57 protein-coding genes and 1 riboswitch (1 of these 58 cut by a window edge) are annotated in these 56,116 nt (G+C 68.2%); of the genes, 26 read left to right on the forward strand and 31 right to left on the reverse strand.

Going from position 1 to position 56,116, the window contains the following annotated elements:
• On the forward strand, positions 1-427 hold a 427-nt coding region (locus BLR21_RS30865; protein WP_176929873.1), incomplete at its 5' end, for a transposase.
• 3 nt (positions 428-430) lie between these two features.
• Here the strand turns inward: BLR21_RS30865 and BLR21_RS30870 are convergent.
• Entirely contained in the window at positions 431-1,288 is an 858-nt protein-coding gene (locus BLR21_RS30870) for a LysR family transcriptional regulator ArgP (protein ID WP_090011751.1), read from the reverse strand.
• Between the two features lie 99 nt (positions 1,289-1,387).
• Between BLR21_RS30870 and BLR21_RS30875 the strand changes: the two genes are divergently transcribed.
• From BLR21_RS30875 to BLR21_RS30885, 3 genes are all read left to right on the forward strand, one after another.
• Positions 1,388-1,936: a LysE/ArgO family amino acid transporter gene (locus BLR21_RS30875; RefSeq protein WP_090011753.1), complete on the forward strand. Its 549-nt coding sequence runs from the start codon at positions 1,388-1,390 to the stop codon at positions 1,934-1,936.
• Between the two features lie 197 nt (positions 1,937-2,133).
• Positions 2,134-2,345, forward strand: a riboswitch (cobalamin riboswitch).
• A 106-nt stretch (positions 2,346-2,451) separates the two neighbouring features.
• Positions 2,452-4,824 (forward strand): ribonucleoside-diphosphate reductase subunit alpha, encoded by a 2,373-nt coding sequence (locus tag BLR21_RS30880; protein WP_256335043.1) that lies wholly within the window; start codon positions 2,452-2,454, stop codon positions 4,822-4,824.
• Positions 4,824-5,861, forward strand: coding sequence for a ribonucleotide-diphosphate reductase subunit beta (locus BLR21_RS30885; protein ID WP_090011528.1), 1,038 nt, complete (start codon positions 4,824-4,826; stop codon positions 5,859-5,861). The genes BLR21_RS30880 and BLR21_RS30885 overlap by 1 nt, the downstream gene beginning before the upstream one ends.
• Here the strand turns inward: BLR21_RS30885 and idi are convergent.
• Positions 5,847-6,434, reverse strand: coding sequence for an isopentenyl-diphosphate Delta-isomerase (gene idi, locus BLR21_RS30890; RefSeq protein ID WP_030475475.1), 588 nt, complete (start codon positions 6,432-6,434; stop codon positions 5,847-5,849). The genes BLR21_RS30885 and idi overlap by 15 nt on opposite strands.
• A 111-nt stretch (positions 6,435-6,545) precedes the next feature.
• Here idi and BLR21_RS30895 point away from each other — a divergent pair, with 111 nt between their 5' ends.
• The gene (locus BLR21_RS30895; RefSeq protein WP_030475476.1) at positions 6,546-6,734 is read left to right on the forward strand and encodes an MbtH family protein; all 189 of its coding nucleotides are present in this window, start codon (positions 6,546-6,548) and stop codon (positions 6,732-6,734) included.
• 13 nt (positions 6,735-6,747) lie between these two features.
• Here the strand turns inward: BLR21_RS30895 and BLR21_RS30900 are convergent, their stop codons facing one another.
• Both BLR21_RS30900 and BLR21_RS30905 read right to left on the reverse strand, forming a co-directional pair.
• Complete coding sequence (locus tag BLR21_RS30900; RefSeq protein WP_090011530.1) at positions 6,748-8,040, reverse strand: YVTN family beta-propeller repeat protein; 1,293 nt, start codon at positions 8,038-8,040, stop codon at positions 6,748-6,750.
• 35 nt (positions 8,041-8,075) lie between these two features.
• Positions 8,076-8,561: a GNAT family N-acetyltransferase gene (locus tag BLR21_RS30905; RefSeq protein ID WP_090011533.1), complete on the reverse strand. Its 486-nt coding sequence runs from the start codon at positions 8,559-8,561 to the stop codon at positions 8,076-8,078.
• Between the two features lie 79 nt (positions 8,562-8,640).
• On the opposite strand from BLR21_RS30905, the gene BLR21_RS30910 reads away from it, so the two are divergent.
• A complete protein-coding gene (locus BLR21_RS30910) occupies positions 8,641-9,132 on the forward strand; it encodes an RNA polymerase sigma factor (protein ID WP_090011535.1) in 492 nt (163 codons plus the stop codon).
• Positions 9,125-9,982 (forward strand): hypothetical protein, encoded by an 858-nt coding sequence (locus tag BLR21_RS30915; protein WP_090011537.1) that lies wholly within the window; start codon positions 9,125-9,127, stop codon positions 9,980-9,982. The genes BLR21_RS30910 and BLR21_RS30915 overlap by 8 nt, the downstream gene beginning before the upstream one ends.
• Here the strand turns inward: BLR21_RS30915 and BLR21_RS30920 are convergent.
• Entirely contained in the window at positions 9,967-11,292 is a 1,326-nt protein-coding gene (locus BLR21_RS30920; protein ID WP_256335044.1) for a serine/threonine-protein kinase, read from the reverse strand. The genes BLR21_RS30915 and BLR21_RS30920 overlap by 16 nt on opposite strands.
• Positions 11,293-11,361: 69 nt before the next feature.
• Between BLR21_RS30920 and BLR21_RS30925 the strand changes: the two genes are divergently transcribed.
• The 3 genes from BLR21_RS30925 (at position 11,362) to BLR21_RS30940 (ending at position 14,461) form a co-directional block, all read left to right on the forward strand.
• Complete coding sequence (locus BLR21_RS30925; RefSeq protein WP_090011541.1) at positions 11,362-12,318, forward strand: magnesium transporter CorA family protein; 957 nt, start codon at positions 11,362-11,364, stop codon at positions 12,316-12,318.
• Between the two features lie 7 nt (positions 12,319-12,325).
• Positions 12,326-13,093, forward strand: a complete 768-nt coding sequence (locus tag BLR21_RS30930; RefSeq protein ID WP_256335045.1) for an enoyl-CoA hydratase/isomerase family protein — start codon at positions 12,326-12,328, stop codon at positions 13,091-13,093.
• A gap of 270 nt (positions 13,094-13,363) precedes the next feature.
• Positions 13,364-14,461, forward strand: coding sequence for a right-handed parallel beta-helix repeat-containing protein (locus BLR21_RS30940; RefSeq protein ID WP_143027936.1), 1,098 nt, complete (start codon positions 13,364-13,366; stop codon positions 14,459-14,461).
• Between the two features lie 51 nt (positions 14,462-14,512).
• On the opposite strand, the gene BLR21_RS30945 is transcribed toward BLR21_RS30940, so the two are convergent.
• Positions 14,513-14,788 carry a hypothetical protein gene (locus BLR21_RS30945; RefSeq protein ID WP_143027937.1) on the reverse strand — a complete coding sequence of 92 codons (276 nt, stop codon included), beginning with the start codon at positions 14,786-14,788 and terminating at the stop codon, positions 14,513-14,515.
• A 101-nt stretch (positions 14,789-14,889) separates the two neighbouring features.
• On the reverse strand, positions 14,890-15,345 hold the full coding sequence (locus BLR21_RS30950) for an SLATT domain-containing protein (RefSeq protein ID WP_256335046.1): 456 nt from the start codon (positions 15,343-15,345) through the stop codon (positions 14,890-14,892).
• Positions 15,346-15,379: 34 nt separating this feature from the next.
• On the opposite strand from BLR21_RS30950, the gene BLR21_RS30955 reads away from it, so the two are divergent.
• A complete protein-coding gene (locus BLR21_RS30955) occupies positions 15,380-16,108 on the forward strand; it encodes a PIG-L deacetylase family protein (protein WP_090011551.1) in 729 nt (242 codons plus the stop codon).
• 54 nt (positions 16,109-16,162) lie between these two features.
• Here BLR21_RS30955 and BLR21_RS30960 read toward each other — a convergent pair whose 3' ends face one another.
• On the reverse strand, positions 16,163-17,458 hold the full coding sequence (locus tag BLR21_RS30960) for a UDP-glucose dehydrogenase family protein (RefSeq protein WP_090011553.1): 1,296 nt from the start codon (positions 17,456-17,458) through the stop codon (positions 16,163-16,165).
• Complete coding sequence (locus BLR21_RS30965; RefSeq protein WP_256335047.1) at positions 17,458-18,771, reverse strand: glycosyltransferase family 4 protein; 1,314 nt, start codon at positions 18,769-18,771, stop codon at positions 17,458-17,460. Before BLR21_RS30965 ends, BLR21_RS30960 begins: the two co-directional genes overlap by 1 nt.
• A 129-nt stretch (positions 18,772-18,900) precedes the next feature.
• On the opposite strand from BLR21_RS30965, the gene BLR21_RS30970 reads away from it, so the two are divergent.
• Genes BLR21_RS30970 through BLR21_RS30980 form a run of 3 tightly spaced genes read left to right on the forward strand, consistent with a single transcriptional unit; the run spans position 18,901 to position 24,017 of the window.
• A complete protein-coding gene (locus BLR21_RS30970; RefSeq protein WP_256335048.1) occupies positions 18,901-20,916 on the forward strand; it encodes a glycosyltransferase in 2,016 nt (671 codons plus the stop codon).
• Between the two features lie 3 nt (positions 20,917-20,919).
• Positions 20,920-22,743, forward strand: a complete 1,824-nt coding sequence (gene asnB, locus BLR21_RS30975; RefSeq protein WP_090011559.1) for an asparagine synthase (glutamine-hydrolyzing) — start codon at positions 20,920-20,922, stop codon at positions 22,741-22,743.
• Between the two features lie 47 nt (positions 22,744-22,790).
• Positions 22,791-24,017: an MFS transporter gene (locus BLR21_RS30980; protein ID WP_090011561.1), complete on the forward strand. Its 1,227-nt coding sequence runs from the start codon at positions 22,791-22,793 to the stop codon at positions 24,015-24,017.
• Here BLR21_RS30980 and BLR21_RS30985 read toward each other — a convergent pair.
• Positions 23,989-24,834 (reverse strand): glycosyltransferase, encoded by an 846-nt coding sequence (locus BLR21_RS30985; RefSeq protein WP_090011563.1) that lies wholly within the window; start codon positions 24,832-24,834, stop codon positions 23,989-23,991. The two genes, BLR21_RS30980 and BLR21_RS30985, sit on opposite strands and share 29 nt — an antisense overlap.
• A 65-nt stretch (positions 24,835-24,899) precedes the next feature.
• On the opposite strand from BLR21_RS30985, the gene BLR21_RS30990 reads away from it, so the two are divergent.
• The 3 genes from BLR21_RS30990 to BLR21_RS31000 are packed head-to-tail and all read left to right on the forward strand — an operon-like array spanning position 24,900 to position 28,605.
• Positions 24,900-25,970: a glycosyltransferase gene (locus BLR21_RS30990; RefSeq protein ID WP_090011565.1), complete on the forward strand. Its 1,071-nt coding sequence runs from the start codon at positions 24,900-24,902 to the stop codon at positions 25,968-25,970.
• A complete protein-coding gene (locus BLR21_RS30995; protein ID WP_090011757.1) occupies positions 25,967-27,415 on the forward strand; it encodes a lipopolysaccharide biosynthesis protein in 1,449 nt (482 codons plus the stop codon). Before BLR21_RS30990 ends, BLR21_RS30995 begins: the two co-directional genes overlap by 4 nt.
• The gene (locus BLR21_RS31000; RefSeq protein WP_090011567.1) at positions 27,412-28,605 is read left to right on the forward strand and encodes a rhamnosyltransferase WsaF family glycosyltransferase; all 1,194 of its coding nucleotides are present in this window, start codon (positions 27,412-27,414) and stop codon (positions 28,603-28,605) included. The genes BLR21_RS30995 and BLR21_RS31000 overlap by 4 nt, the downstream gene beginning before the upstream one ends.
• On the opposite strand, the gene BLR21_RS31005 is transcribed toward BLR21_RS31000, so the two are convergent.
• On the reverse strand, positions 28,598-29,563 hold the full coding sequence (locus BLR21_RS31005) for a TolB-like translocation protein (RefSeq protein ID WP_090011569.1): 966 nt from the start codon (positions 29,561-29,563) through the stop codon (positions 28,598-28,600). The genes BLR21_RS31000 and BLR21_RS31005 overlap by 8 nt on opposite strands.
• Before the next feature lie 137 nt (positions 29,564-29,700).
• Here BLR21_RS31005 and BLR21_RS31010 point away from each other — a divergent pair, with 137 nt between their 5' ends.
• Positions 29,701-30,531 carry a YveK family protein gene (locus BLR21_RS31010; protein WP_143027938.1) on the forward strand — a complete coding sequence of 277 codons (831 nt, stop codon included), beginning with the start codon at positions 29,701-29,703 and terminating at the stop codon, positions 30,529-30,531.
• Positions 30,510-31,838 carry an O-antigen ligase family protein gene (locus BLR21_RS31015; protein WP_090011573.1) on the forward strand — a complete coding sequence of 443 codons (1,329 nt, stop codon included), beginning with the start codon at positions 30,510-30,512 and terminating at the stop codon, positions 31,836-31,838. Before BLR21_RS31010 ends, BLR21_RS31015 begins: the two co-directional genes overlap by 22 nt.
• Here BLR21_RS31015 and BLR21_RS31020 read toward each other — a convergent pair.
• Together BLR21_RS31020 and BLR21_RS31025 are read right to left on the reverse strand one after the other, a co-directional pair.
• On the reverse strand, positions 31,822-31,998 hold the full coding sequence (locus tag BLR21_RS31020; RefSeq protein ID WP_090011575.1) for a DUF397 domain-containing protein: 177 nt from the start codon (positions 31,996-31,998) through the stop codon (positions 31,822-31,824). The genes BLR21_RS31015 and BLR21_RS31020 overlap by 17 nt on opposite strands.
• Positions 31,973-32,824 (reverse strand): helix-turn-helix domain-containing protein, encoded by an 852-nt coding sequence (locus BLR21_RS31025; protein WP_176929874.1) that lies wholly within the window; start codon positions 32,822-32,824, stop codon positions 31,973-31,975. The genes BLR21_RS31020 and BLR21_RS31025 overlap by 26 nt, the downstream gene beginning before the upstream one ends.
• Positions 32,825-32,933: 109 nt before the next feature.
• Between BLR21_RS31025 and BLR21_RS31030 the strand changes: the two genes are divergently transcribed.
• The 3 genes from BLR21_RS31030 to BLR21_RS31040 are packed head-to-tail and all read left to right on the forward strand — an operon-like array spanning position 32,934 to position 34,862.
• Positions 32,934-33,677 (forward strand): maleylpyruvate isomerase family mycothiol-dependent enzyme, encoded by a 744-nt coding sequence (locus tag BLR21_RS31030; protein WP_090011579.1) that lies wholly within the window; start codon positions 32,934-32,936, stop codon positions 33,675-33,677.
• Positions 33,678-33,693: 16 nt separating this feature from the next.
• Entirely contained in the window at positions 33,694-34,410 is a 717-nt protein-coding gene (locus BLR21_RS31035; RefSeq protein ID WP_090011581.1) for a DddA-like double-stranded DNA deaminase toxin, read from the forward strand.
• Positions 34,407-34,862, forward strand: a complete 456-nt coding sequence (locus BLR21_RS31040; RefSeq protein WP_176929875.1) for an Imm1 family immunity protein — start codon at positions 34,407-34,409, stop codon at positions 34,860-34,862. Before BLR21_RS31035 ends, BLR21_RS31040 begins: the two co-directional genes overlap by 4 nt.
• A 14-nt stretch (positions 34,863-34,876) precedes the next feature.
• Here the strand turns inward: BLR21_RS31040 and BLR21_RS31045 are convergent, their stop codons facing one another.
• The 13 genes from BLR21_RS31045 to BLR21_RS31100 all read right to left on the reverse strand — a co-directional run bounded on the left by BLR21_RS31045 (position 34,877) and on the right by BLR21_RS31100 (position 49,835).
• Positions 34,877-35,287 carry an Imm1 family immunity protein gene (locus tag BLR21_RS31045; protein WP_176929876.1) on the reverse strand — a complete coding sequence of 137 codons (411 nt, stop codon included), beginning with the start codon at positions 35,285-35,287 and terminating at the stop codon, positions 34,877-34,879.
• The gene (locus BLR21_RS44740; RefSeq protein ID WP_420843924.1) at positions 35,275-35,376 is read right to left on the reverse strand and encodes a hypothetical protein; all 102 of its coding nucleotides are present in this window, start codon (positions 35,374-35,376) and stop codon (positions 35,275-35,277) included. The genes BLR21_RS31045 and BLR21_RS44740 overlap by 13 nt, the downstream gene beginning before the upstream one ends.
• Positions 35,377-35,399: 23 nt before the next feature.
• On the reverse strand, positions 35,400-35,606 hold the full coding sequence (locus BLR21_RS42840; protein ID WP_090011587.1) for a DddA-like double-stranded DNA deaminase toxin: 207 nt from the start codon (positions 35,604-35,606) through the stop codon (positions 35,400-35,402).
• Between the two features lie 496 nt (positions 35,607-36,102).
• Positions 36,103-36,990, reverse strand: coding sequence for a DUF1444 domain-containing protein (locus BLR21_RS31055; protein WP_090011589.1), 888 nt, complete (start codon positions 36,988-36,990; stop codon positions 36,103-36,105).
• Positions 36,991-37,043: 53 nt separating this feature from the next.
• Complete coding sequence (locus BLR21_RS31060; protein WP_090011591.1) at positions 37,044-37,604, reverse strand: acyltransferase; 561 nt, start codon at positions 37,602-37,604, stop codon at positions 37,044-37,046.
• Positions 37,604-38,683 carry a DegT/DnrJ/EryC1/StrS family aminotransferase gene (locus BLR21_RS31065; RefSeq protein WP_090011759.1) on the reverse strand — a complete coding sequence of 360 codons (1,080 nt, stop codon included), beginning with the start codon at positions 38,681-38,683 and terminating at the stop codon, positions 37,604-37,606. Before BLR21_RS31065 ends, BLR21_RS31060 begins: the two co-directional genes overlap by 1 nt.
• Positions 38,680-39,327, reverse strand: a complete 648-nt coding sequence (locus BLR21_RS31070; protein ID WP_090011593.1) for an acetyltransferase — start codon at positions 39,325-39,327, stop codon at positions 38,680-38,682. The genes BLR21_RS31065 and BLR21_RS31070 overlap by 4 nt, the downstream gene beginning before the upstream one ends.
• Complete coding sequence (locus BLR21_RS31075) at positions 39,324-44,105, reverse strand: DUF4082 domain-containing protein (RefSeq protein WP_090011595.1); 4,782 nt, start codon at positions 44,103-44,105, stop codon at positions 39,324-39,326. Before BLR21_RS31075 ends, BLR21_RS31070 begins: the two co-directional genes overlap by 4 nt.
• A gap of 148 nt (positions 44,106-44,253) precedes the next feature.
• On the reverse strand, positions 44,254-45,393 hold the full coding sequence (locus tag BLR21_RS31080; protein WP_256335049.1) for a DegT/DnrJ/EryC1/StrS family aminotransferase: 1,140 nt from the start codon (positions 45,391-45,393) through the stop codon (positions 44,254-44,256).
• A gap of 330 nt (positions 45,394-45,723) precedes the next feature.
• A complete protein-coding gene (locus BLR21_RS31085) occupies positions 45,724-46,713 on the reverse strand; it encodes an NAD-dependent epimerase/dehydratase family protein (protein WP_090011598.1) in 990 nt (329 codons plus the stop codon).
• Positions 46,710-47,735: a Gfo/Idh/MocA family protein gene (locus BLR21_RS31090; protein WP_256335050.1), complete on the reverse strand. Its 1,026-nt coding sequence runs from the start codon at positions 47,733-47,735 to the stop codon at positions 46,710-46,712. The genes BLR21_RS31085 and BLR21_RS31090 overlap by 4 nt, the downstream gene beginning before the upstream one ends.
• 14 nt (positions 47,736-47,749) lie before the next feature.
• Positions 47,750-49,243, reverse strand: a complete 1,494-nt coding sequence (locus BLR21_RS31095) for a sugar transferase (RefSeq protein ID WP_090011602.1) — start codon at positions 49,241-49,243, stop codon at positions 47,750-47,752.
• Between the two features lie 376 nt (positions 49,244-49,619).
• On the reverse strand, positions 49,620-49,835 hold the full coding sequence (locus BLR21_RS31100; RefSeq protein ID WP_090011761.1) for an RNA-binding S4 domain-containing protein: 216 nt from the start codon (positions 49,833-49,835) through the stop codon (positions 49,620-49,622).
• Positions 49,836-49,926: 91 nt separating this feature from the next.
• Here BLR21_RS31100 and BLR21_RS31105 point away from each other — a divergent pair, with 91 nt between their 5' ends.
• Complete coding sequence (locus tag BLR21_RS31105; protein ID WP_176929877.1) at positions 49,927-50,610, forward strand: DUF2306 domain-containing protein; 684 nt, start codon at positions 49,927-49,929, stop codon at positions 50,608-50,610.
• Here BLR21_RS31105 and BLR21_RS31110 read toward each other — a convergent pair.
• The 5 genes from BLR21_RS31110 to BLR21_RS31130 all read right to left on the reverse strand — a co-directional run bounded on the left by BLR21_RS31110 (position 50,529) and on the right by BLR21_RS31130 (position 53,434).
• Positions 50,529-50,729 (reverse strand): hypothetical protein, encoded by a 201-nt coding sequence (locus BLR21_RS31110; protein ID WP_084401971.1) that lies wholly within the window; start codon positions 50,727-50,729, stop codon positions 50,529-50,531. The genes BLR21_RS31105 and BLR21_RS31110 overlap by 82 nt on opposite strands.
• 159 nt (positions 50,730-50,888) lie before the next feature.
• Positions 50,889-51,305, reverse strand: a complete 417-nt coding sequence (locus BLR21_RS31115; protein ID WP_030475518.1) for an SLATT domain-containing protein — start codon at positions 51,303-51,305, stop codon at positions 50,889-50,891.
• On the reverse strand, positions 51,302-52,504 hold the full coding sequence (locus tag BLR21_RS31120) for a DUF4231 domain-containing protein (protein WP_090011762.1): 1,203 nt from the start codon (positions 52,502-52,504) through the stop codon (positions 51,302-51,304). Before BLR21_RS31120 ends, BLR21_RS31115 begins: the two co-directional genes overlap by 4 nt.
• A gap of 43 nt (positions 52,505-52,547) precedes the next feature.
• Positions 52,548-52,718 (reverse strand): hypothetical protein, encoded by a 171-nt coding sequence (locus BLR21_RS42845; protein WP_176929878.1) that lies wholly within the window; start codon positions 52,716-52,718, stop codon positions 52,548-52,550.
• The gene (locus tag BLR21_RS31130) at positions 52,715-53,434 is read right to left on the reverse strand and encodes an HAD family hydrolase (RefSeq protein ID WP_090011607.1); all 720 of its coding nucleotides are present in this window, start codon (positions 53,432-53,434) and stop codon (positions 52,715-52,717) included. Before BLR21_RS31130 ends, BLR21_RS42845 begins: the two co-directional genes overlap by 4 nt.
• Positions 53,435-53,470: 36 nt before the next feature.
• Between BLR21_RS31130 and BLR21_RS31135 the strand changes: the two genes are divergently transcribed.
• The 3 genes from BLR21_RS31135 to BLR21_RS31145 all read left to right on the forward strand — a co-directional run.
• A complete protein-coding gene (locus BLR21_RS31135) occupies positions 53,471-54,856 on the forward strand; it encodes an SDR family oxidoreductase (protein ID WP_090011609.1) in 1,386 nt (461 codons plus the stop codon).
• A 94-nt stretch (positions 54,857-54,950) separates the two neighbouring features.
• Positions 54,951-55,613, forward strand: coding sequence for a non-homologous end joining protein Ku (ku, locus tag BLR21_RS31140; RefSeq protein ID WP_090011611.1), 663 nt, complete (start codon positions 54,951-54,953; stop codon positions 55,611-55,613).
• 101 nt (positions 55,614-55,714) lie between these two features.
• Positions 55,715-56,116, forward strand: the start of a protein-coding gene (locus tag BLR21_RS31145; protein WP_090011613.1) for a bifunctional RecB family nuclease/DEAD/DEAH box helicase. It continues 2,469 nt past the right edge of the window; only the first 402 of its 2,871 coding nucleotides appear in the window; it begins with the start codon at positions 55,715-55,717; its stop codon lies off the right edge, out of view.

Consider the following 56,116-nt stretch of genomic DNA (forward strand, 5'->3'; position numbering starts at 1 on the left):
CGCTGACGGCACGGTGATCGGCGAGTTGCATCGCCAGCACCGTGCCGCCGAGTTCAAGAAGTTCCTGATCACGATCGACAAGACCGTGCCCGCCGAGTTGGACGTGCATCTGGTCTGTGACAACTACGGCACGCACAAGACCCCGGCGATCAAAGCCTGGCTGGCCAAACATTCCCGGTTCCACATGCACTTCACCCCGACCGGATCATCGTGGATCAACCAGGTCGAACGCTGGTTCGGATTCCTCACCGACCAGATGATCACCCGCGGCACCCACCGCAGCGTCCAGGCGCTGGAAAAGGACATCCGCGCCTGGATCGCCGACTGGAACACCCACCCACGGCCCTTCATCTGGACCAAGACCGCCGAAGAGATCCTCGAGTCACTCGCCCGCTTTTGCAGGCGGATTTCCGGCGCAGGACACTAGCTCCTAGCGCAGCGCGACGCCTGCCTCGGCCGCGACCGCCTCGGCCACCGCGGTCAGCGCCGGCGAGTCGAGCTTCCACTGCTGCCAGTACAGCGGCACCGAGATCGTGCGGCCCGGCGCGAGGTCGACGAGGCCGTCCTGGAGTTGTTGCGGCGGCACCATTCCCCAGCCGAGGCCGGCCACGATCGCCCGCACGTACACCTCGGACGACGGCACGTAGTGGCGGTGTTCCGAGGCGCCGCGGCCACGGGTCAGCGTGCGCACGAAGCGGTCCTGCAGGTCGTCGTTGCGATCGAACACGACGACCGGCGCGTCCGGCAGCCACGACTTCGGCAGGCCGTTCCGGTATCGCTCCACAAAGGACTCCGAAGCCATTGCCGCATAACGGATCTCGCCCAGCTTGGTCACCGAGCAGCCCGCCACCGGCTCACGCGAGGACGTCACCGCCGCCATCACCAGACCCTGCCGCAGCAACGCCGTCGTGTGGTCCTGGTCCTCGCGGTGCAGGTCGAACGAGATCCTGAGCGACGACGGAACCCGTTGCAGGGCGGGCAGGAACCACGTGGCGAGCGAGTCGGCGTTCACCGCGATCGGCACCCGCACGACCGCGTCCTCGCCGAGCGCCGCGTCGAGGTCCTGGTCCAGGGCGAGCAGTTGCCGACCGTAGCGGACGATCACCTCACCCGACGGCGTCAGCCGGACCGGGCGCGCCCGCACCAGCAGCACGCGGCCCGTTCGTTGTTCCAGCGCTTTGACGCGTTGCGAGACAGCGGAAGGCGTGACGTGCAGCGCGGCGGCGGCCGCGTCGAACGTGCCCGCGTCGACGACCGCGAGCAGCGTCCGCACCAGGTCCAGATCCATCACAGCCGCTAATGGTACGTAAGAATCTTTAGCTGGTCTCATCAAGACCGCGTAAATACCGTGGAACGCGTGACAGACCTGCTGCTCGGCTTCGGCACCATGATGACCCTGATCGTCGCGATCGGCGCGCAGAACGCTTTCGTGCTCCGCCAAGGACTTCGCCGGCACGCGGTCGCGAAGGTCGTCGCCGTGTGCGCACTATCGGACGCGATCCTGGTCGCGGTGGGCGTCGCCGGGTTCGGCGTGATCGTGAAGAAGTTTCCGCAGGCGATCACGGTCGCGGCAGTTGTGGGCGGCATTTTCCTGCTGGGATATGGGTTTCTGGCGGCGCGCAGGGCGTTCAGGCCGTCGGCGCTGAACGCCGGAACGGAGACGAACAGCCGGCCCGTGCTGACGGCGCTCGCGCTGACGTGGCTCAACCCGCACGTCTACCTCGACACGCTGCTGCTGCTCGGCTCGATCGCGGCCGGCCGGTGGCTGTTCGGGATCGGCGCGGTGACGGCGAGCATCACCTGGTTCGTCGCGCTCGGGTTCGGCGCGCGGCTGCTCAGCCCACTGTTCGCGAAGCCCCGCGCGTGGCGGGTGCTGGACGGCCTGATCGCCGCCGTGATGATCACTCTCGGGGCGACCCTGATCGCCGGGTCATGATCATCACCAGCACCGCCGCGACCGCCAGGACACCGCTCGTCACGGGCGCCGCCGTCCCGGCGAAAAGGGACGCCGAAGCGAGGCCCGCACTGACCAGAGCACCGATGACGACCCGAGGCCGAAGATCACCCACGTTCTCGACCCTAACCCACGACACGCGCATGTTGGGTGGTGATCCAGGCCCCACCACCACATGTAGTATCTGCCGCGCTAGTGGTTCACCGGCTCGGCTCAACCGGGCCGGTGAGGCAAGAGGGAACCCGGTGGGAATCCGGGACTGCCCCGCAGCGGTGAGTGGGAACGAAAGCCGTCAACGAAGCACTGGGTCGCGAGACCTGGGAAGCGACGGCCGGTAGGCGCGAGAGGGACGCCCACGAGTCCGAAAACCTGCCATTGGTGTGCGCGCAAGCCTGCGCGCACGACACGGTGCCCCGAGGGAGGGCGGCTGTGTGCACCAGTGGTGTGTCTGCTGGCGCGCGCACGCATTTCCTCGGGCAGATCTCGGAGGAGAGAGCGTGCCCGACCGCCCAACCCCATTGGATCGCCTGTCCGGGGTCGTCAACGAAGCCTGCGCCGACCTGCCCAACGCGTCGGCCGAGGCGGTTCTGGCCGAGACCAAACGCAACCTCTACGACGGCATCACCGACGCGGAACTCGCGCTAGCGCCGATCATGGCCGCCCGCACGATGGTCGAGCACGACCCGGACTACTCCTACGTCAGCGCCCGGCTGCTGCTGGACAAGCTCCGCACCGAGGCCTGCGGAGTCCCCCTGTCACACGCCGAGATGACCGAGCGCTACCCGGAGTACTTCGCTCAGTTCGTCCGTTCCGGCATCGAGTTCGGCCAGCTCGACCCGCGCCTCGCCGACTTCGACCTGGCCCGCCTCGGCGCCGCGCTCGACGCCTCCCGCGACCTGAACTTCCAGTTCCTGGGCATGCAGACGCTCTACGACCGCTACTTCCTGCACCACGACGACCGCCGCTACGAGCTGCCGCAGGCGTTCTTCATGCGCGTCTCGATGGGCCTCGCCCTCGAAGAGGACGACAGGAACGCCCGCGCGATCGAGTTCTACGAGCTCCTGTCGAGCTTCGACTTCCTGTGCTCGACGCCGACCCTGTTCAACTCGGGCACCACGCGCCCGCAGCTCTCGTCGTGCTTCCTCACCACCGTGGACGACGACCTCGCCGCCATCTTCCACGGCATCAGCAACAACGCGCTGCTCTCCAAGTTCGCCGGCGGTCTGGGCAACGACTGGACCCCGGTGCGTGGCATCGGGGCGCACATCAAGGGGACCAACGGCAAGTCTCAGGGTGTTGTGCCGTTCCTCAAGATCGCGAACGACACCGCGGTAGCCGTGAATCAGGGAGGAAAGCGGAAGGGCGCTGTCTGCGCCTACCTGGAGACCTGGCACATCGACGTCGAGGAGTTCCTCGACCTGCGCAAGAACACCGGCGACGAACGCCGCCGCACGCACGACATGAACACCGCGAACTGGGTGCCGGACGAGTTCCTCCGCCGTGTGCGCGCGAACGGCCAGTGGACGCTGTTCTCCCCCGACGAGGTGCCGGACCTGCACGACGCGTTCGGCAGCGAGTTCGCGGAGAAGTACCGCACGTACGAGGAGATGGCCGACAGCGGCGAGATCAAGGTCTTCCGCCGCGTGCAGGCCGTCGACCTGTGGCGGCGCATGCTGACCATGCTGTTCGAGACCGGTCACCCGTGGGTCACGTTCAAGGACCCGTGCAACCTGCGTTCGCCGCAGCAGCACAGCGGTGTCGTGCACTCGTCCAACCTGTGCACCGAGATCACCCTGAACACCACGATCGACGAGGTCGCGGTCTGCAACCTGGGGTCGGTCAACCTCGCGCGGCACGTCACGGCCGCGGGCATCGACCACGCGCGGCTCGAGAAGACCGTGCGTACCGCGGTGCGCATGCTCGACAACGTGATCGACGTGAACTACTACACGATCCCGGAAGCCAGGAACTCCAACCTGAGGCACCGGCCGGTCGGCCTGGGCCTGATGGGTTTCCAGGACGCGCTGTTCACGCTCGGCACGCCGATGGCGTCGAAGGAGGCCGTCGAGTTCGCCGACCGTTCCATGGAGGAGATCAGCTACTACGCGATCTCCGCGAGTGCTGAGCTGGCACGGGAACGCGGCGCCTACGGGTCGTTCGAGGGGTCGCTGTGGTCGCAGGGCGTCCTGCCGGTCGACTCGCTGGAGATCCTGGCCGCGACCCGCGCCGAGGGTGAGCTGGAGGTCGACCGCTCGTCCACATTGGACTGGGAGCCGGTCAGGGAGATGGCCCGCAAGGGCATGCGCAACTCGAACGTCATGGCGATCGCGCCGACCGCGACCATCGCGAACATCGCCGGTGTGAACCAGTCGATCGAACCGTTGTACCGCAACCTGTACGTGAAGTCGAACATGTCCGGCGACTTCACCGTGATCAACCCCGACCTGGTGCGGGCGCTCAAGCAGCGCAGGCTGTGGGACGAGCGGATGGTCTCGGACCTCAAGCTGCACGACGGCAGCCTCGGCGCGATCGACCGGGTGCCGCCGTACCTGAAGGCCCTGTACGCCACGGCGTTCGAGGTCGGCAGCTCGTGGCTGATCGAGGCCGGTGCACGCAGGCAGAAGTGGATCGACCAGGCGCAGTCGCTGAACCTGTACCTCTCCCAGCCGAGCGGCCGCAAGCTCGACGAGCTCTACCAGCTGGCGTGGCTGCGCGGCCTCAAGACGACGTACTACCTGCGCACCCAGAGCGCGACGCACGTGGAGAAGTCCACGTTGCAGGGCACCGACGGCAAGCTCAACGCCGTCTCCCCCGTCGCCGTGGACCCGAACTGCTCCATCACCGACCCCGACTGCGAGGCCTGCCAGTAATGAGCGACATCGAAGCCGGTGCGGCACGCGTGAGCGTCGACGACAAGGCGATGATCAACTGCCGCGCCGACGTCAACCAGCTGCTGCCGCTGAAGTACCACTGGGCGTGGGAGAAGTACCTGGCCGGCTGCAACAACGCGTGGATGCCGACCGAGGTCTCCATGCAGGCCGACATCGGCCTGTGGAAGTCTAAAAACGGCCTGACCGACGACGAACGCCTGATGATCAAGCGCAACCTGGGCTTCTTCGCGACCAGCGAGTCGTTGGTGGCCAACAACATCGTGCTCGCGGTGTACCGCCACCTCACGAACCCGGAGTGCCGCCAGTACCTGCTGCGCCAGGCTTTCGAGGAGGCCGTGCACACCCACACGTTCCAGTACATCTGCGAGTCGCTCGGCCTCGACGACGGCGAGCTGTTCAACATGTACCGCGAGATCCCGTCCATCACGGACAAGGCCGCGTGGGCACTGCAGTTCACGCAGCACCTGGAGGACCCGGAGTTCAGGACCGGCACACCCGAGACGGACCAGGCGTTCCTCAAGGACCTCGTGGCGTTCTACGTGGTCTTCGAGGGCATGTGGTTCTACACCGGCTTCGCGCAGATCCTGTCGCTCGGCCGCCGCAACAAGATGGTCGGCATCGCCGAGCAGTACCAGTACATCCTGCGCGACGAGTCGATCCACCTGAACTTCGGCATCGACGCGATCAACCAGATCAAGATCGAGAACCCGCACCTGTGGAACGACGTGTTCCAGAAGGAGGTGCGGACCATGCTCGCGGAGGGCTGCGAGCTGGAGATCGCCTACGGCCGCGACACCATGCCGAACGGCATCCTCGGCCTCAACGCCGAGCTGTGCGAGCAGTACATGCAGTTCATCACGAACCGCCGGTGCGCACAGCTCGGCCTGGAGCCGGTGTGGGAGCCGGCCGAGAACCCGTTCCCGTGGATGTCGGAGATGATGGATCTGAAGAAGGAGAAGAACTTCTTCGAGACCCGGGTCATCGAGTACCAGAACGGTGGATCACTGGAGTGGTGAGCCGAGCCGCACCGCTTTAGGAAGCCCGGCCCGGTCCGCGACCGGCCACGCCAGCGGATCGGGCCCCAGCTCCACCAGCGCGGCGACCTGCAGCCGCGACCACGGCGAGATCGCGCGCGTGCCGTCGAGCACGCTCGAAGCGAACTCGCTCCACGGAACCCGCTCGGTCGAGTCGACCTCGTCCGGGTTGGGGACCGGCTCGTCGTCGGAGAGCACGCGGAACACCGGGCACATCTCGTTCTCGACGACGCCGTCCATCTCGGCGCGGTAGCGGAAGGCCGGCAGCAGCAGTTCGGGTTCGGAGACCTTCATGCCGAGCTCGTCGCGCAGGCGCCGGAGGACGGCCTGGGCCATGTCCTCCTCCGGGAGGGGGTGGCCGCAGCAGGTGTTCGTCCACAGGCCGGGGAACGTCTTCTTGTGCAGTGCCCGGCGGGTGAGCACGGTGTTGCCCGCCGAGTCGAAGACGTAGCTGGAGAACGCGAGGTGCAGCGGGGTATCCGCGTGGTGCACCACTGCCTTGTCCTCGACGCCGATGGCCGAACCGTCCTCGGCCAGGAGGACCACCTGTTCCACAGTCACGGGCACCACGTAATCACACGCGGGCCAAGATCGGGAACCGCGCGGTCGGGTGAGCTTGAGCGGGGAGATAGCCGGACCATAGGTGTCGCAGGTCACTCTGGGGGCATGACTTCCCCGTTCGCACAGGCTCACACCATGTTCCTGGTGCTGGTCAGCCCGACGGGCCAGTACTCGATCTGGCCCGCGGTGCTGCAGGTGCCCGCCGGCTGGCAGGTCGTCCACGGAGTCGCGTCCAGGCAGTCCTGTGCGGACTACGTGGACGCGCTCCGGTTCGACGTGCCGATGGCGGCCTAACGAAGTTCCACCACTAGAGCAATGCGATGTGCCCGTGCGAAGAGGCACCGCCGTGCTCGTTGTTCCCCGCGTACGAGGCCGTGAAGCCTTGCAGCAGCGTGGAGAGACCGACCAGCAGTGACACGTGCGCGTCACAGGTGGCCTTGCCGGACGAGTTGGTCGTCGCGGTGCAGAGCGGGTTGCCCTTCACCGTGCGGAAGACGACCTGCTGGCCGGCGATCGGCACCCCGGTGTGCTTGTCGGTCAGCGTCGCGTCGAGCGAGCGGACCGTGAAACCGAGGAGCCGCAACTGCAGCTGGGCGGACCCTGCTACGAGCTTCGACGTGGCGGGCGGCACGAAGCTGATCGCGATGCCCACCGGGCGCTGGCCCACGGCGATGGTGCCGGTGACCGTGTTCGACGCCGTGTCGATGATCGACACCGTGTTGCTGTTGAAGTTCGTGACGTAGGCGCTGGCGCCGTCCGGCGTGAGAGCCACGCTGATCGGGCGGTCGCCGACGAAGATCTTCTGCAGTTCGGTCATCGTCGTGAGGTCCACGACGGACACCGAGTCGAACTCGCTGTTCGTCACGTACGCGCGGGTTCCGTTGGGCGTCAACGCGATGCCGTGCGGCGTGAAGCCGACGGAGGCGGTGCCGACGACGGTGCGCGAGGCGACGTCGATGGCGGAGACGCTGTCCGAACCCTTGTTGACCACGTACATCCGCTTGCCGTCCGCGGAGGCCGCGATGGCGGTCGCCGCGTTGCCGACGCCGATCGTGGCGACGACGGTGTTGGACGTCGTGTCGATGACCGAGACCTTGCCCGGCCCTGGGACGTCGTGCGTGACGTAGACGGCCGAACCGTCCTTGGTGACGACGACGCCGTCGGCGTTCGAGCCGACCGTGACGGTCGCGGTGACCGTCAGCGTGGCCGTGTCGACCACGGACACCGTGCCGTCCAGATAGTTGGTGACGTAGACGAAGCCGCCGCCGGGGGCGACCGCGACGCCCGCCGGGTGGGTCCCGACGGGAACGGACCTGTCGACCGTGTTGGTCGGCGTGTCGATGACGGTCAGTGTGTTCTGCACGGAGTTCGTCACGTAGCCACGGGTCCCGTCGAACGCGACCGCCGCCATGTACGGCGAACTGCCACCGCCGTCGGTGATCGTCGTGGACACCGCGTTCGTGGCCGTGTCGATCACCGACACCCCGCCGCCGTTGTTGGCGACGTAACCCAGAACCCGGCCGGCGGGTGCCGCGTGGGCCGGGGTCACCACCAGTGCCGAGGTGACGGCGACAGCCATCACCAGTGGACGCAACCGCATGTTCAATGCCTCCTGGCGCGAGTCATCCCGACCCTTTAGGACATCGCGACCGGATGAGCGGACGTTAGCCGTTTCTCGAACCAGTGATCGGCGTACTCGGCGTCGTTGTAACGGCCGATCTCCACGAACCCGTGCTTGGCGTACAGACTCCTCGCCTCCACGAGGTCTCCGCGCGTGTCGAGCCGCAACGTCGTGATGCCGCGCTCCGCTGCCTCGGTCTCCATCGCGGTGAGCAACGCCGACGCGGCACCCTGTCCCCGGAACGCCGAGCGCACGAACATCCGCGTCAGCTCGCCGGCACCGTCGCCGAGGAAGCGCATGCCCAGGCAGCCGGCCTCCTCGCCATCGCGCGACACGACGAGGAACACCGGCACGTCGTGGTCCTGCTCGTCACGTTCGTAGGCGTCGATCTCGGCGTCGTGCGTCGGCCGGCCCCAGTAGCGGCTGATCATCTCCGCGTTGTACTCGCGGTTGAGCGGCGAACGCGCGGCATCGGTGGCCGTCACGGTCCAGTTGGTCATGGGACCATCATCGGAAGGCCGTCCACTGTGATTCAGGTCACTGCAACACCGGCGCCGCGAGAAGCCAACTGGGGGCGTGATGTTCGCGGAGCTGTTCGACGAGCACGCCCATCCGTTGCACCGATATCTGGCGCGGCGGGTGGGCGCCGACGTGGCCGACGACCTCGTCAGCGAGACCTTCCTGGCCGCCATGCGCGGCGAGGACGGCTACGACCCCGAGAAGGGCAGTGTGGTCGGCTGGCTCTACGGCATCGCCACGAACCTGTTGCGCGGGCACGCCAAGCGCGAGACCCGCCTGTTGCGCACCGCCGAACGGTACGGCGTCGACCTCGGTGTCGCCGAGTCGCTGGAGCACACGGTGGTCACCCGCGTCGACTCGCGGGCGCACCTGCGCCGGATCGCCCGCGAGCTGGCCCGGATGTCCGAGACCGACCGTGACCTGGTGCTGCTGGTGTCGCTGGCCGGGCTGTCCGTGCAGGAGAGCGCGGAAGCCCTCGGCCTCAACCCCGGCACCGCCCGGTCCCGTCTGCACCGCCTGCGCGCGAAGCTGAAGGAAGTGGAACATGCGTGACGTGCTGGACGACGACCTCGCCGAGCTGTACCCGGTCCGGGCGAGCGACGACGTGCGGCTGGCCCGGTTGCGCGAGCAGTTGTTCGCCGAGAAGCCGCGGTCCCGCTCACGCCGCTGGGCCGGCATCGCCGCGGCGGCCGTCGCGGTGGTGATGATCACCGGACTCGTGGTGACACTGCGGCCTGCCTCGCGGGACGCGCCCGCGACGCTGCCGGTGAAGCCTGCGGCCTCGTTGCCGGAGGCCGCCACGCTGCTGGAGGTGGCGGAGCAGCCGACGGCGAAGTACCGCCGCATCACCTACCGCATCTGGCAGGTGATGGGAGTGGGAGAGCCGTACGCGTCGTCGGCGATCGAGTTCGAGTTCGACGTGTGGCTGCCCACCGCCGCTGACGAGATGGTCGTGATCTACCGCAGGCCGACCGGCGCCCAGCGGCCGGTCGCGGGTGCACAGCGCCCCACCTCGGACTTCCTCATGGACTCCTCCCGCAACCCCGTGCTGTGGAAGTCGTTCTGCGCGAGCACCCCGTGCAAGGAGGAGACCGTCGGACAGCCGCTGAGCGCCGAACCCGGGCGAAGGCTGGACGACGCCGCGGCCGCGATGCTCTCGCCGTTCACCACGAACGAGGAGAAAGCCGCGCTGTACCGCAGGATCGCCGAGTCCCCCCAGGTCCGCTGGGACAACGGGAAGGTGTCGGCCGACGGCGGCGCGAGGCTGTTCCTCGTCGACCCGGCGACCGGCCAGGTCACCGGCATGGAGGAGCGTAGGTCGAACGACCCGCGGATCCCGGCGCACACGGTGACGACCTCGGTCGCCATCACCTACGAGTGGACCGATCAGCGGCCGTCGTAGGACCGCGGCAGGTACCAGGCCAGGGCGGCGCGCAGTTCGGCGACTTCGCGCTCGCGCCGCCTCCTGGTGCGCTCGTGGGCGATCGGGAACACCCGCACACCGCCGTGGTGCGCGCCGAAGAAGCGGCGCGGCGCCGGGTCCTTGAGCCAGACGACGACCCACGGCCGTTTCTTGTGCGGCACGACGCGCACCCGTGCGAGCTCGTACCACCAGTACTGGTGGAACTTGCCGTTACGCGTCGTGGCGATGCCTTCGCGACTGATCTCGATCACGACCTTGCGGCGTGCGGCGGCGCTGAAGTACCGCACCGCGCGCACGACGAGTACGCAGAACGCGGCCAGTGCCAGCAGTTGCGTGGCGCCGTTCGCCTGCGCGGCCGGGTCGGCGATCGCGGCGGCGAGCAGGGCCACGGCGAGGTTCAGGCCGCCCCACGCCATCGGCACGAACCGTGACGTCGAGAACGTCGCGGCGGCCGGCGTCATCGGGGCGGGCATCTTGCTGGTGGGCGGCTTCGGCGTGACGACCTGGGACAGCAGGCGTGTCACCTCGGCTGGTTCGGGACGCTTGGCCGGGTCGCGGTGCATGCACTTCTGCACCAGCGGCCGCAGCGGTTTGGGCACGCCGTCGATGTCCGGTTCGCCGTGGGCGGCCTTGTAGAGCAACGTCGCCGTCGGGCCCTCGCCGAACGGGCCCTTGCCCGTCGCCGCGTAGACCAGCACGGCGCCGAGGGCGAAGACGTCGCTCGGGGACGCGACCTCCTGGCCGGTGATCTGCTCGGGCGAGAGGAAACCGGGCGTGCCGAAGACCATGCCGGTCTCCGTCAGCGCGGTGTGCTCCATCGCGCGGGAGATGCCGAAGTCGATGACGCGGGGTCCGTCGGCCCCGAGGAGCACGTTGGACGGCTTGAGGTCACGGTGGACCAGACCAGCCCGGTGAATGGCGGTGAGCGCCTCGGCCAGACCTTCGGCGAGGCGTCTCAAATGGTGCTCCGGCAAGGGACCGTGCCGTTCGATGGCCTCCTGGAGCGTCGGCCCTGGCACGTACTCCGTGGCCATCCACGGGCGGGGCGCGCGCGTGTCGGCGTCCACGACCGCCGCCGTGCCGGCGCTGCCGACCGCACGGGCCATCTGCACCTCGCGGCGGAACCGCTCGCGGAAACGCGGGTCGTCGGCGAGCTCGGCCCGCGCGACCTTGACCGCCACCTGGCGTCCGTCGCTGCCTTGCCCCAGGTAGACCGTTCCCATGGCACCACGGCCAAGCCTGCCCAAGAGCAGGTAGTCCCCAATGCGCTGTGGTTGGTCCACCTTCACCGGATCGAGGGTAGCGGGAACTCGGGCCGAAACCTCACATCTGAGTAGATCTACGTATCGTTGTCGCCCATGGGCCGGACCCGCTTGTACCGCAACGGCGAACTCGTGGACAGGGACTTCCCGGTCGCGGAGGTGGCCGGGCGTCTCGAAGATCACTCCGCCGTCGTGTGGTTCGACCTCTGCGCGCCGTCCGAAGACGAGATAGGTCTGCTGCGCGACGAACTGGGGTTGCACGCGCTCGCCATCGAGGACGCGTTCTCCGAGCGGCAACGCCCGAAGGTCGACCGCTATCCCACTCATCTGTTCCTTTCCGTGTACGCGGTCCGGTACGACAAGCACGAGATCAAGACGTGCGAGGTCGACGTGTTCGTGACGCGGAATGCGCTCGTGACGGTGCGCGAGAGTGAGGATTACGACCTGGGCGGCGTTGAGCGGCGGTGGGACAGCGCGCCCCAGCTGGCCTCGTCGGGCATCGGGTTCCTGCTGCACGGGCTGCTCGACGACATCGTGGACGGTCACTATGCCGCCGCGCAGGCCCTCGACGACGACATCGAGGCCCTGGAAGACCGCATCTACGAGGAGAAGCCGCACGTCGGCCGCAGGGCGTTGCAGCTCAGGCGCGCCCTGGTGCAGCTCAGGCGTGTCGCGCTGCCGATGCGTGAGGTGCTGGGGTCGCTGTTGCACCGTGAGCACGACCTCGTGGACGACGTGATGATGCCGTACTACCTGGACGTGAAGGACCACACGCTGTTCACGGTCGAACTGACCGAGTCGATGCGGGAGCTGATCACGAACCTGCGCGAGGCCGAGGTCGCCGTGCAGGGCAACCGGCTGAACTCGATCATGAAGAAGGTCACCGGCTGGGCCGCGATCATCGCGGTGCCGACGGCGATCTCGGGCTACTACGGCATGAACGTCCCGTACCCCGGCTTCGAGCAGAGATGGGGCTTCTGGACCGCCACGCTGGGTATCTTCGGCCTCTCCTACATCCTGTACCTGATGTTCAAGCGCCGCGATTGGTTGTGAGCCAGCTGTGAAGATCCACCTGACCCGCCGCGACGAGCTCGCGATCATCACGATCGACGCGCCACCGCTCAACCTGTACTCCCTCGACCTCGACGCCGAGTTCCACGAGGCCCTGGACGAACTGGGGGACGCGCGCGCGTTGCTGGTCAACGCCTCTGGCCGGGTCGTGTCGGGCGGCGTGGACGTGTCGCTGTTCGCCGCGCAGGAGTACCGCGAGGAGGCGCAGCAGCTGTTCGACCGCATGCTCGTGCTGCCGCAACGCCTCGCCGCGCTGCCGATCCCGACCGTCTTCGCCGCGCACGCACTGTGCCTGACCTGGGCTTTCGAGCTGGCGGTGGCGTGCGACCTGATCCTGGCCTCGTCGTCGGCGCGCTTCGGGCTGGTCGAGAAGGTGGTGGGCCTGACGCCGACGATGGGCGGCACGCAGCGGCTGGCGGCACGGGCGGGCGTGGGTCGCGCGAAGGAGTTCGTGATGACCGGCGATCTTTACGACGCGGCGACGCTCGAACGGTGGAATGTCGTCAACCGGGTGTTTCCGGACGAGGGTTTCGCGCTCGCGGCCGAACAGTTCGCTTTGTCGCTCGCGGCCGGTCCGACGCAGGCACACTTCGCGACCAAACAGGTGCTCGCGCATTTCGAGAACGGTGGCGTCCCGGAGGCCGACGCTCACGTCACGACGATCGCGTCGGCGTTGTTCGAGACCGAGGACCTGCCACGCGCTGTGCACAGCTTCCTCACGGACGGTCCCGGCCGCGCGTCTTTCATCGGTCGCTGATCTCACACATCAAAAATTCAGATGGCTCGGTGATAAAACCGTGATCTACCTGCTCACGCGGACGGAACATTCCCTTCCGGGCGGAAGATGATGTTGCGGCACAAGGAGATCCGCTTGACTCCACCCGTCGTGCCGGGCAGTGTGCTGACCGTTCAACGGCCCCGTACGAACTCCGACGCACGAGTTCTGTACACATTCCGCAACGGCCGACGACACAATTAGCGAGTTCACGGTCCCCCGTCGTGAACGCGCGTGGAGGTAGAACCAGCCGTGAGACTGAGATTGGCCGTACTGCTGACCGGTGGTGTCATCGTGCTGGCCGCCTGCTCCCCGACCGAGGCGGCCCAACCGACACCGGTGGCGGACAGCAGCAGCGCCACCTCGACCAGCACCCCCAGCAGTTCCTCCGCCGCCCCGAGCAGCTCGGCGGCACCCAGCTCGGCCACGAAGCCCGCCACCAACGGCCCCGTGAAGCCCCCGGCGAACAGCCCCGCCCCGTCCGGCTCCCCCGGCTGGAAGCTCACCCAGGGCAACACCGGCCTCGCCGCGCACGGCCTGAACTGCGACTCCCTGCCGCTCTACACCGGCCCCGGCGCCCCCGCCGCCGGCACCGTGATCTCCGGCAAGCGCGTCGAGCAGGCCTTGACGCTGTTCGCCGGCAACATCACCATCGAGAAGTCCTGCGTCCGCCCCACCAGGCTCGGTGAGACCGCCCCGCTGATCACGACGAACGGCCCGTGCGGCAGCAACTCCTGCCAGGTCACCGGCGCCCCCGTCACCATCCGCGACTCGAACATCGACGGCTCGGCCCTCCCGGCCAAGACCATCGCGGGCTCCTGCGCGTTCCTCGGCGTCGGCACCCTGCAGCGCAACTACATCAGCGGCATGGGCTCCGGCATCTGCTTCTACAACACCGGCAGCAGCCTGAGCGGCCTGGCCGAGGGCAACTACGTCCGCGGCCTGCGCTCGGACGGCGAGTCGCACAACGACGGCGCCACCGTCCGCGACTTCCCGCTCGACAAGAACGCGGGCCGCACCCTGACGTTCCGCAACAACCGCATCGACTGCTCCACCGGCAACGACACCGGCGCCCTGTTCATCCAGACCTACGGCGGCGACATCGACAACGTCACCGTCGAGGGCAACCTCCTGGAGGGCGGCGGCTACCAGCTCGGCCTGGAGTCGGGCTTCGACAACGTCTACGGCCGCAACATGAAGTCCATCAACAACCGCTTCAGCGGCACCGGGTGGGGCGCGGCCTACGTGAGCCAGAAGGGCGCCTCCTACAAGTGGGCGGTGTGGCAGGACAACTTCCTGCACGACGCCGGCGCGCCGGACGCCAAGGGCAAGCCCGCGGGCACTCCGTAGTCACCGTCTTCGCCGCCGAGCCCTCGCCGGCGGCGCAGGCGGTGCGTGGGCTCAGTCAGGCGGTGCGGTGGAACGGCGCTCGGCCTCGGCGAGGCGCTCCTCGAGGGCCCGGATGCGGTCGTAGAGATCGACCAGGGTCACGCCGTCGGCCACCACGCCGGGGCGCTGCCAGTGCCTTCGCACGAAATCCTCCCGGCTCTCCTGCGGCGACTGCTGGAACCCGGAAAAAGGCGCGGCACCGGGTGCCGTCTCCGGCATGGAAGCGCCCAGCGCGCTGAACAAGGACTTCTGCAGCTTCTTCATGACGATCCCAACGAGCACGATCACCACGATGACGGTGACCGGTATCACCAAAGCCCAAGCGTCCGACATGAAAACCCCCTGATCCTTGGACAGCGGAGATCGACCCTACCGGCCGCGGCACCCGCTCAGCCGTTGTCGCGGAACTTCAGCCAGCGGCCGCTGAGCGAGTCCCAGATCTCCTGGTACCGCTCGAACATCTCCCGCACCCGCTCCGGATCCACCTCGTCGGCCGGAGTGGACGCGACGTAGTACGAGAGATCGTCCTCCAGCCGGTGGAACCTGTAGCTGGCCTCCTCCATCAGCACCCACAGCGACCGCCAAGCGAAGAACGGCTCCAAAGCGGACACCACGGTCACCACCGCCACCAGCGAGAACGCCGTCCCCGTCCAGGGGTCGAGGTTCTGCAGGCCGAGGATGATCGTCGACACCGCCGAAAGCACCAAAGTGGTCAGTCGGACAGTTACGGACTTCCACCTGAACCGGTGCTTGCGCGCACGGGCATAGGCGTGCCCGCGTTCGATCTGTCCGCGCAGGTGTTGTGCGAGTTCGTGCGGCTTCAGGCCAGACGGCAAGTCGGTCACCGGCAAGACAATAGTTTCGAGGTAACTTCCCCGCGTGCAGTTCGATGGACCGAGAACCTTGCTGGCCGTTCACGCTCACCCCGACGACGAGTCGCGGTCGACCGGAGGAATCCTGGCCCACTACGCCCGCCAGGGCGTGCGGATCGTCCTCGTCACGTGTACGAGCGGCGAGTTGGGCGACATGCCCGGTGGCATCAAGCCCGGTGAGCTGAACCACCACCCGCAGGCGGTGGCGGCGCGGCGGAGGGCACAGCTCAACGCGGCGTGCGATGTGCTCGGCGTCACCGACCTGGAACTGTTGGGATATCACGACTCCGGCGAGACGGGCGAGGTGCCGCCCGGTGCGTTCTGCTCCATCCCGGTCGAGACGGCGGCGGGGCGGGTGGCCGCGCTGATCGAGCACTTCCGCCCGCAGGTCGTCGTCACGCACGACCACCACAACCCGCACCAGCACCGCGATCACGTGCACGCGGCACGGGTCGCACAGCACGCGGTCAAGGAGACCGGCATTCCGGCGAAGCTGTACCTGGAAGCGCACGACAGCCTTGCCACGACGACGATCGACACCTCAGGCGTGGCGGACGTGAAGCGCAAAGCGTTGCACTGCTACGAAAGCCAGTCGCTCATCGGGAAGCTGACGGCGCAGCAGCGGTTCGCGGCGGAGTCCTACATCCGCGCGATCGACACGACGAACGCGCCGTTGCCGGAGACCGACCTCTTCGCCGGCATCACGCACCACGGGCCGGATCTGCCGCGCTGGTGAGCAAAGGGGCGTTCGCCATGAACGGCGAACGCCCCGAAGACAGTCTCAAAAGGACTAACGGCGGCCCAGCGACGTGCAGGTCAGGCCAGCGCGGCGAATGACGTCCGGGTCCAGGATGTTCCGGGTGTCGACGACCACGGTCTGCCGCACGGTCTCGGCCAGCCGCGCCCAGTCGAGCGAGCGGAACTCCGGCCACTCGGTCAGCACGACGAGGGCGTCGACGTCCTTGGCCGCCAGGTACGGATCGTCCACAACGGACACCGGGCCGAGGTCCGTGCCACCGGCGAGTGCCGGGTCGTAGCCGACGAGCTCCGCGCCCGCCTGCTTCAGCAACGCCGCCACGGCCAACGCGGGCGAGTCGCGCAGGTCGTCCGTGCCGGCCTTGAACGTCAGGCCCAGCAGTCCCAGGCGCACGTGGGACAGCGAGCCGCCACGCTTGCCGGTGACGGCCAGGCGGACCTTCTCGACCATCCGCTGGCGCTGGCGCTCGTTGGTGTCGATCGTGGCGCGCAGCAGGCGGAACTCGAAATCGGCGGCGTCCGCGACCTGGAGCATCGCGTGCGTGTCCTTGGGCAGGCACGAGCCGCCCCAGCCGGGGCCGGGGTTCAGGAACGCCTGGCCGATGCGCTTGTCGTAGCCCATGCCCTCGGTGACGTCGGTGATGTTCGCACCGAGGCGCTCGCACAGTTCCGCGACCGCGTTGACGTACGAGAGCTTCATCGCGAGGAAGCAGTTCGCCGCGTACTTGACCATCTCGGCGGAGGCCGCGTCCGTCAGAACCGTAGGCGCGCCAAGGCGTGCGTACAGGGCGGCCACGCGCTCGGCCGCGTCCTGCTGGTCGCAGCCGACGACGATGCGATCCGGGTTCAGGAAGTCGTGCACGGCCGAGCCCTCGCGCAGGAACTCGGGGTTCGAGACGACGGCGACGTCGTCCCGGCGCAGCAGTTCGGCGGTGCGGATCGACGTGCCGACCGGCACGGTGGACTTGTTGACGATCACGGTGCCGGACGGCAGCAGGTCCCGCGTCTCGTCCACAACGGACTCGACAGCCGCCAGGTCCGCGATGCCGCCGACCCCCATGGGCGTGGGCACGCACAGGAACACGACCTCGGCGTCGGCCACCGCGGCCGACGCGCCGAGAACGAACGACAGACGACCGGAGGCCAAACCCTCGGCGACCAGTTCGGCAAGACGCGGTTCGAGGATGTCGACCTCACCGCGCGAGAGGCGCTCGACCTTGCCGGCGTCGACGTCCGCGCACACCACGCGGTGACCCAGCGAGGCGAGACAGGCACCGGTGGTCAGACCGACGTAGCCGGTGCCGACGACAGCGATCCTTCTGACGAACATCATTCTCCCGTTCGGGTCACGGCGAACGCGCGGAGCACGGCGTCGTCGCTCACGTCGATCAACTTGTTGCCCCACTGGTCGGTGCCCGCGCCGAGCTCGGGCCTGCCGTCGGGGAACGGGCCGCGCGAGGCGAAGCCGGTGAGCCCGTCGAACACCGCCACGTAGTTCTCGGCCTGCGGGCGCCAGTCCAGCTCCGCCTCGCAGCGCCGCCGGCCCTCGAAGCCGAGGCGCGCACGGCGTTCGGCGTCGTCGAGCAGGTCGAGCAGCGACGTGGTGAACGCCTCGACGTCACCCGGCTCGACGAACACGGCGCACTCGCCCGCGGACACCACGGTCTCCTGCAACCGGTACGTGACGACCGGCAGGGCGTAGGCCATGTACTCCATGGTCTTGTTCATAGTGGACACGTCGTTCAAAGGCGACAACGGATCCGGACCGAGACCGGCCGACGAGGTCGACAGGTAGCGGCTGATCTGTTCGGGCCCAACCCGTCCCGTGAACTCGACGTACGGATCGAGCTTCCAGGCCGTGGCCTGCTTCTTCAGGTCTTCGAGGCAGTCGCCGAAGCCCAGCAGCGCGAACCTGACATCGGTGCGGCCGTGGTCGAAAACAACTCTCCGTGCGACTTCCAGGACCCCGTCGACGCCGTCCTGCGGTCCCATGATTCCGAGATACGCCACCAGATGTTTGCCGCCGCGTCGAAGCTCGTCCACGCCCTCGACAGGCCGCATCACGGTGGTGTCCGGGCCGGAGCGCACGACGGTGGTGTGCTCGGGCGGCACGCCGCCGCGCGTCCAGGCGATCTTCTGGTACGAGGTGTTGGTCGACGTCACCCGGTTGGCCGTGCGGAACGTGCGGCGCTCCAGCCACTTCAGGATCCGGTACTGCACCTTGCCCGCGACGCCCTTGGGCTCGCCGAAGCGCGACAGGAACACCTCGGGGTTCAGGTCGTGGTGGTCGAAGACGAACTTCACGCCACCGAGCCGCCACAGCAGAGCCAGGGCCCAGTACGTGTCCGGCGGGTTGCACGCCTGCATGACGTCGAACCGCCTGCGGGCACGTACCTTCACGCTCAGCAACGCCGTGCGCACCCAGCAGTACAGGAACTCCCACGCATAGCCCAGCGCGCCTTCGGCCTGGGGCGGCGGAGCGTACTTGTAGATGTGCACTCCGTCGAGAAGTTGGTAAGCGGGATCACCCGGACCCTTGGGGCAGATCACCGAAACCTCGTACCCGGCGTTGGTCAGGGCACGGCATTCCAGCCACACCCGGCGGTCCAGCGGTACGGGGAGGTTCTGCACAATGATCAACACGTGAGGCGAAGACGTCACGCTCTGGTTCTCGTTTCGGAGGGCAAAACGGTTACACATGCAGCGAATCTCGTAACGGAGGTTGCGAGGCACTCGATGTAGCGCGCAGAGACTCAAATGCGAGGAGCGGTTGTGGAGCGGTCACCTGTCGCGGTGGTCATCGTCACTTACCAGAGCGAACAGGTCATCGCGGGATGCCTGGACTCGTTGCCGGACGACGTGAGGGTGATCGTCGTCGACAACGCCTCGACCGATGGCACTGTGGCGGCCGCCACTCGACCCGGCGTGGAAATTCTGCGCAGCCCGGTCAACGCCGGATACGCCGCCGGTGTGAATTTGGGCATCAAAGCCGCCGAGGGCCACGACGTTCTCATCCTGAACGCCGACATCCGGTTGCACCCCGGAGCCGTGGAATCACTCCACGCGGCCGGAAAGCCGATCGTCGCGCCCCGCCTGGTCGACGAAAGTGGCGCGCTCTCCTACTCGCTGCGCCGCAGGCCCAGCTCCGCCGGCGCCCTCGCGGAAGCCCTCATCGGGGGCACCAGGGCCGGGCGGATCGGCCTGGGCGAGACCGTGACCGACGCGAAGGCCTACCAGGGCGCGCACGCCGCCCATTGGGCCACGGGTTGCGCGTGGCTGGTCAGGCGCGAGGTCATCGAGAAGCACGGCCTTTTGGACGAACGCTACTTCCTCTATTCGGAGGAAACCGAGTACATGTTGCGCGCCGGCGGTGTCTGGTTCGAGCCGCGCGCGGTGGTCACGCACATCGGCGGCGAGGTCTCCACGAACGCGCGGCTGTGGTCGATGCTCACCGCGAACAAGGTCCGCCTGCACCGCGAACTGCACGGGCGTTTCGCCGCCTTCTTCATGTGGCTCGCCGTGGTCGTGAACGAAGGGCTTCGCGCGCGTTCGCCGAAGCACCGCACCGCGTTGAAGGGGCTTTTCCGCATGCGCCGCTGGCCGGAGGAAGTGGCCTCCGAGGGCCCGAGCTACCTGTGCTTCTCCGCGCAGGACTGGTGGTACCACAACCGCGCCCACTCGGACTTCCAGCTGCTGCGCCGCGTCGCCAAGCACCGCAAGGTGTTGCTGGTCAACAGCATCGGCCTGCGGATGCCCTCGCCCGGCAAGAGCACGCAGTTCCTGCGCCGGATCTTCCGCAAGGCCATGAGCGTCGCGAAGCTCGTGCGGCAACCCATCGAGGACACGCCGAACTTCTACGTGATGACGCCCGCTCCCCTGCCGTTCTACGGCAAGCCGTGGCTGCGCAAGCTCAACTCGGTCCTGGTCCGCACCCAGGTGAAAGCGGTCTGCTTCTTCCTGCGGATGGGCACGCCGGTCGTCGTCGCCACGATCCCCACCGCGTGGGATGTCGTGCAGCCCATGAAGACCAAGGGCCTGATCTTCAACCGCTCCGACCGGCACTCGGCGTTCCCCGAGGCCGACCAGGGCACGATCGCCGCGCTGGAGAACCAGCTGCTGTCCAATTCGGACACGGTGCTCTACGTGTCGCGCGCGTTGCAGGAAGAGGAATCCGCGCTGACCGGCGAAAGGGCGCACTTCCTCGACCACGGTGTGGACGTCGGCCACTTCACCCGCCGCACCGAACTTCCCGCGGACATCGCGGGCATTCCGGGCCCGCGCATCGGGTTCTTCGGCAGCCTCGACGACTACCTGGTCGACTTCGACCTGATCGAGAAGGTCGCGCAGGAGTTCCCCGAGGCGTCGGTCGTGCTGATCGGTGACGCGACCTGCTCCATGGAGCGCTACGACAGGTACCCCAACGTGCACTGGCTGGACTTCCGGTCCTACGACCAGATCCCCGGCTACGGCTCGGGTTTCGACGTCGCGCTGATGCCGTGGCTGGACAACGACTGGATCAAGCACGCGAACCCGATCAAGATGAAGGAGTACCTGGCTCTGGGCCTGGCCGTCGTGTCGACGGACTTCCCCGAGGTCGAGCGCTACGGCGACGTCATCCGGATCGCCCAGGGCGAGGCCGACTTCATCGACCAGATCCGGCTCACGCTCAAGGACGGCGGCCTGAAGACCCCGGCCGAACGCCGGGCGGCCGTGCTGGCCTCGTCGTGGGACTCCCGCGCCCGTGAGCTCATGCGGATCGCCGAAAAATCCTCTTCTGGGGAGCGCTAGGACATGTGCGGTATCGCAGGCATCAGACGGTTCGACGGCGCACCCGTCTCGCGCGAGGTCCTCGCCGAGATGGCGAAACGGCTGCACCACCGTGGTCCCGACGACAGCGGGTTCTGGTCGGACGGCTCGATCGGCTTCGCGCACACCCGGCTGTCGATCATCGACCTGGCCGGGTCGCCGCAGCCGATGGCGGGCGCGTCCGGCACGACGACGATCGCGTTCAACGGCGAGATCCTGAACTACCGGCAGCTGCGCACCGAGCTGTCCTACCCGTTCCGCACGAACGGCGACACCGAGGTCCTGCTGGCGCTGTACGAACAGCACGGGCCGGCCGCGGTCGCCAAGCTGCGCGGTCAGTTCGCCTACGCCATCCACGACGCTCACACCGGCGAAACGCACCTGTTCCGCGACCGGCTCGGCATCCTGCCGCTCTACTACTACGCGGACTCGAAGATGTTCGCGTTCGCGTCCGAGATCAAGGCGCTGCTGCCCGCGATCGGCGCGGCCGAGGTGGATCACGAGTCGCTGCACGACTACCTGGCGCACCGTTCGGTGCCCGCGCCGCACACGCTGGTCAGAGGCGTCCGGAAGGTGCCGCAGGGCCACCACCTGGTCGTCACCGCGAAGGGCGAGGTGCGGACCGAGCCGTACTGGGAGCTTCCGCGCGAGTCGGAGATCCGTTCCGTCACGCCCGAGGAGGCCGTGCGGCTCGTGGACGAGGCGCTCACCGCGTCCGTGCGCGACGCCCTGGTCGCGGACGTGCCGGTCGGGGCCTACCTGTCCGGCGGCGTCGACTCGTCACTCATCACGGCTCTGGTGGCGCGGGAACGCGGTGACGCCGAGCTGCACACGTTCTCCGCGGGCTTCGGCGACCCGCGCGTGGACGAGATCCACCACGCCGAGAAGGTCGCCGCGCTCGTCGGCAGCAGGCACCACAACGTCATCGTCACGGCCGACGACTTCCGCGACAGCTGGGCCAAGCTCTCCTGGCACCGCGACGCGCCGCTGTCCGAACCCGCCGACGTGGCCGTGTTCCGGCTGGCCGAGCTGGCGCGCCGGGACGTGAAGGTCGTGCTGTCCGGCGAGGGCAGCGACGAGCTGTTCGGCGGCTACCCGAAGTACCGCTTCGCCGCGGCCACCCGGTTCGCCGGTGCCGCGCCGTCGTTCGCGTTGAGGCGCCTGGAAAAGGCCCTGCCCGCCTCCAAGGCGCGGCTGGGTGTCGCTCTGCGCGCCATCTCCGAACCGTCCTACGCCGAACGCATGCGCGGCTGGTTCGCGCCCTTCACGGTGTCCGAACGGGCGGCGCTGCTGGGCGGTCCCGCCACCCGGTCCGTGCTGGCGCCGTACGAGAACGGGCGCGGGGACGCGTTGCGGCGCATGCTCTACGCCGACTCGCACACCTGGCTCGCCGACAACCTCCTCGAACGCGGCGACCGCATGTCGATGGCCGCCTCGCTGGAACTGCGCCCGCCGTTCCTCGACCACCGCGTGGCCGAGCTGGCGTTCTCGCTGCCCAGCAACGTGAAGGTCCGCGGCGGCACGACCAAGTGGGTCGTGAAGGAGGTGGCGCGCCAGCACCTGCCGAACGACATCGTGGATCGGCCGAAGTCCGGCTTCAAGGTGCCGCTCGACGCGTGGTTCCGCGACGGCCTGCGCGACATGGCCTACGACCTGCTGACCGGGCCCACGTCGTTCGTGGGCAGGACCTTCGACCGCGCGGCCGTCCGCGCTCTGCTCGACGACCACGATTCCGGTGACCGCAACGAGCAGCCGCGTATCTGGACGCTGCTGTCGCTAGAGGTGTGGCACCAAACGCTCAGCTGGTAGGACGGTCCATGAACAGGGATTTCGTTTCCGTGGCAGGTGGGTGACCCGTGTACGTGGCCTCCTCCCGCCCGTCCAAGACCGACTTCCGCAAGCGGTTGCCGGGCACGGTGTTCGCGCTCGGTACGGTCAGCCTGCTGACCGACATCTCCGCGGAGATGATCACGGCGTTCCTGCCGGTGTACCTGCTGTTCACGCTGAACGTGGGCTACGCCCAGTTCGGCCTGCTGGACGGCATCTACACGGGTGCCACGGCGGTGCTGCGCCTGGTCGGCGGCAGCGTCTCGGACAGGTTCCGCAGGCCCAAGGCCGTCGCGGCCGCCGGTTACGGACTGTCCGCCGCCACGAAGATCTTCTTCCCGCTGGTCGGCGCCTCCCCGTTCGGCATCGGCGCGCTGATGGCGGCGGACCGCGCGGGCAAGGGCATCCGGACCGCGCCACGGGACGCGATGATCTCCCTGGCCACGCCCGCCGACCGGCTCGGGGCGGCGTTCGGCGTGCACCGGAGCATGGACACGTTCGGCGCGCTGCTGGGCCCGCTGATCACGTTCCTGCTGCTCTTCCAGATCGGGACAGTGCCGGGGCCGATCTTCGCGGTGTCGGCGGCGTTCGCGGTCATCGGGTTGATCGTGCTCATCGCGTTCGTGCGCGACACGCCGACCGGCAAGAAGCCGAAGGGACCTCGGCCGTCGTTCCGGGCCGGGCTGAACCTGCTGACCGACAGGAACTTCCGCCGCACGACCATCTCCGCCGGGATGCTGGGCCTCGCGACGGTGTCGGACGCGTTCGTCTACGTGCTGGTGCAGAAGGCCACGAACATCCCGCTCGGCTGGCTGCCGCTGCTGCCGCTCGGCACCGCGATCGTCTTCCTCGCCGCCGCCGCGCCGCTGGGGAAGCTGTCGGACCGGGTGGGGCGCTGGCGGATGTTCCTCGCCGGCCACGCGCTGCTGCTCGGCGTGTACGCGCTGCTGTTCATCCCCGAGGGCGGCATGGGGGTCGCGATCGCGGCGCTGCTGCTGCACGGCCTGTTCTACGCGGCGACGGACGGCGTGCTGTCGGCCAAGGTGAGCGAGACGGCACCGGAGTCGCTGCGGGCGTCGGGGCTTTCAGTGGTGCAGACCGGGCAGGCGCTGGGCCGTCTCGTCTCGTCCGTCGCCTTTGGACTGCTGCTGCAGTTCTCCAGTTTTGGGACGAGCATCACGGTAGCGCTGGCAGCACTCACCGTGACACTCATCGCCGCATACGGTCTTAACCGCGAGACGCCAGCTTCTGCTTGATCTTCTCGAAGCCACCCTTGCCGAGGACCTTCATGGCCGCGTTCTTGGCAGCGACCCGCCCGGAGTCGCGCAGGAACCGGACCGGCTGATCCACCAGACGGTCCTGCGCCACGGCGATCGCGCCCGGCGCGGACACGTCGTCCAGCGAGTCCCCGAACGACGCCTTGTAGGGCTCAGGGGAGACGAGCCGGCCGCGTGTGCGGTTCGACACGTTGCCGCCGTGCACGACCTGCAGCCAGCCCGGCGCCCCGCCCAGCTCCACCACGGGGAAATGCAGGTGCATGTGGTTGTGCCAGTGCGCCCAGCACGTCACCGGCGCGTCCCAGGACTCGCGGACCGAGACGAACGCGTTGTGCCGGTCCACCCGGTGGTAGAGCCCGCCCGGAGACTTGATCAGGCCGTTGACCAGGTAGTACGCCGCCGTGGTCGTGGGACGGGGGGCCGCGCAGAGGCGTTCCACGAAGTCGGCAGAGAGGCCGTCGTCGTTGTCCAGGTTCGTGGTGATCAGCTCGGAGCCGGTCTGGGAGAAAAGCGATCGGATGTCCGACCTCAGTTCTTCCCGCGACACTTCCGCACGGTAAACGGGCGTGTACGCGTCACCGTGTGAGCCGATTCTGTCCTTGAGCCATTGCGGTGATTCGGGGTCGAAATAGATGAGCCAACGCGTCCGTTTGTCCGTCTGCGCGAGCACCGATGGCAGGCAGTAGCGCTCGAACAGCGCAACGCGTTCGGTCAGCCATCCTTCCTTTGCCCGGACGTAACTTTCCGCACCCTTCGAAGGCAGGTTGAAGCGCGTCAGGATGACGTGGTCGGCCATGACTCCCCTTACTCCGGTCATCGCCTACATCGCCTGATGAGACCAAAACGTTGCGGCGCTAACGAATGCCGGGCGGTACCGATACTCAGGTTGTGCCAACGCTTCCCACAGTGGACGTCGTGATCCCCTGTTACAACTACGCCCACTTCCTACCGGCTTGCGTCCGCAGTGTCCTCGACCAGCCCGGTGTGGATGTGCGAGTGCTTGTGATCGACGACACGTCGTCGGACAACACGCCCGAGGTGATGGCCGAACTGATGGCCGCGGACAAGCGCGTCGAGGGCTACCGGCACGAGGTGAACAAAGGGCACATCGCCACCTACAACGAGGGCCTGCTGGACTGGGCGACCGCCGACTACACCGTGTTGCTGTCGGCGGACGACCTGCTGGCGCCGGGAGCGTTGCAGCGCGCGGCCGGGGTCTTCGAGCAGAACCCCGACGTGGGCATGGTCTACGGCCGCGTCGTCTACTACAGCGACCACAACGCGTTGCCGAGGGTCACTCAGCTGCCGGCCACCTCGAGGGTCTGGCGCGGCGAGGAGTGGATCGAGAACCGCTTCCGCAGCAGCCGCAACGTGATCTCCTCGCCGGAGGTCGTGGTGCGTACCAAGATCCAGCAGAAGGTCGGCGGCTACCGCTCCGACCTGCCGCACGCCGGCGACCTGGAGATGTGGCTGCGCATCGCGGCCGTGTCCGACATCGGCTACGTCAGCGGCAGGCCCGGCGCGTACTACCGGGTGCACGAGAACTCGATGATGCGCACGACGTTCAAGTCGGTGTTCGCCGACCTGGAACAGCGCCGTGACGTCTTCGACCTCGTGCTGGAGCAGAACCCCGGTCTGCCCGCGCGGCTCAGGACGCTGGCGCACAAGGCGATCGCGGCAGACGCACTGTGGCGTGCGGTGCGGCTGCACGACCGCGACCAGCTCGACGGTACCGAGAAGGAACTCCTCGACTTCGCCCGAGAGACCTATCCGGACCTCGAAGAGCTACCGGAGCATCGCGCTCTGTTGCGACGCCAGAAGTTCAGCCCCTCTTTTCTGAGCCGGACGCAACTCTTCCTCGCGCCACACGCCTACAAGAGGGCGAAGTTGTTCATCGGGACTCAGCGGTGGAAGTGGCGGGGCGAGTGGTGACGACGCAAGAGGACACGGGTCAGCTCGAGGGCAAGGTCTCCTCGGCGATCCGCTGGAGCGCGATCAACTCGCTGCTGCAACGTCTCTCCGCGGTCGGCATCAGCATCCTGCTGGCCCGCCTGATCGCACCCGAGCAGTTCGGTGTGTTCGCGGTCGCCCTGGTCGTGCTCAACATCGTGCTGAGCGTCTCCGAACTCGGCGTCAGCGCCGCGCTGGTCCGCCACAACGGCCCGATCGACGAGATGGCGCCGACCGTCACGACGCTGTCCCTCGCGTCCGGCACGCTGCTGGCGCTGATCTGCGCGGCCGGCGCGCCGTGGTTCTCCAACGCCATGGACGCCCCCGAGGCGGCCGGCGTCATCCAGCTCATGTCGATCGCTCTCGTCATCGCGGGCGCGTCCGCGGTGCCCGGCGCGATGATGCAGCGGAACTTCCGGCAGGACCACAAGTTCTACGCCGACACCGCCGCGTTCGTGTGCGGCACGGCCGTCGCGGTCGTGCTGGCGTTCATGGGCTTCGGCGCGTGGAGCCTCGCGTGGCAGCGGATCGCGCAGAACCTCTCCGCCGCGGTCATCATGTTCTGGCTCACCAAGGACAGGTTCCGGCCCGGCTGGAATCCGGTCCAGGCCAGGGAACTGCTCGCGTTCGGCCTGCCGCTCGCGGGGTCGAGCCTGCTGATCTTCGGCGTGATGAACGTCGACTACATCGTCGTCGGCGCGATGCTCGGCACCATCCCGCTCGGCTTCTACCTGCTGGCGTTCAACCTCGCGAGCTGGCCGGTGGCGGCGTTCAGCGCCCCGGTGCGGAGCGTGTCGCTGGCCGCCTTCTCCAAGGTGCGCGAGGATCCCGAGCTGTTCCAGAGGTCGTTCGGGCGTGCGCTCGGACTCCTCGCGCTCGTGACGGTCCCCGCGTGCGTGCTCCTGGCCGCCCTGGCCGAACCGCTCATCCGCGTCGTCTACGGCGAGCGCTGGGCTCCCGCGGCGACCGCGCTGGCGTTGCTGGTGCTGCTCGGCGCGGTCCGGGTCGCGCTCGAACTCGGCTACGACTTCCTCGCCTCGGCGGGCCGGTCGCGCGCGATCCTCGTGATCCACCTGGTCTGGCTGGGCGCGCTGGTGCCGTTGCTGGCGCTGGGCGCGCACCTCGACGGCATCCGGGGCGTCGCGGCGGCACATGTGGTCGTCGCCGTGCTGGTCATCACGCCCGCGTACCTGATCACCTTCAGGCCCTACGGCATCCGCGCCGGGGCACTCGGCACGCGCCTGCTCCGGCCGTTCCTCGGCGGTCTGCTGATGGTCGCCGTAGTGCTCGCGGTCCGGAACGCGATCGACAGCCAGGTGCTGCAGATCCTCGTCGGTGGCACGCTGTCCTGCCTCGCCTACGCGCTCGTGGTGTTCCCGATGCGACACGAAATCCTTGCGGTGCTGAAGAAGAGAGCCGGCGCGTGAGACGACTGAGACAGGTCACGAGGATCGTCCGCGAGCAGGGCGCCAAACAGCTCGGCGTCCGGCTGCTGACCGCCGCGACCCGCAGGCTCGGCGCCGAGGGCGAGGAACTGCCCGTGCGGCTGGAAGACGTCCGCAAAGCCGACGTCGAGGCGCGCAGGCCCGTGGTGATCCCGCCGATCCCCCAGGACGGCAGGCTTGTCGTCAACTGGGTCACCACTCCCCCGTCGAAGGGCTCCGGCGGCCACACCACGATGTTCCGGCTCATCCGGCACCTCGAGTCGCTCGGGCACGAGTGCAAGCTGTACCTGTACGACACGTTCGGCAACACGGTCGCCGACGTCGAACCCGGCATCCGCGCGGCGTTCCCGTTCTTCAAGGGCTCGATCCACGACGTGACGGACGGGATGGCGGACGCCCACGCGGTGTTCGCGACGGCGTGGATCACCGCGTACCCGGCGTTCAACGACCCTTGCGCGGGCAAGAGGTTCTACCTCGTGCAGGACTACGAACCGTGGTTCTACCCGTCCGGTGGCCTCTACGCGCTGGCGGAGAACACGTACCGGATGGGCATGCACGGCTTCACCGCCGGCCGGTTCCTCGCCGACAAGGTCCGCGACGAGCACGGCATGCCGGCCGACTACTTCGACTTCGGCTGCGACGCCGACAGGTACCGGCTCGGCGACGAGAAGCGCGACGGCATCGTCTTCTACGCGCGGCGCAAGGCACCGCGCAGGGCGTTCGAACTCGGCGTGCTCGCGCTGGAGGTCTTCGCCGAGAAGCACCCCGACCTCAAGATCCACGTCTATGGCGAGAAGATCGGCGACCTCGGGCCCCAGTTCCTCGACCACGGCCTGGTCACGCCGGACGACCTGAACGCCATCTACAACAGTTGCTTCGCCGGGTTGTCACTGTCGATGACCAACGTGTCGCTGGTGCCGCACGAGATGCTCGCGGCCGGATGCATCCCCGTGGTGAACGACGCGCACTTCAACCGCGTAGTCCTGGACAACGACCACGTCCGGTACGCGACACCCACCCCGCACTCACTGGCGCGTGCTCTGTCCGAAGTGGTCACATCGCCGGACTTCGGCGCGGTCGCCCGTGCGGCCGCGTCCAGTGTGGAGGGACGTTCTTGGGATGCGGCAGGACATGAGCTGGAAAAGGTGCTCCGCCGCGAACTCGCTACATGACGGGGGACGGCGACGTGGCGTCCGAGATGAGTACCCTCGCGGGCTGCGAGCCGTCGGCCGGAACCACGTGAACGGCCGGGAGCTTGGCGTCCTTGGGCACCGCGGCGAACGCCAGCTCGCCGGCGGTGAGCCACGTCGCCTGGTCGTCGATGCCGGCCGTGCCGGGCAGCCGCGTCTCCGTGTTGGTCGCGAGGTCGAGCACCGCGAGGTCCCACGGCCCGAGGCGGCCGATGCGCTTCTTGTAGGCGACCTTCGTGCCGTCCGGCGAGAGCGACGGGCATTCCGCGTCACGGCGCAATGTCGTCACGGACTTGGCCACCAGGTCGCCCTTCACCAGCCAGGTGAAACCGCCGCTGGCGAGCGTCGCGTAGAACGTCTTGTCGTCGGAAGCCACGGTCAAACCCCAGTAGTTGACGTCACTGGCTGTGTGCAGAGCACCCTCCACAGTGGCGGCGAAATGTTCGAGCGACTCGGCCGTCTCGCCCGTGCGCAGGTCGTAGAAGCCGGTGCGGGTGGAGAAACCACCGGGCACGGAGTACGAGTCGCCGGTGACGAAACTGGTCCAGGACACCACGTTCCCGGACTGCGAGACCTTCGCGCGGCTCGGGATGCCCGGCAGCGGAATGGTCCTGACCGCCTTGCCGTCGCGGCTCACCTCGGCCGAGTAGGTCGGGCCGGGACCGGACAGCTTCAGGCACACGCTCGTGCCACCGGCGGCGTAGAACCGCTGGCAGACCAGCTCCGTCGGGGTGCGGGAGCCTCCGTCGGCGAGCTTCTCGACCCGGTGCTGACCACCCGCGAGATCGACGAAGAGAAGATCGCCGGTCCTGGCCTGCGACACCTTCTCGGCGCCCGCCGGCTGGTTCGCGTCGGTGGCCGCCGTGACGACGTAAGCCGTTGTCCCACCGATGACCACGAGAATGGCCGCGATGGTCACGGTCAGTCGTCCTGCACGCATGCTGCCTCCTGGATTCCCTTCCTTCATCGTCCGCCAGCTACGGCCTGTAACAGTTGGCAGCTCACCCCGATTTTCAAAGCAGGCGATACCCTACGAACAGTGCGTTCGCAAGACCGAGCCGCGGATCGGGGATTTTGATGGACTTCTGGGGAACCGTACGAGTGCTGCGGCGGCGGTGGTACATCGCCCTTCCCGCAGTGCTGCTCACCGGTGTCCTCGCACTCTCCGTCTACATCACCGTGCCCACGCGGTACGAGTCGAGCGGCGTGCTGGTCCTCACCTCCCCCGCGGCCGGTGGCCGGTACTCGGAGAAGACCAAGCCCGAGGACGTCGTCAGGGTCAACCCGCTGCTGCAGTTCGACGGCAGCCTCACCACCACCGCGCAGATCCTCACCCAGGTGCTCGGCGACCCCAAGACGGCGGAGGAACTGGCGGGTGAGGGCTCCACGGCCGTCTACACCGCGAACACCGGTCCCGTCGGCGGCCCGCTGCTGTTCGTCACGACCGAGGCCGACTCGGCCGAGTCGGCCGAAGGCCTCGTCGGCAAGGTGCTCGAGAAGGCCGTGGCGGAGCTCGCGGCGCAGCAGAAGGCGTTGAGCGCGCCCGAACAGACGTTCATCACCGCGCAGGTCCTGGTGAAGCCGACGACGGCCTCGGCCAAGATCGGCGGCAAGGTCCGCTACGTCGGCGCGGCCACGGTCGTGTTGCTGCTGCTGACGCTGGCCTCGACGTTCGCCGCCGACTCGATCCTGCTGAAGGTCAAGCGCCGCAAGGACAAGGACGCGGCACCGTCCGAGAAGGACACCACGCCGGCGCCCGTTCCCCCGGTCCGGCCGAACCCGCAGACCAACGGCAACGGAGCCGCACCCCACCGTCCCATACCGCAGGGCATGCCGAACGCGCACCAGAAGACCGTCATCATCGCCGCACCCAAACCTGACCCGGCATGGCCGACGAAAGACGACTGACCACCCAGCGAGCCGACGGCGCCACTCTGCTCATCTTCTACATGGTGGCGCTGCTCGTCGTTCCCGCCCGGTTCACCATCGCGTTCGTCCCGATCACGCTGCCCCCGGCGCTGTTCGTCGCGATGTGCCTGGCGGTGGTCTGGTTCGCGGCGCACCTCGTCGACCACCTCGGCCTCGCCAAGGGCCGCAACGCCGTCCGCACGATCCTCGCGATCTACGTGATCCTGCACCTGATGACGTACGCGCTCGCGACGCGGCGCTATCTCCCGATCGACGAGCTGTCGGTGTCGGACTCGGCCCTGATCAGGATCGTGTCGATGGCGGCGCTCGCGGTCTTCGTGTGCGACGCGGTCCGCAGCGGCGAGAGGCTGAGCCGCGCGTTGCGGGTGATGGTGGCCTGCCTGACGGTCAGCGCGTTCGTCGGCCTGTTCCAGTTCGGCCTGGGCCTCGACCTCGCGTCGTACATCTCGCTGCCGGGCCTGCGCGTGCAGGACAACGGCTACTCTGCGCTGGAGTCGCGCTCCATCTTCTTCCGCCCGGCCGGCACCGTGAACCACCCGATCGAGTTCGGTCTGGTGTGCGTGCTGGGTGTGCCGTTCGCCGCGCACTTCGTGTTCCAGGCGAAGGACCGCGGCGAGCCCGTCGGCCGCTGGTGGACCGCCCTGTCACTGCTCGCGCTGATGGCGATCCTGTCTCTTTCGCGCACGGCGATCATCGGCCTGGTGGTGACGGGCATCGTGATGGCGATCCTGCTCCCCCGCGAACGAGGCCTGCCGCTGCTCGGCGTCGGCGCGGTGTTCCTGGGCGGCGCCTCCATCGTCGTGCCGGGCCTGTTCGGCACGGTCACCTCGATGTTCTCCAACATCGAGGACGACCCGTCGTTCCAGGGCCGCACCAAGGACTACGACGGCGCGTGGCTGGAGATCGCCAGACACCCGTGGCTCGGCAGGGGCTTCGGCACCTTCCTGCCCTCGAAGTACACGATCCTCGACAACCAGTACCTGCTGACGATGATCGAGAACGGCTACCTGGGCCTGATCGCCTTCGCCCTGCTGTTCCTCGGCGCCATCTTCGCGGCACTGCGGGCCCGCGCGCTGTCCCGCGACGAGGGCGTGCGCGGCATCGCGATGTGCCTGGTGGCCGCGATGCTGACGTCCGCGCTGGGCGCCGCCACGTTCGACGAGCTCGCGTTCAGCGTCGCGACCGGCATGACGTTCATGCTGATCGGCGTGTCCGGCGCTTTGCTACGAATAGCCAGACAGGAGGCCGCCGAACGCAGGGCGGCCGAGGTCAGTCCAGCCAGCTGAGCAAGCTCTGCCAGGCCGGGGCGGAGAACGCGAGGACGTCACCGCTCGCGTTCTTCGAGTCCCGCACCAACGCGTCGGCGGACAGTGCGACTTCGACACAGGCGCTGTCGGTCGAACTGCCGCTGTAGGAGCTCTTACGCCAGGTCCGTTCGCTGGTCATGAAGATCCTCTCGAAGACTGCTGACGTACGCCGCCAGCATGCTCCGAGATTGTTCCGCATCCAGGGCTGCCGCATCCAACCGCTCGAAGAACTTCCTGCTCGACGCGACGGCTGAGGGCTCCTGCGCGAACACCTTGGCCAGATCGGTCTCCGTGTAGGCCAGTGGCGACGCCTTGCCGAACTCGAACAGTTGGAGCGGTGTCTTGAGCGCGAGGCCGACTTCGTCCGCCGGCACGATCCGTACGAAGTCCGCGTTGAAGAGCAGGCGGAGGTACTGGTCTTCCATGGTCTTCGCATCGCCGACCCGGAGCCTCAGCGCCAGCTCGTGCACATAGAACACGCACTCCGGGCGGTAGGGCCGCCGCCAGATGTTCTGCCGCTCCATGCGGACCTCGACGCCTTTCTCGATGGCGTCCAACGATTCACAACCGGCATGCCTGAACAGTGCGCGCACATAGGCCTCCGTTTGGAGAAGGCCGGGGATCGACAAGATCTCGTAGCTGAAGATCTTGGTGGCCATTGCCTCGACCATGGCGAGCGTGCGCAGGTTATCCGGCACCTGGGCGAAGTACAGGTCGAAGGCGTGGCGGTACCGGTCGGCGAGGTCCTGCAGGAACTCGATGCCCTTCCCGCACGTCGCCAAGTACTGGGCGAGGTCGACTTCGGTGGGGCGGGCCTTGCCGGTCTCGATGTTCGACACCTTGCTCGGGTCCCACCCGAGCTGGACAGCCATCGCCCGGCCTCCGAAGCTGGTGTTGTTCTCGCGCAACCTGCGCAGTTCGTCGCCCAGATCCCGGCTGTACGCGGTGGAAATGCTCGCAGTCATGCTCTTGGACCGTAGGCGTTGAAGTAACTCCATAGAACGGCTCGTTCGGGTGAAAACGGACCAGCTTTAATCATTGTGCGGCCACTGCGACCCGGTGATAGACAGCGGCGTGCACAACACTCTGGCGTTCCCCGACCTGCTGCGACTGATCGAGGAACGCACCGCCGCCTTCTGCGCCGCCATCGCCTCAGCCCCCGACCTGGACGCACCGGTGCCAAGCTGCCCGGGCTGGACGCTGTACGACCTGGTCCAGCACCTGGGCGACGGCCGCCGCAAGTGGGCGGAGATCGTCGCGGCGGGCCCGGCCGACGCTCCCCCGGCCCGCACGCAGGTCGAAGCGCCGCGCGAGGACCTGGTGGCATGGATGGCCGAGTCGTCACGACTGCTGGTCGACGCCTTGAAGGAGTCCGGCCCGGACCGCGGCTGCTGGGCGTGGTGGAGCGACTCGCAGTCGCCGGCCACCGCAGGCGCCGCCGCACGCCACCAGGTGCAGGAGATCGCGGTCCACACCTACGACGCCCAGCTCACCATCGGTGCCCCGCAGCCGTTGCCGGCGGAGGTGGCGCTCGACGGCGTCGACGAGTTCCAGACGACCTGCGTCGCAACGACGTCCGCTTGGCCGCACGAGCCCGCGATCGTCGACTACCACGCCACCGAGGGCCGCACCTGGCGCGTGACGCTCGACGCCGGCGGCGCCCGAGTCGGTGATGTCGCGGGCACGGCCGACACGACGTTCAGCGGCACGGCGAGCGAGCTGGTGCTGGCCTTCTACGGCCGCAAGACCGCGGACGACCTGAAGGTCGAGGGCGATCTGCGCGTCTTCGACCGGCTCGTCAGCTGGGAACCCGCCTGAAGCCGGGCAGTCAGCGATGGCGATGCTCGAGGAGATCGCGCAAGCGCTGCGCAACGCGGCTGACAAAGCCGCTGCCGCGACGGCGCCGCTGGTGGCGGCGGAAGAACTCGCCGACGACGCCGCCGACCTGATCAGAACCGCGGGCGAAGGCTCCTACGGCCTGACCGCGGAGATCGAGCGGACCGCAGGACAGTTCGCCCAGGTCAAGCCAGTCGTCGCCGAACTCCTGGAGCGTCTTGACGCCGCTCAGAAGGGCATCGCCGGCATCGTCTCCGCGCTGATGGGCGCCGCAACTCCGGCAAAGGAACCCCAGGCGGGGGCACCTGCCTCATCCCGCACAGCTCAACCCGAGCTTTCCTGGGGCGCGCAGCAGCGCGCGACTCTTCCCACCCACATCACGAGCGGCCGGTACTTCGATGACGACGGGCACAGCGACCTCGTGCAGAGCGGTGGCGAGCCAGACGGCGAGCACGAGCGGATCAATGACTACCTGATCGAGAACGGCATCATCGACCCGAAGCGGATCGAGACCACCAAGCACGTTGAGATGAAGGTCGCCTGGAGGATGAGACAGGGCGGAGCTGACCGCGTCGACCTCGTCATCAACAACAAGGTCTGCAGCGGCGTGCTGTCCTGCGCCAAGCTGCTGCCGTGGGTGCTCGGCCCGGGTCAGGTGCTGCGGGTGCACGATCCAGTAAGGTCGCGGGAGTTTCGCGGAAGGGACACGCGGTGAGCTACACGCTGGATGTCTGGTACTACACCGACACCCACGACGCGGACGAGCCGGTGTCGGTCCGTTCGGAGTCGGACCTGGAGCGCGTGCTCCGTGAGCTCGTCGAGCACGAGCAGCCGCACCCCACGCAGGTTTCCGCACCTGAGCTACCGACGCGCGGGCTTGCCGAAGTCCCCGACCGCATGTTCAAGATCGGTGTCGCCCAGGGGGGTGAGGTCGGCGCGATGCTCTACTTCGGACCGACCGCTGACGGTGTCGAGGGCATCTGGATGACGCGCGCCGACGAGCCTGCTGGTGACGTGCCGACGTTGTATCGAGACGTCGACAGCCGCAGGGAGTTTCCCGCCGATGCGGCGCTGCCGCTGTCCTTGGTGGGCAAGGCACTGCGGGAGTTCCAGTCGACCGGCGTGCGTCCGGACTGCGTCCAGTGGCAGGAAGCGGACGCCTTCTGACGCACGAAAGGCCGCTAGTCGGCCCAAACCTGCCAGGTGATGTCGTGAGGGCGACCGCCACCCGTGCTCATGTACTCGTGTGCGGCGCGGCGGACGTCAGCGAGGGGGATCTCGGCGGTGGCAGGGAACTCGGTGTCAGACCCCATGTAGTAGTAGATGGGAGCGGGATCCACCGTGTCACTTCCCTGACTCGCGTAAGCGTCTGGGAGCTCCTGGTTCGAGTAGAAGAGGACCCCGCGTTGCTTGGCACCGTTCAGGCCGACGTCCAGTACCACATAGCCGGGGTTGTCGGCGATGAGGAGCTGGAGTTGGCCGGGGTAAGGCCACGCGGCGATGGTGTCCAGGACCGCGTCCAGCTCATCCGAGGTGCGGACGATCGTCGGGTCCTCCGCGTCGCCGTCGAACCACGCTTCTAGCGCCACCACGGGCGAGCACCTCCTGTGTATCGCTTCCTGAACAGCGTGCCGTCCCTGTTCACACCGTGCACCGTCAGGGTCGCACCTTCCGAAAGCATGATCGGTACGAGGGTGTCGCAACTCAGCTGGCCCCGGCACGGAACGTTGTGCGTGCGGCGAGTTTCATCTCGACGTCCGACGACTTGGTGATCCTCCGCACCGGCATGCCCAGGCGTTGAAGCAACGCGCCGGCGGCTTGGGAATCGTCGTCCTTCCCGCTGACGATCGCATGAGCCTGGCCGTCAGGCCCGACCCAACGGCCGTGCGTCCTGCGTCCGGGATCGGTCATCGGATTGACCGGTGGAGGCAGTTCCTCGCGCAACTCGTTCGCGCGCTCCGCGGAGAGCTCGGAAGGGATCGAGGACGTCCCGGATCTATCACGTGAGCCGGTGGGCGCCAACACAGCTCGAGCCGATGGTGGCGACAGCGAACCTTGGTAGCCGCGGACCGAAGCGATGGCTGCGCCTAGCAGTTCACCAAGAGCCCGCATCTCGTTGCTGGCGTGTTGCCACTGTTCGTGAGTCGTCTCCGCCTCAGGATCAACGGACCCGTCCATCGCGTTTGCGAACAACGTGATCGCGTCCGAGGCCGACTCGCGAGCGCTTTCCACAAACTCGCGAGCCTTGCTCGCAGGCGCGCTCGAGCTGCGTGGAAATCTCGCCGAACGTCGCCACGCGCAACCTCCCCGGACCCCGTGCCGGACCAATCGGGACGGTACCGGTGTTCGTGGAGGGCGACCTGCGCGTCTTCGACCGGCCCGTGGCGTGGGAGCCCGAATAACCGGCTCAGGCAGTTCCGTACTCCAGCCCCACGGTGAAGAGCAGGTCCTCGAAGTCGTCGGAGTAGTAGGTGACCATGCCGGCACCGTTGTGGTGCCCAACGGTTTCGAGCCCGCCCACGGGCATCGGACGCCACCAGTACACCCGCGAGCTGAGCTGGTAGGCGCTGTTCGCGTGGCACTCGGCGGCGAGCCGCCCGACCTCGTCCAGTGCCGCCAGCACGCCCGCGGTGCCCCGGTCCCGGATGACGTGGAAGACGAACTGGTCGCGGGCGGGCATCGCGACCAGTGCGCCGTGGGGCGCGTCGGCCACCCCGGTCACCATCTCGATGACCCACGGGATGATCAGCACCAGGGAGCCGACGTAGTCCGAACCTTGCAGGTAGTAGACGCCGTCGCCCTCGAGGTACCCGTCCGGCAGCTCCCTCGCCAGGTTCTCCGCGCCGGCGTCGTAGAGCTGGTCGATACCGTGCCGGAGCACGTCCTCGTCCTTCATGATCACGATGGAGTCGGGCCGGTCGAAGGCGAGCACCCGGAGCAGGCCGGGCGTGATCTCGTCGGCGTAGGACGCGACCTCCGACGCCCCGCTGTCCGAGGTGGCCAGGCGCAGGTAGGTGTGCTGGAGCACGTCGTCGGTCGGCCCTTCGAGATCGGAGCCGTCCGCCGTCCCGAGAGCGATGGCCCGCCGGAAGTGCTCGTCGACCAGATCCGGCCACTCACCGGCCGGAACGCCGGCCAGTGCCGCCGACAGCGACTCGAACCCGAGCTCGAGCTGCTCCGGATGGCTGACCTCGACGTGGTCTTCGTGGACGACGATCCGCATGCCGATGAACGCAGGACTGCGGCGCGCCAGGTGCCGCAACCGGTCCTGTTGCGCGGTGGTGAGCAAATGCACCGCCGGGACGTTACAAGTCCTGCGGCTGCGCGTCCGGGTTTTGCGCGAAAGGCTCAGACGGCTTTCAGGCCCTCCGGCGTCTGCTCGTGCCGGATCCCGCACTCCGGGCAGGAGAGATCATCCGAGAGCCGCACACCGCAAGCACAGACCCAGCCCTTCACAACCGCCGGATTGCCGGCGACGAACGCATGCGCGGGCACCGACCGAGTGATGACCGCACCAGCCGCCGCAAACGCGTGCTCACCGATCACGGTGCCACACACCACGATCGCACCAGCACCCAAAGTGGCCCCACGCCGAACCAGGGTGGTCTCCAGAGCGTCGCCCGTCTTCTTGACGTGCGCACGAGGCCGCAGGTCGTTGGTGAACAACACGTTCGGCCCGAGGAACACGTCGTCCTCGCACGTCACGCCGTCAAACACCAACGTGCCGTTCTTGACCGTCACGTTGTTGCCCAGCACCGCGCGCGACTCGACGAACGCGCCGTCGCAGATGTTGCAGTCACGGCCGATGCGCGCGCCCGGCAGCACGTGCGCGAACGCCCACACGCGCGTGCCGTCGCCGACGTCGTCCGACTCGCACAGGCCGTGCGGGTGCACGCGGACGCCGGTCATCAGAGCGCTGCCTTCAGCGCCTCGACGACGCGGGTCTGCTGCGCCTCGGTGATCTCGGGGAACAGCGGCAGCGACAGGATCTCCGCGGCCGAGGTCTCGGCAATCGGGAACGAGCCGTCCAGGTGAGCGAACGCGCCGGTCTTGTGCAGCGGCGTCGGGTAGTGGATGCCGGCGCCGATTCCTGAGGCGTGCAACGCCTTCAAAACGCGGTCGCGATCGGCCACGCGCACGACGTAGAGGTGCCAGACGGGCAGGTTGCCGTCCAGCACTACCGGGGTGCGCACGCCGGGTACGTCGGCGAGCATCTCGGTGTAGCGGGAGGCGGCGGCGCGGCGGGACTGGTTCCAGCCCTCCAGGCGGCGCAGCTTCGCTGACAACACCACGGCCTGCAGCGTGTCGAGGCGGCTGTTGAAGCCGAGCACCGGGTGTTCGTACTTGCGCGGCGATCCGTGCTCGCGCAGCAACCGGACCGACTCGGCGATCGCGTCCGACGTCGTCAGCACCGCGCCGCCGTCGCCGTACGCGCCGAGGTTCTTGCCGGGGTAGAACGAGGTCGCGGCGGCGGCACCGAGGCCACCGACCGCGACGCCGTTGCGGCGCGCGCCCTGGGCCTGGGCGGCGTCCTCGACGACCGGAAGGCCGAGCGGCAGCAGTTCGACCGGGGCGGCCTGGCCGTAGAGGTGCACCGGCACAACGGCTTTGGTGCGCGAAGTGACCACAGAGGACACTTGGGAGACGTCGATCAGCAGCGTGTCGTCGACGCAGTCCACGAGCACGGGCGTCGCGCCGCAGCGGGCGACGGCCTCCGCCGTGGCGATGAAGGTGTTGGCGGGCAGCACGACCTCGTCGCCGTGGCCTACGCCCAGCGCGCGCAACGCCAGTTCGATGGCGTCGGTGCCGTTGCCGACACCGATGGCGTGCGGAACTTCTTGGTAGGCGGCGAACTCCGACTCGAACCGGGCGACCTGGGGGCCGTTGATGAAGGCTGTCGTCTTGAGCACCTCGGCCCAGCCGTCGGCCACCTCGTCGGCCACCTGCTCGTGCTGGGCACGCAGGTCCACCAGTGGAATCTCGATCACGCGCTCTCCCCACGCAACGGGCGGGCCGGCACGCCGGCCCACGTCTCTCCTGCCGGAACGTCCTGCAGGACAACGGCTCCCATGCCGATCACGGCACCGGCGCCGATCTTCACACCCTCGCGCACCATGGCTCCCTGTCCGAGGTACGCGGCCTCCCCGACGTGCACGGACCCCGCGAGCGAGGCGCGGCCGGCGAACGTGACGCCGTCCGACACCTCGTCGTCGTGGGTGATCAGCACCTGGGGCATGGCCACCACGTGCCGTCCTACCGAAAGCGGGGTCGTGATGACGACACCCGCGAGCAGAATCGTTCCGGCGCCAAGAGAAGCACCGGAAATAACAGCCGCCGGGTGCACGATGGTCGCCCATCGCTCGTCCGGCAGGTCGAGCTTCCTGGCCACGTTCAGCCGGACCAGCGACCGTCGCGCACTCGCGACGCACATGACGACGGCCGCGTCCGGATGATCAGCCAGGAGGTCGAGCCCGCCCAGCACGGGCACCCCGTCGATCAGGGTGCCGTGCAGGGCGGTGGAGTCGTCGAGCGCCCCGAGGGGGTTCCACGTCTCCGGGAGGAGGCGGACCGCCGCGAGAGTCTCGCGAGCGAGTCCACCTGCCCCGATGAACAGCAGTGGCCGTGCGGTCACCCGAGCACCACGTCCACCCAGTAGTTGCCACCGTTGTAGGTCGAGGTCGGGAAGCCCGACCCGGCCGTGAACACACCGGCGGACGGCGCGGCGGTCAGCGGCGGTGAGGTCACCGTGCCGAAGTAGCCGGCGTTCACCGCGTAGTGACCCGTGGTGGTCGTGTACGAGGCCGTGTACTCGGTGTTGGCCGTGATCGCGACCGGCTCCGAGAACGTCAGCGTCTGCCAGCCGGACTCTGTTTCACCAGAGAACGTGCCGGTGGCCAGGCGCTGGCCGTCCGCGGACCAGAGCGACCCGGTGTGGGTGCCGGTGTTGCCCGCGCCCTTGTAGAACTTCACGCCGGTGACCTGCCCGTTCGTGCCCGACGTGAACTTGACGCCCAGCTCGTACGCGCCGTTGTCATCAGCCGAAGTTACCGTCGGCACGGTCGCCGCGCTGAACAGCGAACACGGGCAGGTCTGCGTCGTCGCCGTGGTGAACGACCACGTGACCGGGTTGGCCATCATGTTGCCGAACGCGTCCGCGGCCTTGGCGCTCACCGAGTACACAGTGGACGCCGCGAACCTGGCCGCGGGGGTGAACGTGATCATCCTGCTGTCCGCCGAGAGCGACCGCGTGCCGGCGATCTTCGCGCCACCGGGGTCGGTGACGTCGAACTGCGCCGAGTTGAGGTCCACGGGCTCGTCGAACGACATCGTGACCACCGAGTTCAGGGCCACCTCGGACGCGCCGGTCAGCGGCGTGTGCGACTGCTCCACCGGAGCGACGTTGTCCGCGTTGGGCTGGTAGACCACGTCGACCCAGTAGTTGCCGGAGCCGTACGTCATGGTCGGGAACCCGGTGCCCGGCACGAACACGCCGTTCGTCTCCTGCGGCGCCGTCAGCGGACCGGAGTTGACCGCACCCGTCCCGAAGTACCCGGCGTTCACCGCGTAGTGCCCGGTGGTCGTCGTGTACGAGGCGGTGTAGGTCTGGCCGGAGCTGACGATCACCGGCTGCGAGAACGTGAGCGTCTGCCAGCCCGTCGCGGTCTCACCGGTGAACGTGCCGGTCGCGAGGCGCTGACCGCTGGCGTTCCAAAGGCTGCCGGTGTGCGTGCCGGTGTTGCCGGATCCCTTGTAGAAGCGGACACCGGTGATCTGGCCCGACTGGGTCGGGGTGATCCGGACGCCCAGCTCGTAGGCGCCCGAGTCGTCGGCCGACGTCTGGTCCGGCACCGTCGCCGTGCTGAAGAGCGAGCACGGGCAGGTCGCGGTGGTCGTGGTCGTGAAGTTCCACTCCGCGGCGTCCGGCATCGCGATGCCGTTGACGTCCGCGATGCCCACGTGCGCCTGGTATTGCGTGCCGGGCACGAGCTTGCCGGACGGCGTCCAGGTGACCGTCTTCTGGTCTCCGGACAGCGACACCGAGCCGGACAGCTTGGCGCCCTTCGGGTCCTTCAGCCAGATCTGCGCCGAGGCGGGGTCGATCTCCTCGCTGAACGTCGCCGTCAGCGCGCTCTGCAGGCCCACGTTCGTCGCGTCCACGGCCGGCGTGCGGTTCGTGATCGTCGGCGGCGTGGTGTCGCCGTTGAGGCCGTTGCGGTAGATGACGTCGACCCAGTAGTTCGTGGCGTTGTACGACGAGTTCGGGAACCCGCCGCCACTTCCGTACCGGTAGACGCCGTTGCCGCCGTCGACACCGTTCTGCAGCGCGTGCAGCGACTGGTAGTCGGCGCCCTGGCCGTTGAAGTAGCCGGAGCTGACCGAGTAGCGGCCGTTCGGGGCGTAGTACGAGACGACGTAGGTCGTGTTCGCCTGCACCTGGACCGGCGAGTTGAACATCAGCTTCTGCCAGCCGGACGTGGTCTCACCGGTGAACGTGCCGGTCGCGAGCAGCAGACCCGTGGAGGTCCACAGCGAGCCGGTGTGCGTGCCGGTGTTGCCGGTGCCCTTGTAGAAGCGGACGCCGAGCACCTCGCCCTTGCCGTCGAAGCGGACCTTGGTGCCGACCTCGACCTGGTTCGTGTCACCGGCGTCGATCACCGCCGGTGCCGCGAAGTCGTCCCAGACCGTGCACGGGCAGGTCGCCGGACGCGGCGAGCCTGTCGTGAACGTCCAGTTCGCCTGCGAGGACAGGTTTCCGGCCGCGTCCGCCGCCCTCATCGTGACGGTGTAGGCCGTGGCCGCCAGCAGCGGCGCGGACGGCGTGAACGTGATCGTGCGGGCGTCGTTGGAGATCGACGTGGTGCCCGTGATCGCACCCGACGGCCCTGTCACCGTCACCTGGGCCGAAGCGAGCGTCACGTTCTCGTCGAACGTGCCGGACACCGTGGTGTTCAGTGCGACGGAACCGGCGTTGCTCACCGGGGACATCGCGCTCTGGATCGGCGCGCGCGTGTCGGGACCGGGGTCCGTCGCCCACACCACGTCGACCCAGTAGTTGGTGTGGTCGAACGTCTGGTTCGGGAAGCCGGCGCCGAAGCGGAAGACGCCGTTCGGTCCGTCCACACCGGACTTGAGCCCGGTGATGGGTTCCATGTAGGCCTGTTGCTGGTAGAACCCGCCGGTGTCGTAGGCGAAGTGCCCTGTCGGCGTGTAATAGGACACGATGTAGGTCGTGTTCGCGTTCACCGCGACAGGCTGCGGGAAGAGCAGCGTCTGCCAGCCCGTCGGGCTCTCGTTGGCGAACGTGCCGGTGGCGAGCAGATCACCGTTCGAGCTCCACAGGCTGCCGGTGTGTGTGCCGGTGTTGCCGGTGCCCTTGTAGAACTTCACGCCGCGGACGTAGCCGTTGCTCGCGGCTTGCCACTTCACGCCGAGCTCGAGCTGCGAGTTGTCGTTGGCGGAGGCGACCTTGGGGACCTCCGTGCCGGCGAACATGCCGCACGGGCAGGTCTTGGCGGTGACGTTCGGCGTGGCGGACACGGGTGTGGAGAGGTTCAGCGAGTCGTCGACCGCGCGGACCCGCAGTTGTGCCGTGCCGGACTGGTTCGGCGTGTAGGTGTAGCTCCACGACGTCTGGCCGGCCTGCCAGTCGGCGTAGTGCCAGCGCGTGCCGCCGTCGGTGGAGACCTCGACGCCCGCGACCTTGCCGGCGGCGTCGATTACCGTGCCGCCGAAGGTGTAGGGCTGGCCGACCGTAGCCTGCGCGGGCTGGGTCGTGATCAGCACGCTGGGCGCCGTGTTGTCGTTGATGGCGCCGGAGATGACGAGCTGGTCGGCCGCCCACAGCTGGTAGGGCTGCACGCCCATGTCCGCGAGGAAGTTGACCGTCGCCTGCTTCATCCGCTGGTCCGACGTCGGCGTGTTGGTCGGGAAGGCGTGTTCGTCGTCGACGCCCCACGCCCACTGGACCGTGCCGGCACCGAACACCAGGGCGCCGGACGGCGCGCGGTAGTACGTGATCGCGTGCGTCTCGGTGCTGGATCCGTACTCGTCGCCGTAGTTCTTCAGCGCGTAGTAACCGTCGAGGTCCACCGTCGTGCGCGACATCTGCGCGACTCCGGCGGGCTGGAAGCCGTTGTCGTAGACGGTGTTCCACTCGTAGCCGAGCGTGCCGGGCTGGAACGTGTACGTGCTGCCCGCGGTGAGGTTCACCAGGTCGGTGTTGCGCCAGAGCCGCATCTTGCCGTACGCGGCCGGGACCTGCAGCGAGTCGTCACGCCGGCCGTTGACCGTGAACATGTTGCCGAGCAACGCGTTCTCGGGTCTGCCGCCGTCCTGCGGCGGGCTGTAGCGCGGATCTCGCCACGTGCCGGTCCAGGTGTTCTCGCCGTCGTTCTGGGTGCCCTTCGTCTCCTTGAAGCAGACCATGGTGCGCCAGTCGGTCTGGGAGGAGTCGATGCTCTTCTCCCACTTCGTCTTCCAGAAGATCTCGTTGCCGGTCAGGAACGCCATGTGCACGCCCGCGTCACGGGCGGCCATCACGTTGTTCCACTGCTCGTTCGACCAGTACTCGTCGTGGCCGACCGCCATGAAGACCTTGTGGTTCTTGATCAGGTTGCCGCGGCGGGCGGAGTCGACGTCGGTCGTGTAGCTCATGTCGTACCCGTTGCGCTCCAGGAACCTGAGCATCGGGTACTCGGCGTTGAAGATGAAGTTCTCGTCGCCGTCGCCGCCGGTGTACGGACGGTTGTAGCTGACCTTGTACGAGCTGCCGCCCTGGCCGGGGCCGTCGCCGAAGTAGAGGCTGTTGCCGCCGTAGCGGTTGTAGGCGACCCAGGTGGCGTCGGAGGTCTGGAAGAAGATCTTCGAGGTCGAGCTGTCGTCGCGGACGACGAACGCCATCTCGTTCTCGAGGCCGTTGTCGAGGCGCGTCATGCGGACGTAGTAGATGCCGGAGACCGCGGTGGACGGGATGTCCCAGGTGAGCGACACCGCCCAGTTGCCGCAGTCGATGAGCGCGGTAGGTCCGTCCCGCAGACATGGTGGCTGGTTCTGCGGGGTGTTGCGCTGGACCGTGCCCATGTGCCGGGCGCCCTTGCCGCCGTACCAGCCCATCCGGTAGATGTCGAGCTTGTACGACGGAGCCGGCGTCAGCATCTTGAAGCTGACGGTCTGGCCGACGTTGTAGCTGATGTCCGTCGTGTACCCGAGGATCGTGTCGTCCCGGTACTGGGCCTGCCAGTTGTCCGCCCCGGTCTCCGTGTTCTCGCACGCGACCTTGTTGGTGACGGGGAAGTCACACGGAGCGGCGTTGGCCTTCGGAGGGTTGAAGACGCCGAGCACGAACATCGTCGACGCGACTAGTGCCGTGATCACAAGCACCCGCACGAGACGCGACTGCTGAGCCACCATTGGGTTTCACCTCTCGGACGGAGTTACCGTGTGTGATCCGCGCACTACGCTGGACAGCACAGGGCTGCTACTCCGAACGTCGGCGATCTCGGTAAAACTGTTACGTGTCAACACAAGAATGTTCCTGTGGGGGTTGAATCCCTACTTTTCAACCACGCACGGTCAGCCGGGATGTGTGGAGAGTTTCCGACAACGCTGACACGACTGTGTCCTGTTCGGACTCGGTCATGTCGTGGAAGAGCGGGAGGATCAGCGTCCGGGCCGTGAAGGCCTCCGTGACCGGCAGTTCCGCGCAGGGGTGGCCCTCGTAGGCGGGTTCGAGGTGTGACGCCATGATTCCGCGCCGTGCACTCACGCCGCGTTCGGCAAGACCCGCAAGGACTTCCTGGCGGTCCGCACCCTCGGGCAGCCAGACCCAGAACGACTGGTAGTTCGTCGTCCCGTACCCGGGGTCGTTCACGGCGGTGAGGCCGGTGGCGGCCAGCAACTCGTGGTAGCGCGCCGCCAACTCACGGCGACGGGCGATGATCGCGTCCAGTTTGGACAGCTGCACCAGGCCGACGGCGGCCTGGATGTCGGTCATCCGGTAGTTGAACGCCGTCTCCAGGTACTGCTCGATGACGGCCGAGCCGCCGTTGTGGCGGTCCGCGGCGGACACGCTCATGCCGTGTTCCCGCAGGCGCCTGAGCCGAACGGCCCAGTCGGGGTCGTCGGTGGTGACCATGCCGCCCTCACCGGTGGTGAGGAGCTTGCGCGGGTGGAACGACCAGGCGGCCAGCAGCGCGTCCGTGCCGACCGGCTTGCCCTGGTAGGTGGAGCCCGCGGCACACGCCGCGTCCTCGATCACCGCGATGCCACGCGGTTCGCAGAGCGCCTTGAGGGCGTCGACGTCGGCGGGCACGCCGGCCTGGTGCACGACCATGACCGCGCGGGTGCGCCCGGTGAGCACCGGTTCCACAGTGGACGCGCTGATGTTGCCCGTCTCGGCCTCGACGTCGGCGAAGACGGGGGTCGCGCCGGTGTAGCGCACGGCGTTCGCGGTGGCGATGAACGACAACGACGGCACGACGACCTCGTCGCCGGGGCCGATGCCGAGCAGGTGCACGGCCAGGTGCAGGCCGGTGGTGCACGACGACACGGCCACGCCGTGGCTCGCGCCGACCGACGCGGCGAACGCCTCTTCGAACTCGCGGACCCGCGGGCCCTGCGCCACCCAGCCGGACCGGACGGCTTCGGCGGCGGCGAGCGCCTCTTCCTCGCCGAGCAACGGCCGCATAACCGGAATCACTGGTACTGCCCTTCATCGGTGGGTCTGGTGCCGGCGGGTGCCGTCCTGCTCGACGGCGGAGAGGAGCAGAACGGCACCCGCTGACGGCGGGGTTTGGCCGGAGCCCGACGGCGGTGGGCTCCAGCCGGCCCAGCGAACGTTCGTGCTGGGTGTGGCCGGAGCCCGACTGCGGTGAGCTCCAACCGACCCAGCCAACGTTCGTGCTGGGTGCGGCCCGAGCCCGACGGCGATGGGCTCCAACCGACCCAGCGAACGTTCGTGCTGGGGGTGCGGCCACGGCGCACGTCGACCTGGGGGTGTCGGCGGCGCCGCGGCCGCGGCTTCGGGGTGTTACCGGGCGTTCTGCTCGGCGGCGGCCTTCTCGGCCCGCCACCACGCGACGAGGTCGCGCAGTCCGCCGTCCATCTCGATCTCGGGCTTCCACCCGAGCTCGGTGGCCGCGAGGCTGATGTCGGCGAGCCGGCGCGTCACGCCGTTCACCTTGCGCTCGGGGCCGTGCTCCAGCGGCAGGTCGGAGTCCATCGCGGCAAGCAACGCGAGGGCGAGTTGCTTGAGCGATGTCTCCTGGGAGGACGCGATGTTGTACACCGTGTCCGTGACCGGCGCCTTGGCCGCGAGGATGTTGGCGCGTGCGATGTCGTGCACGTGCACGAAGTCCATCGTCTGGGCGCCGTCGCCGAAGATGAGCGGCGACTTGCCGTCGACGATGCGCTCCATCCAGCGGATGAGCACCTCGGTGTACAGACCGTGGACGTCCATCCGCGGGCCGTACACGTTGAAGTAGCGCAGCGCCACGTAGTCGAGGCCGTACATGGCCTTGAAGCTGCGCAGCATGCCTTCGTTGAACGCCTTCGCGGCGCCGTAGAAGGTGTCGTTGTTGTACGGGTGGTGCCGTTCGTCGGTGGGGAACGACTCCGCGAGGCCGTAGATCGACGCCGAGGACGACGCGATGACCTTCTTCACGCCGGCGGCCGCGGCGGCTTCCAGCACCGTGAAGGTGCCGTCGACCAGGCACTCCAGTGCGAGACGCGGTTCCTCGGCGCACTGGGTGATGCGGATGGCGGCGAGGTGGAAGACGAGGTCCTTGCCCACGGTCAGCTCGTGGACCAGCACCTTGTCGTTGATGTCGCCCTCGACGATGCGGACGACACCGGACTCGAGAGCGGCGGCCAGGTTCTCCCGGCGGCCGCGCACGAAGTTGTCCAGCACGACGACCTCGGCCGCGCCGGCCGCGACGAGCTGGTCCACGACCGACGAACCGATCGTGCCCGCACCACCGGTGACGAGGGCACGCTGCCCGGTGATCGGCTGTGCCGTCATGAAGAAACCCTGCCTTCGACTTGTTGAACGGGAACGAAGACCCCGCCGGAGCGCAGTGACTCCGACGCCGCCTCCAGCACCGCCAGCACGCGCAGTCCCGCGCGGCCGTCGGTCAGCGGTGCGCGCTTCTCGGTGATGGACGCGGCGAACTCCGCCATCATCGACCGCAACGCCTCGCGTTCCACCAACGCCGGCGCGACCATGTCGCCGGTGCGGTAGGAGATCTTCTGCTGCTCCGGGGACAGGTCGACGCCCCGGTCGTAAATGGACAGTCGCTGCGCGGGATTGTTGTCGTCCCACACGACCGTGCGCTGCGAACCGCCGATGACCATTGTGCGAATCTTCGTCGGCGACAGCCAGTTCACGTGCACGTGCGTGATTGCCCCGTTGGACAGCCGCACCGTGAGGTGGCCGACGCACGCGACGCCCGCGCCGATGGGGTCGGAGCCGTGCGCCGAGACCTCCACCGGGCGGACGTCGTCGGGCAGGATCGCCTCGAAGATCGACAGGTCGTGCGGAGCGAGGTCCCACAGCACGTCGACGTCCGGCTGCACCAGACCGAGGTTGATGCGCACCGAGTCGATGTACTGGATGTCACCGAGGTCGCCACCGCGGATGATCTTGCGCAGGTGCTGCACCGACGACGTGTAGGCGAAGGTGTGGTCCAGCATCAGCGTGAGGCCGCGCTGCTCGGCGGTCTCGACGAGCTTGAGGCCGTCCTCGAAGGTGGCCGCGAGGGGCTTCTCCACGAGGACGTGCTTGCCGGCCTCCAGCGCCGCGAGGGCGACGGGCAGGTGCGTGGCGGCGGGGGTGGCGATGGCGACCGCGTGGACGTCGGGATCGGCGAGGACCTCGTCCAGCGACGCGGTGGCGCGCACGGTCGAGTACTGGCCCAGCACGCGCTGGGCCTTCTCCACGTCGAGGTCGCACAGGTAGCGCAGGTGCAGCGCCGGGGTGGCCTGGGCGTTGCGAACGAGGTTCGGCCCCCAGTACCCGGCTCCGATGACAGCAAGGCCAATCACGTCTTGGTTCCCCATCAGTAGGCCCCCTGGCCGCCGAAGACGGCGCGGAAGGTCTTCCACATGATCACGAGGTCGAGTGCGAGCGACCAGTCCTCGACGTAGCGCAGGTCGAGGCGGATCGACTCCTCCCACGAGAGATCGCTCCGGCCGCTCACCTGCCACAGACCGGTCAGGCCGGGCTTCACCAGCAGGCGGCGCCGCACGTCCGAGGAGTACTTCGCGGTCTCCTCCGGCAGCGGCGGGCGGGGACCGACGAGCGACATGCTGCCCGCGAGGACGTTGAACAGCTGCGGTAGCTCGTCGATCGAGTAGCGGCGCAGGAACGTGCCGACCTTGGTGATGCGGGGGTCCTTCTTCATCTTGAACAGCACGCCGTTGCCTTCGTCGACACTGGCGAGCCTGGCGCGCAACGCGTCGGCGTTGGTCACCATCGTGCGGAACTTGATGATCGTGAACGGCACACCGGTCTTGCCGACCCGCTTCTGGCGGTAGAAGACGGGGCCACGGCTGTCGATCATCACGAACGCCGCGACGGTGAACATGAGCGGCGCCAGCGCGACGAGGAGGACCAACGCGCCGACGCGATCGACGACTTCCTTGACCAGACGGCGGAATCCGCTCAGTGCCGGTTCGCTCACGCGCAGCAGTGGCATGCCGAGCACGGCGCTCATGTGCAGTCGCGGGCCGGCGACCTCCATGAGACCGGGCGACACGACCATGTCGGCACCGGAGCCTTCGAGTGCCCACGCGAGCTGCTGGAGACGGCGAGGTGTCCAGTAGGCGTCGGGCGTGATGGCGACGATGCGGTACCCACCGCGGCGGACGTGCTCGGCGAGCTCGCGCAGCTGGCCGACGACGGGCACGCCGTCGACGTCGGTGCCGGAGCGGCCGCGGCCGTCGATCGTGCAGATCGCGTCCACCCGCCAGCCCAGGTGGGCGACGCGCTTGGTGCGGTGGATGAGGTCCTCGACGGTGTCCAGGTTGCCGGCGGCGAGAACCGAGAGCAGGAAACGTCCTTCACCGCGGCCGCGGTGCAGCGGGCGGCGCAGGAGGTAGCGCATGGGAAACGCGACCAGGGCGATCGCGGGTACTACGACGAAGATCCACAGGCGGGCGCCGGGGATGTCGACGGCGAGCGCTCCGAGGCCGAGCGCCACAACGGCACCGAACAAACCCCGGCCGAGTCTTCGGAACTCCTCGGCTCCCTGGCCGAGAACGGCCGGTGTCCACACGCGGTTGATGGCGAGCGAACCGACCACGACAACTACTGTGAGTATGTCCAGCAATGCAAGGGAAAGCGGGCCGAAGGCCGTGTGACGCATGCTCATGACGGCACCGACGGCGATGACGACCAGTACAACGGTCAGCACATCGGCGGTGATCACGGCATAGCGGTAGCGACTTTCCCAGCGCGCTACGGGTGGATGGGTCTGTCTGTGTTCCGACAGCGTGTTGAGCGTGGAGCGCAACCCGTCGACGTCACGGGCCGCGCGGACCTGCTCACTCATCGTTCTGATCTCCCCGGCTCAGCGGCGATTTCGGACATGCACGGACGCAGGTCACCCCGAGGACCTTCAAACTTCGGACTTCGCGATCTCTGGCAACGCCGTCATTCAGACTTGGCGGCCAAAGCCCGCAACCGGTGATTCGTATGTTCCGGCATCCGCGTTACAGACCCTGGAAAAAAGTTTCCCAGTTGCCCGAATACCGGACGTGACGCGGGTCTCACGTTGTGAAAACGTGGCGCCACAAGACGATTCTGGGTGTCCACAAGGGACATAAGGGATACGTATGCCCCGAGGTAATCGTTCAGAACGAGGTCTTCGGACCCTAGTCCGATCGACTGCGATTGTGCATGTACTTACCGCTGAATGGAGTAACCGGCTACGACCGGACGGAAATACGCACTTCGTCACCCTCGACGACCACAATGTCACCGTGGCGCAACTGTGCCCCGCGCCGCAGCTCCACAGAGCCGTTGACGTGGACATCTCCGTCCTCGATGAGCACCTTGGCGTGCGCGCCGTCCTCGGCCAGCTGCGCCAGCTTGAGGAACTGTCCTAGCCTGATCGGCTCTTCGGAGATCTCGACCGTCCGCATGAGTCCCATCATCCCAGTAGGGCGCTCCCCACTGCTCGCTCGGGGGCGCACACCAGCGCGTTCGAGTGAAGCCGTTGACAGGCTTCTGAGCATGAGGACTTCACGAGGGTACGCCGCCTGGCTGGCGGTGTCGGGACTGGTCTGCGTGGCGATAACGATCTTCGCGGCGAGCGCGTACGTCACGCTGGACATGAGCCAGGCCAGGCCGCCGCTGCACGGACCCGTCCACTACGGCCTGCTGGTCGCGCACATCTTCACCGGAACGGTCGCGGTCCTGGCGGGTGTCTCGCAGTTCTGGCCGGGCCTGCGCGCCCGGCATCCGCGCGTGCACCGGGTGATGGGACGCGTCTATTTCGCGGCGGTCCTGCCGTCGTCAGTGCTTGGCGTCGTGTGCGCCCAGCTCTCACTGGCCGGCCTGGCGTCGTCCGCGCCGCTGACGGTCCTGTCGGTGCTGTGGTTCGTCAGCGCGGTGTACGGCCTGAAGACAGCACGGCGGCGCCAGTTCGGCGAACACCGCATCTGGATGATCCGCGGTTTCGCACTCACCGGCGCCGCCGTGATGGGTCGCCTATGGGGCCTGGCTCTCGGCGCACTCCTGCCCGACGGGGACGGGCTGCTCCTCTTCGCCACCGCGAACTGGCTGTCGTTCGTGGTGAACCTGCTGGTGGCCGAGTGGTGGATCCAGTCGCGGGGTTACACCCGGACCTTGCCCTCCGTGGCGCTCAGGCCGAGCATCTCCAGCAGGTCGGCGCAGTCGAGCGCGTCCGTGGCGTGACAGGCCACGGTGCGTGCCGCCTTGCTGTTCTGGATCGTGCTGTGCTCCTTTTCCAGAGCCTTGGCCTCGGCGAAGGTGCCGGTTTCGGGCTCGGCGATCGCGGGACGCGCCCAAGTCATGTCGTGCCTGCTTCCGCATCGGGGGATGTCGTCATCATGACAACTAGGTGGCCGAAACACCAGAACCTGTGCTTACCGTAATCGATCACCCACGCTGCGTGTAAACCGTGGAAGCGTTTTCATGAAACCAAGGCCGGCGATTTCCGCCGGGATCCGGCTTTACCGGCCGTACCTCAGCACCGACTCCACTTCGGTCACGAATGCGACCAGCCGTTCGTCGTCCACGTCGTCCGGCGTGGGACCGTCCACCGCAAGTCGTTGCAGCGCAACGGAAGTGGTGGCGCTCTCCCGCGCCAGGCGGCGGAACCCGAACGTCGCCTCGTACAGCGACATGGCGGTGCCCAGAGCGGCCAGAGTCGTTGCCACGAAAGCCCACATGGCCCTGCGCGGCCCGTCCGCCATGCCGATCGCGGCGGCCGCGGCGGCGGCGATGAACAGCGCCGCGGAGAGAGCGACCGTCCACGTGCGGGCGCGGGAGTAGCGCTTGCGGCTGCGTTCGAAGTGGTCGAGCCGGTCCTGGAAGCGGTGGCGCAGGTACGCCTCGACGAACTGGGCCTGCCTCAGCTTGTCGCTCATGTCCTGACCACCTCGTGCTTGCGGTTGCTGACCGCGGCTTCCAGGTCCGCCACCTTGTCCTGGCGCTCTTCCTCGGTGGCGGGCGCCACGGAGGCGAGGTGCGCGAAGTACAACGCCCGCAGGCGTTCCGCGCGTGACCGGGCCGTCAGGTACTTGTCGAGCGACTCCCGCTTGCGCGCCACGATCGTGATGGCCGCGGCGAACGCGCCACCCGCCACGACGAGCACCCCCGGCCACGGCGTGTCCTTCAGCCACGTCTGCAGCGCGGCGAACACCGTCGTCGTCAGGCCGCCCCCGATCGCGAGCACGGCCGTGAGCCGGTAGCGGTTCTGCTCGACGCCGGCTTCCGCGTCGAGCTCCTGGAACGCCGGCGCGACGACCTGGTTCGCGTCGTGGATGGCGTCGGCGAGCATCGGGTACGCGACGACGAAACCCGGATCGACCAACGGCCGTGCCTCCGGCGCCCGGTACCGGACCTTGGGCAGGATCCTCGGCGGCTTGACGGGTTTTTCCTTGCCCAGCAACCGTTCCAGCGCGGTGACGGCCTTACCGGCACCCTCGTCCACGTGGACGATGAAGATCTTGCCGCTGCGCACCAGCACCGCGAGGTCACCGGTGAGGCCGCCGGTCGCGATGCGGTCCGCGAGGCCGCCCGTGCCGGCGAGCACCAGCAACGGGTTGTCGCCGCTGAGGTGGTCGACGACCTCCTGCTCGCTCTCGCCTCCGACGACGAGGGCGACGACGGGCTTCTTGTGGCGCACGGCGTCGATCGTGCGGAACAGCACCGGGGTCGCGTCCGTCCACTCCGAACCGGGGACGATGACGGCGACGCTGTGGTTGGGTTCCAGCGGGATCTGACCGTTCGTGGCGCTCTCGGTCAGGTCGTGCACCTTGCTGCTCGGCGCGACTCCGATCACGACGGGCCAACGCTGCTCGCACGCCTGCAAAGCCATGCCCAGCAAGTGGACAACGCCTCGGTCGGTGCCTTCGGTGACGAACACGGCGCCGTTGCGCGCCGCGGTCACGACGACGGATCTGAGCACCGGCAACAACTTCGCGGCGAGATCCGTCTCGATGTCTTCCGTGGAGCCGAAGACCGAGATCACCGTGCGGCCTCGGGGCAAGCCGAGGGCCTTGGGTTTGATGTCGGCGTCCGGCTGGGACAGCCGTTTGACTGTCGGGCCGCCTGCTGTGGGCATGCCGCGCACCATAACGCCGTGATCGATCGAGGGCCAGAGCCCGTTAGACCTCATCCTCGTCGTCCACGGGGACTTCCTGGCGCTGCTCCTGGGCGTCGGCCTCGTCCGCCTCCAGCGGCGTGTCCGGCGGCGTGTCCGGCGTCTCGGCCGGCTCCCGCGGAACGACCTCGCGCTGCTGCTCCTGGACGTCCGCGTCGGGTGCTTCGGGGTTCATGCCGTGCGGTTTCCCGGCGGCGCGTGCTTCCACACCTGCCTGGTCAACTCATCGAGGTCCGCCAGGTCGCCGAGGACGATCTCGGCCCCGGCCCGGCGCAGGTCGTCCGCGCTGCTGCGGCCGGTGGCCACCGCGACCAGCCGCACGCCCGCCTTCGTCGCCGCGTACACGTCGTGCGGCGTGTCGCCGATGAGCACGACCTCCTCATGGGTGAACGGCCGGATGCGCCGCGCGCGTTCACGGGCGAACGTCACCAGTTCGGCACGGTCGGCGTGCTCGTCGCCGAACGCGCTGACCTCCCAGTCGACCAGGTGCGCCAGGCCGAACTCCTCCAGCTTGACCAGCGCGACGCTCCTGAGGTTCGCCGTCAGCACGCCCTGGTGCACCCGCGGATCGTCCGCGAAGTGCTGGAGGGCTGCCAACGCCCCCGGCAGCACCTCGCCGTGGCCGGGCAGCTCGGCGCGTCTGGACTCGAAGGAGTGCGCGAGCGCGTCGGCGAGGAGCCGGGCCGCCTGCTCCGTGTGCTCGATGCCGTGCAGGCGCAGCGTCTCCTCGATGAGGTCGGCCTCGGTGCGGCCACCGAGGTCCACGGGGCCGCTGAGCTCCCTGCCGAAGGCGCTCCGGAACGCCTCGCGGTACATCAGCCCGCCGAAGCCGCGGGCCGAGATCAGGGTGTTGTCGATGTCCCACAGCACCAGCAGTTCGGGCCCGGTCACCGGACCACCACCCCTCAACGCGTAAAATCGCTGCTCATGACCTCGATCGACCCCGCAGAGCTGGAAGTCTGCCTGCGCGTGCTTGCCCAGGTCGAGGACCTGCCGGCGGAACACGACGACGCCGTGCGCGTCCGCCGGGCCACCGCGAAGATCTTCAAGGCCGCGAAGAAGTTCCGCAAAACCGAGCGCAAGGCCGCCATCGTGGCCAACGACCGCGCCGTCACCGCGCTGACGGCCACCGGGTCGCCGGACCGAATCGACGACGAGACGCAGGGTCTTCCCCTCGTGTCGACGGCTCAGGGAGCCACGGCGGGCACGTTGCTGCGCGCCCGGTCCTGCTACACCTGCCGCACGAGGTTTGTCGAGGTAGACGCCTTCTACCACAACCTCTGCCCCGCCTGCGCGGCCTTCAACCACGGCAAGCGCGACGCCCGCACGGACCTGACGGGCCGCAACGCGCTGCTGACCGGCGGGCGGGCGAAGATCGGCATGTACATCGCGCTGCGGCTACTGCGTGACGGCGCGCACACCACCATCACCACCCGGTTCCCCAAGGACGCGGCACGGCGGTTCGCCTCCATGCCCGACGCCGCCGACTGGATCGACCGGCTCAAGATCGTCGGTATCGACCTGCGCGACCCGGCCCAGGTGCTGGCGCTGGCCGACGAGGTGGCGTCCCGCGGCCCACTCGACGTCCTGATCAACAACGCCGCCCAGACCGTGCGCCGCTCCTCCAACGCCTATGCGCCGCTGGCTACCGCCGAGCACGAGGCGTTGACCGGGGACGCCCGCCGTCCCGAGCTGATCTCGTTCGGTGGCCACGGCCAGCTCGCGCTGCCCGGCACCGCCGTGCCCGAGGCGCACTCGGTGACGACGCTCGCGTTGATGGCGGGCTCGAAGGACATCGACGCGGGCGGCCTGGTGCCGGACACCGCGCCGGTCAACTCGTGGATCCAGAACGTCGAGGAGGTCGACCCGGTCGAGCTGCTGGAGGTGCAGCTCTGCAACTCGACGGCGCCGTTCCTGCTGATCTCGCGGCTGCGCGCCTCGATGGCGAAGTCGTCGTACCGCCGCAAGTACGTGGTGAACGTGTCGGCGATGGAGGGCCAGTTCTCCCGCGCCTACAAGGGTTCCGGGCACCCGCACACGAACATGGCGAAGGCCGCGCTGAACATGTTGACGCGCACCAGCGCCGAGGAGATGCTGCAGGCCGACGGCATCCTGATGACGGCCGTCGACACGGGCTGGATCACCGACGAGCGCCCGCACCCGATGAAGATGCGGCTCGCCGAAGAGGGGTTCCACGCCCCGTTGGACCTGGTCGACGGCGCGGCGCGGGTGTACGACCCGATCGTGCGCGGCGAGGCCGGCGAGGACCTGTACGGCTGCTTCCTGAAGGACTACGCGCCCTCGCCTTGGTGACGCACGCGTCCGAGGCACCCGTCGGACGCACCCGAACGAGCCCTTTCGTCAGGTCACAGGCGTATTTGAACACTTGTTCGAGTACTCATTTGTCATGAGAACTGTGTGGCGGGGAGCACTTCGGTTCGGGATGTCGACGATGACGGTGCGGCTGGTGTCCGCGGCCACCGAACATCGCAGCAAGGTGCACCTGGTGCACCGCGAGGACAGTGGCCGCGTGCGCCACCAACAGGTGTGCGGCGAGTGCTCACTGCGGCTGACGCCGGAGGACATCGGGCGGGGTTACGAGCTCGACGACGGCCGGATCGTGCAGATCGATCCGGGCGACCTGCCGGCGCCGGAGGACGGCGTGATCGACGTGCAGCAGTTCGCGCCGCAGGTCGACGTGGACCCGGTCGCGTTGCACCGCAGTTACTACGTGGAGCCGGACGACCTGGCCGTGCGGTCCTACGTGCTGCTGCGGGAGACGCTGGAGCGGACCAAGACCGCCGCGATCGTGAAGTTCGCCTTGCGGAGCAGGGAAACGCTGGCCGCCATCCGGCCACAGCATGGTGTTCTGGTGCTGCACACGTTGTTGTGGCCCGACGAGGTCCGCGAGCCGCACTTCGCGTTCCTGCACCGGGACACCGAGGTGCGCACCGGTGAGCTGGCCGCTGCGGCGGCGTTGGTGCGGGCGCAGACGCGTCCGTTCCGGCCGCACGACTACCCGAACACGCACCACGAGGCGTTGCTGCACCTGGTTGAGGCGAACGTCTAGGCCCTCCGCCCGCTCCTGGTGGTGCGGGTGCGCGACCCGCGCGCCGGGGATGAACGCGGGTCGCGCGCCCGTGCCGTCAGGGCGCGCTAGCATCGGCAGCCATGCTCGCCAGCCCGTCCGATCTCGTCGACCTGCTCGAGTGCGAGCACCGCAGCTACCTGGGGCGGGGCGATCGGCAGGGCGACCCCGGCGAGCTCGTCAAGGCCGCTGAACGCACCGCCGCCGAGATGCGGGCCGGCGCGGACCTGGTCGAGAACGCCGTGTTCTTCGACGGCGTGTTCCACTGCACCGCTCAGACCCTCGTGCGCACGGCCGACGGCTACGAGCCGTGCGAGGAGGCCTCAGACGCCACTCCCCTGGCGGTGTTGTCGCTGGTCGCGGCCGCGCAGGCGGTGGATTCCCCGCGCGCGCACCTGATCATCGACGGCCGCCGGACGTCTTTCCGCGTCGCTGACTTCACTCCTCTGCTGGGGCGGTTGCGAACTCGGCTCGCGAAGCCCTCA

It is taken from the genome of Lentzea albidocapillata subsp. violacea (assembly GCF_900100275.1).
GTDB classification, from domain to species: domain Bacteria; phylum Actinomycetota; class Actinomycetes; order Mycobacteriales; family Pseudonocardiaceae; genus Lentzea; species Lentzea violacea.

Excerpts from the sequence above, each read along its gene's own strand:
- BLR21_RS31095 (WP_090011602.1), bottom strand. The coding sequence starts at position 49,243 with ATGAGTGAGCAGGTCCGCGCGGCCCGTGACGTCGACGGGTTGCGCTCC.
- BLR21_RS31110 (WP_084401971.1), bottom strand. The coding sequence starts at position 50,729 with ATGACTTGGGCGCGTCCCGCGATCGCCGAGCCCGAAACCGGCACCTTC.
- BLR21_RS31015 (WP_090011573.1), top strand. The coding sequence starts at position 30,510 with ATGGCCGACGAAAGACGACTGACCACCCAGCGAGCCGACGGCGCCACT.
- BLR21_RS31010 (WP_143027938.1), top strand. The coding sequence starts at position 29,701 with ATGGACTTCTGGGGAACCGTACGAGTGCTGCGGCGGCGGTGGTACATC.
- BLR21_RS31020 (WP_090011575.1), bottom strand. The coding sequence starts at position 31,998 with ATGACCAGCGAACGGACCTGGCGTAAGAGCTCCTACAGCGGCAGTTCG.
- BLR21_RS30985 (WP_090011563.1), bottom strand. The coding sequence starts at position 24,834 with ATGGCCGACCACGTCATCCTGACGCGCTTCAACCTGCCTTCGAAGGGT.
- asnB (WP_090011559.1), top strand. The coding sequence starts at position 20,920 with ATGTGCGGTATCGCAGGCATCAGACGGTTCGACGGCGCACCCGTCTCG.
- BLR21_RS30925 (WP_090011541.1), top strand. The coding sequence starts at position 11,362 with ATGGGCCGGACCCGCTTGTACCGCAACGGCGAACTCGTGGACAGGGAC.
- BLR21_RS42840 (WP_090011587.1), bottom strand. The coding sequence starts at position 35,606 with ATGACCGATCCCGGACGCAGGACGCACGGCCGTTGGGTCGGGCCTGAC.
- BLR21_RS30960 (WP_090011553.1), bottom strand. The coding sequence starts at position 17,458 with ATGTTCGTCAGAAGGATCGCTGTCGTCGGCACCGGCTACGTCGGTCTG.
- BLR21_RS31035 (WP_090011581.1), top strand. The coding sequence starts at position 33,694 with ATGGCGATGCTCGAGGAGATCGCGCAAGCGCTGCGCAACGCGGCTGAC.
- BLR21_RS31105 (WP_176929877.1), top strand. The coding sequence starts at position 49,927 with ATGAGGACTTCACGAGGGTACGCCGCCTGGCTGGCGGTGTCGGGACTG.
- BLR21_RS31075 (WP_090011595.1), bottom strand. The coding sequence starts at position 44,105 with ATGGTGGCTCAGCAGTCGCGTCTCGTGCGGGTGCTTGTGATCACGGCA.
- BLR21_RS30900 (WP_090011530.1), bottom strand. The coding sequence starts at position 8,040 with ATGCGGTTGCGTCCACTGGTGATGGCTGTCGCCGTCACCTCGGCACTG.
- BLR21_RS30870 (WP_090011751.1), bottom strand. The coding sequence starts at position 1,288 with ATGGATCTGGACCTGGTGCGGACGCTGCTCGCGGTCGTCGACGCGGGC.
- BLR21_RS31025 (WP_176929874.1), bottom strand. The coding sequence starts at position 32,824 with ATGACTGCGAGCATTTCCACCGCGTACAGCCGGGATCTGGGCGACGAA.
- BLR21_RS30885 (WP_090011528.1), top strand. The coding sequence starts at position 4,824 with ATGAGCGACATCGAAGCCGGTGCGGCACGCGTGAGCGTCGACGACAAG.
- BLR21_RS44740 (WP_420843924.1), bottom strand. The coding sequence starts at position 35,376 with ATGCTTTCGGAAGGTGCGACCCTGACGGTGCACGGTGTGAACAGGGAC.
- BLR21_RS31135 (WP_090011609.1), top strand. The coding sequence starts at position 53,471 with ATGACCTCGATCGACCCCGCAGAGCTGGAAGTCTGCCTGCGCGTGCTT.
- BLR21_RS30875 (WP_090011753.1), top strand. The coding sequence starts at position 1,388 with ATGATGACCCTGATCGTCGCGATCGGCGCGCAGAACGCTTTCGTGCTC.
- BLR21_RS31115 (WP_030475518.1), bottom strand. The coding sequence starts at position 51,305 with ATGAGCGACAAGCTGAGGCAGGCCCAGTTCGTCGAGGCGTACCTGCGC.
- BLR21_RS30915 (WP_090011537.1), top strand. The coding sequence starts at position 9,125 with ATGCGTGACGTGCTGGACGACGACCTCGCCGAGCTGTACCCGGTCCGG.
- BLR21_RS30905 (WP_090011533.1), bottom strand. The coding sequence starts at position 8,561 with ATGACCAACTGGACCGTGACGGCCACCGATGCCGCGCGTTCGCCGCTC.
- BLR21_RS31120 (WP_090011762.1), bottom strand. The coding sequence starts at position 52,504 with ATGCCCACAGCAGGCGGCCCGACAGTCAAACGGCTGTCCCAGCCGGAC.
- BLR21_RS31005 (WP_090011569.1), bottom strand. The coding sequence starts at position 29,563 with ATGCGTGCAGGACGACTGACCGTGACCATCGCGGCCATTCTCGTGGTC.
- BLR21_RS42845 (WP_176929878.1), bottom strand. The coding sequence starts at position 52,718 with ATGAACCCCGAAGCACCCGACGCGGACGTCCAGGAGCAGCAGCGCGAG.
- ku (WP_090011611.1), top strand. The coding sequence starts at position 54,951 with ATGAGAACTGTGTGGCGGGGAGCACTTCGGTTCGGGATGTCGACGATG.
- BLR21_RS30990 (WP_090011565.1), top strand. The coding sequence starts at position 24,900 with ATGCCGGGCGGTACCGATACTCAGGTTGTGCCAACGCTTCCCACAGTG.
- BLR21_RS31100 (WP_090011761.1), bottom strand. The coding sequence starts at position 49,835 with ATGCGGACGGTCGAGATCTCCGAAGAGCCGATCAGGCTAGGACAGTTC.
- BLR21_RS30895 (WP_030475476.1), top strand. The coding sequence starts at position 6,546 with ATGACTTCCCCGTTCGCACAGGCTCACACCATGTTCCTGGTGCTGGTC.
- BLR21_RS30910 (WP_090011535.1), top strand. The coding sequence starts at position 8,641 with ATGTTCGCGGAGCTGTTCGACGAGCACGCCCATCCGTTGCACCGATAT.
- BLR21_RS31085 (WP_090011598.1), bottom strand. The coding sequence starts at position 46,713 with ATGACGGCACAGCCGATCACCGGGCAGCGTGCCCTCGTCACCGGTGGT.
- BLR21_RS31060 (WP_090011591.1), bottom strand. The coding sequence starts at position 37,604 with ATGACCGGCGTCCGCGTGCACCCGCACGGCCTGTGCGAGTCGGACGAC.